Annotated in this window: 54 protein-coding genes and 1 pseudogene (1 of these 55 running past the window's edge); 38 read left to right on the top strand and 17 right to left on the bottom strand. The window is 61.5% G+C overall.

Annotation, left to right across the window (positions count from 1 at the left end):
- Window positions 1-46: 46 nt before the first annotated feature.
- Both GV818_RS08490 and gap read right to left on the bottom strand, forming a co-directional pair.
- Window positions 47-511, bottom strand: a complete 465-nt coding sequence (locus tag GV818_RS08490; protein WP_161776341.1) for a methylglyoxal synthase — start codon at window positions 509-511, stop codon at window positions 47-49.
- Between the two features lie 14 nt (window positions 512-525).
- Entirely contained in the window at window positions 526-1,530 is a 1,005-nt protein-coding gene (gap, locus tag GV818_RS08485; protein WP_161756113.1) for a type I glyceraldehyde-3-phosphate dehydrogenase, read from the bottom strand.
- Window positions 1,531-1,753: 223 nt separating this feature from the next.
- Here gap and edd point away from each other — a divergent pair, with 223 nt between their 5' ends.
- The 11 genes from edd (at window position 1,754) to GV818_RS08430 (ending at window position 15,213) form a co-directional block, all read left to right on the top strand.
- Window positions 1,754-3,580, top strand: coding sequence for a phosphogluconate dehydratase (edd, locus tag GV818_RS08480; protein ID WP_161756112.1), 1,827 nt, complete (start codon window positions 1,754-1,756; stop codon window positions 3,578-3,580).
- Window positions 3,577-4,533 carry a glucokinase gene (locus GV818_RS08475; RefSeq protein WP_161776340.1) on the top strand — a complete coding sequence of 319 codons (957 nt, stop codon included), beginning with the start codon at window positions 3,577-3,579 and terminating at the stop codon, window positions 4,531-4,533. Before edd ends, GV818_RS08475 begins: the two co-directional genes overlap by 4 nt.
- Window positions 4,534-4,640: 107 nt before the next feature.
- Window positions 4,641-5,372 carry a response regulator gene (locus GV818_RS08470; protein WP_161756110.1) on the top strand — a complete coding sequence of 244 codons (732 nt, stop codon included), beginning with the start codon at window positions 4,641-4,643 and terminating at the stop codon, window positions 5,370-5,372.
- A complete protein-coding gene (locus tag GV818_RS08465; RefSeq protein WP_161756109.1) occupies window positions 5,362-6,831 on the top strand; it encodes an ATP-binding protein in 1,470 nt (489 codons plus the stop codon). Before GV818_RS08470 ends, GV818_RS08465 begins: the two co-directional genes overlap by 11 nt.
- Before the next feature lie 221 nt (window positions 6,832-7,052).
- Window positions 7,053-8,312 (top strand): AGE family epimerase/isomerase, encoded by a 1,260-nt coding sequence (locus tag GV818_RS08460; protein WP_161756108.1) that lies wholly within the window; start codon window positions 7,053-7,055, stop codon window positions 8,310-8,312.
- 116 nt (window positions 8,313-8,428) lie between these two features.
- On the top strand, window positions 8,429-9,721 hold the full coding sequence (locus GV818_RS08455) for an ABC transporter substrate-binding protein (RefSeq protein ID WP_161756107.1): 1,293 nt from the start codon (window positions 8,429-8,431) through the stop codon (window positions 9,719-9,721).
- Between the two features lie 161 nt (window positions 9,722-9,882).
- Entirely contained in the window at window positions 9,883-10,791 is a 909-nt protein-coding gene (locus GV818_RS08450) for a carbohydrate ABC transporter permease (protein WP_161756106.1), read from the top strand.
- Window positions 10,784-11,629 carry a carbohydrate ABC transporter permease gene (locus tag GV818_RS08445; RefSeq protein WP_161756105.1) on the top strand — a complete coding sequence of 282 codons (846 nt, stop codon included), beginning with the start codon at window positions 10,784-10,786 and terminating at the stop codon, window positions 11,627-11,629. The genes GV818_RS08450 and GV818_RS08445 overlap by 8 nt, the downstream gene beginning before the upstream one ends.
- A gap of 3 nt (window positions 11,630-11,632) precedes the next feature.
- Complete coding sequence (locus GV818_RS08440; protein ID WP_161756104.1) at window positions 11,633-12,793, top strand: ABC transporter ATP-binding protein; 1,161 nt, start codon at window positions 11,633-11,635, stop codon at window positions 12,791-12,793.
- 88 nt (window positions 12,794-12,881) lie between these two features.
- The gene (locus GV818_RS08435) at window positions 12,882-14,231 is read left to right on the top strand and encodes a carbohydrate porin (protein WP_161756103.1); all 1,350 of its coding nucleotides are present in this window, start codon (window positions 12,882-12,884) and stop codon (window positions 14,229-14,231) included.
- Between the two features lie 127 nt (window positions 14,232-14,358).
- Window positions 14,359-15,213, top strand: a complete 855-nt coding sequence (locus tag GV818_RS08430; RefSeq protein ID WP_161776339.1) for a D-hexose-6-phosphate mutarotase — start codon at window positions 14,359-14,361, stop codon at window positions 15,211-15,213.
- Between the two features lie 94 nt (window positions 15,214-15,307).
- On the opposite strand, the gene GV818_RS08425 is transcribed toward GV818_RS08430, so the two are convergent.
- Window positions 15,308-16,168: a MurR/RpiR family transcriptional regulator gene (locus GV818_RS08425; RefSeq protein ID WP_178124811.1), complete on the bottom strand. Its 861-nt coding sequence runs from the start codon at window positions 16,166-16,168 to the stop codon at window positions 15,308-15,310.
- A gap of 207 nt (window positions 16,169-16,375) precedes the next feature.
- On the opposite strand from GV818_RS08425, the gene zwf reads away from it, so the two are divergent.
- From zwf to GV818_RS08410, 3 genes are read left to right on the top strand one after another with little or no spacing between them, the layout of a single operon-like run.
- Window positions 16,376-17,845, top strand: coding sequence for a glucose-6-phosphate dehydrogenase (zwf, locus tag GV818_RS08420; protein ID WP_161756100.1), 1,470 nt, complete (start codon window positions 16,376-16,378; stop codon window positions 17,843-17,845).
- Window positions 17,832-18,545, top strand: coding sequence for a 6-phosphogluconolactonase (gene pgl / locus GV818_RS08415; RefSeq protein WP_161756099.1), 714 nt, complete (start codon window positions 17,832-17,834; stop codon window positions 18,543-18,545). Before zwf ends, pgl begins: the two co-directional genes overlap by 14 nt.
- 17 nt (window positions 18,546-18,562) lie before the next feature.
- A complete protein-coding gene (locus tag GV818_RS08410; RefSeq protein ID WP_161756098.1) occupies window positions 18,563-19,228 on the top strand; it encodes a bifunctional 4-hydroxy-2-oxoglutarate aldolase/2-dehydro-3-deoxy-phosphogluconate aldolase in 666 nt (221 codons plus the stop codon).
- A gap of 220 nt (window positions 19,229-19,448) precedes the next feature.
- Here GV818_RS08410 and GV818_RS08405 read toward each other — a convergent pair whose 3' ends face one another.
- Together GV818_RS08405 and GV818_RS08400 are read right to left on the bottom strand one after the other, a co-directional pair.
- Window positions 19,449-20,639: an aminotransferase class V-fold PLP-dependent enzyme gene (locus GV818_RS08405; RefSeq protein ID WP_161756097.1), complete on the bottom strand. Its 1,191-nt coding sequence runs from the start codon at window positions 20,637-20,639 to the stop codon at window positions 19,449-19,451.
- A gap of 12 nt (window positions 20,640-20,651) precedes the next feature.
- The gene (locus GV818_RS08400; protein WP_025126856.1) at window positions 20,652-20,888 is read right to left on the bottom strand and encodes a DUF3820 family protein; all 237 of its coding nucleotides are present in this window, start codon (window positions 20,886-20,888) and stop codon (window positions 20,652-20,654) included.
- A gap of 207 nt (window positions 20,889-21,095) precedes the next feature.
- On the opposite strand from GV818_RS08400, the gene GV818_RS08395 reads away from it, so the two are divergent.
- From GV818_RS08395 to GV818_RS08380, 4 genes are all read left to right on the top strand, one after another.
- Window positions 21,096-21,563 (top strand): ferritin-like domain-containing protein, encoded by a 468-nt coding sequence (locus GV818_RS08395; RefSeq protein ID WP_161756096.1) that lies wholly within the window; start codon window positions 21,096-21,098, stop codon window positions 21,561-21,563.
- Between the two features lie 156 nt (window positions 21,564-21,719).
- Window positions 21,720-23,708: an FUSC family protein gene (locus GV818_RS08390; protein WP_161776338.1), complete on the top strand. Its 1,989-nt coding sequence runs from the start codon at window positions 21,720-21,722 to the stop codon at window positions 23,706-23,708.
- Window positions 23,695-23,901, top strand: coding sequence for a DUF1656 domain-containing protein (locus GV818_RS08385; protein ID WP_102860611.1), 207 nt, complete (start codon window positions 23,695-23,697; stop codon window positions 23,899-23,901). The genes GV818_RS08390 and GV818_RS08385 overlap by 14 nt, the downstream gene beginning before the upstream one ends.
- Window positions 23,902-23,911: 10 nt before the next feature.
- A complete protein-coding gene (locus GV818_RS08380; protein ID WP_161756094.1) occupies window positions 23,912-24,778 on the top strand; it encodes an efflux RND transporter periplasmic adaptor subunit in 867 nt (288 codons plus the stop codon).
- A 75-nt stretch (window positions 24,779-24,853) separates the two neighbouring features.
- On the opposite strand, the gene GV818_RS08375 is transcribed toward GV818_RS08380, so the two are convergent.
- Together GV818_RS08375 and GV818_RS08370 are read right to left on the bottom strand one after the other, a co-directional pair.
- Window positions 24,854-25,324 carry a MaoC family dehydratase gene (locus GV818_RS08375; RefSeq protein WP_161756093.1) on the bottom strand — a complete coding sequence of 157 codons (471 nt, stop codon included), beginning with the start codon at window positions 25,322-25,324 and terminating at the stop codon, window positions 24,854-24,856.
- Window positions 25,325-25,374: 50 nt separating this feature from the next.
- Window positions 25,375-26,319: an alpha/beta hydrolase gene (locus GV818_RS08370; protein ID WP_161756092.1), complete on the bottom strand. Its 945-nt coding sequence runs from the start codon at window positions 26,317-26,319 to the stop codon at window positions 25,375-25,377.
- Between the two features lie 213 nt (window positions 26,320-26,532).
- Here GV818_RS08370 and fadD2 point away from each other — a divergent pair, with 213 nt between their 5' ends.
- Window positions 26,533-28,221, top strand: coding sequence for a long-chain-fatty-acid--CoA ligase FadD2 (gene fadD2 / locus GV818_RS08365; protein ID WP_161756091.1), 1,689 nt, complete (start codon window positions 26,533-26,535; stop codon window positions 28,219-28,221).
- Between the two features lie 335 nt (window positions 28,222-28,556).
- A complete protein-coding gene (gene fadD1, locus GV818_RS08360; RefSeq protein WP_161756090.1) occupies window positions 28,557-30,248 on the top strand; it encodes a long-chain-fatty-acid--CoA ligase FadD1 in 1,692 nt (563 codons plus the stop codon).
- Window positions 30,249-30,315: 67 nt separating this feature from the next.
- Here the strand turns inward: fadD1 and GV818_RS08355 are convergent, their stop codons facing one another.
- A complete protein-coding gene (locus GV818_RS08355; protein ID WP_161756089.1) occupies window positions 30,316-30,693 on the bottom strand; it encodes a hypothetical protein in 378 nt (125 codons plus the stop codon).
- Window positions 30,694-30,904: 211 nt separating this feature from the next.
- Between GV818_RS08355 and GV818_RS08350 the strand changes: the two genes are divergently transcribed.
- The 3 genes from GV818_RS08350 (at window position 30,905) to def (ending at window position 32,771) form a co-directional block, all read left to right on the top strand.
- A complete protein-coding gene (locus GV818_RS08350) occupies window positions 30,905-31,096 on the top strand; it encodes a CsbD family protein (RefSeq protein WP_161756088.1) in 192 nt (63 codons plus the stop codon).
- 188 nt (window positions 31,097-31,284) lie between these two features.
- Complete coding sequence (locus GV818_RS08345) at window positions 31,285-32,229, top strand: YihY/virulence factor BrkB family protein (RefSeq protein WP_161756087.1); 945 nt, start codon at window positions 31,285-31,287, stop codon at window positions 32,227-32,229.
- Between the two features lie 2 nt (window positions 32,230-32,231).
- Window positions 32,232-32,771 (top strand): peptide deformylase, encoded by a 540-nt coding sequence (gene def, locus GV818_RS08340; protein WP_161776337.1) that lies wholly within the window; start codon window positions 32,232-32,234, stop codon window positions 32,769-32,771.
- Between the two features lie 12 nt (window positions 32,772-32,783).
- Here def and GV818_RS08335 read toward each other — a convergent pair whose 3' ends face one another.
- Window positions 32,784-33,206, bottom strand: coding sequence for a GNAT family N-acetyltransferase (locus GV818_RS08335; protein ID WP_161756085.1), 423 nt, complete (start codon window positions 33,204-33,206; stop codon window positions 32,784-32,786).
- A 325-nt stretch (window positions 33,207-33,531) separates the two neighbouring features.
- Window positions 33,532-34,134: a glutathione transferase GstA gene (gene gstA / locus GV818_RS08330; RefSeq protein ID WP_161756203.1), complete on the bottom strand. Its 603-nt coding sequence runs from the start codon at window positions 34,132-34,134 to the stop codon at window positions 33,532-33,534.
- A 97-nt stretch (window positions 34,135-34,231) separates the two neighbouring features.
- Here gstA and GV818_RS08325 point away from each other — a divergent pair, with 97 nt between their 5' ends.
- The 3 genes and pseudogenes from GV818_RS08325 to GV818_RS34965 all read left to right on the top strand — a co-directional run bounded on the left by GV818_RS08325 (window position 34,232) and on the right by GV818_RS34965 (window position 36,957).
- Window positions 34,232-35,104, top strand: a complete 873-nt coding sequence (locus GV818_RS08325) for a LysR family transcriptional regulator (RefSeq protein WP_161756084.1) — start codon at window positions 34,232-34,234, stop codon at window positions 35,102-35,104.
- Window positions 35,105-35,637: 533 nt separating this feature from the next.
- A pseudogene (locus GV818_RS34970) lies at window positions 35,638-36,411 on the top strand (PAS domain-containing protein); the annotation flags it as partial.
- Between the two features lie 6 nt (window positions 36,412-36,417).
- Complete coding sequence (locus tag GV818_RS34965; RefSeq protein ID WP_372242079.1) at window positions 36,418-36,957, top strand: methyl-accepting chemotaxis protein; 540 nt, start codon at window positions 36,418-36,420, stop codon at window positions 36,955-36,957.
- A gap of 60 nt (window positions 36,958-37,017) precedes the next feature.
- On the opposite strand, the gene GV818_RS08315 is transcribed toward GV818_RS34965, so the two are convergent.
- The 4 genes from GV818_RS08315 to GV818_RS08300 all read right to left on the bottom strand — a co-directional run bounded on the left by GV818_RS08315 (window position 37,018) and on the right by GV818_RS08300 (window position 39,678).
- Complete coding sequence (locus GV818_RS08315) at window positions 37,018-37,524, bottom strand: hypothetical protein (RefSeq protein ID WP_161756082.1); 507 nt, start codon at window positions 37,522-37,524, stop codon at window positions 37,018-37,020.
- 209 nt (window positions 37,525-37,733) lie between these two features.
- The gene (locus tag GV818_RS08310) at window positions 37,734-38,477 is read right to left on the bottom strand and encodes an NAD-dependent epimerase/dehydratase family protein (RefSeq protein WP_161756081.1); all 744 of its coding nucleotides are present in this window, start codon (window positions 38,475-38,477) and stop codon (window positions 37,734-37,736) included.
- Between the two features lie 37 nt (window positions 38,478-38,514).
- Window positions 38,515-39,147, bottom strand: a complete 633-nt coding sequence (locus GV818_RS08305; RefSeq protein ID WP_161756080.1) for a glutathione S-transferase family protein — start codon at window positions 39,145-39,147, stop codon at window positions 38,515-38,517.
- A gap of 99 nt (window positions 39,148-39,246) precedes the next feature.
- Window positions 39,247-39,678, bottom strand: coding sequence for a PACE efflux transporter (locus tag GV818_RS08300; RefSeq protein WP_161756079.1), 432 nt, complete (start codon window positions 39,676-39,678; stop codon window positions 39,247-39,249).
- A 123-nt stretch (window positions 39,679-39,801) separates the two neighbouring features.
- Between GV818_RS08300 and GV818_RS08295 the strand changes: the two genes are divergently transcribed.
- Window positions 39,802-40,716 (top strand): LysR family transcriptional regulator, encoded by a 915-nt coding sequence (locus GV818_RS08295; protein WP_161776336.1) that lies wholly within the window; start codon window positions 39,802-39,804, stop codon window positions 40,714-40,716.
- Between the two features lie 4 nt (window positions 40,717-40,720).
- Here the strand turns inward: GV818_RS08295 and GV818_RS08290 are convergent, their stop codons facing one another.
- Window positions 40,721-41,650, bottom strand: coding sequence for a LysR family transcriptional regulator (locus tag GV818_RS08290; protein ID WP_161776335.1), 930 nt, complete (start codon window positions 41,648-41,650; stop codon window positions 40,721-40,723).
- 66 nt (window positions 41,651-41,716) lie between these two features.
- Here GV818_RS08290 and GV818_RS08285 point away from each other — a divergent pair, with 66 nt between their 5' ends.
- Window positions 41,717-42,337, top strand: coding sequence for a LysE family transporter (locus GV818_RS08285; RefSeq protein ID WP_161776334.1), 621 nt, complete (start codon window positions 41,717-41,719; stop codon window positions 42,335-42,337).
- A gap of 6 nt (window positions 42,338-42,343) precedes the next feature.
- Here the strand turns inward: GV818_RS08285 and GV818_RS08280 are convergent, their stop codons facing one another.
- The gene (locus GV818_RS08280) at window positions 42,344-43,375 is read right to left on the bottom strand and encodes a LacI family DNA-binding transcriptional regulator (RefSeq protein ID WP_161756202.1); all 1,032 of its coding nucleotides are present in this window, start codon (window positions 43,373-43,375) and stop codon (window positions 42,344-42,346) included.
- A gap of 216 nt (window positions 43,376-43,591) precedes the next feature.
- On the opposite strand from GV818_RS08280, the gene GV818_RS08275 reads away from it, so the two are divergent.
- Window positions 43,592-44,125: a gluconokinase gene (locus GV818_RS08275; RefSeq protein WP_161756075.1), complete on the top strand. Its 534-nt coding sequence runs from the start codon at window positions 43,592-43,594 to the stop codon at window positions 44,123-44,125.
- Between the two features lie 86 nt (window positions 44,126-44,211).
- Entirely contained in the window at window positions 44,212-45,564 is a 1,353-nt protein-coding gene (locus tag GV818_RS08270) for a GntP family permease (RefSeq protein ID WP_161756074.1), read from the top strand.
- Between the two features lie 127 nt (window positions 45,565-45,691).
- Here GV818_RS08270 and alaC read toward each other — a convergent pair whose 3' ends face one another.
- Window positions 45,692-46,906: an alanine transaminase gene (gene alaC, locus GV818_RS08265; RefSeq protein ID WP_161776333.1), complete on the bottom strand. Its 1,215-nt coding sequence runs from the start codon at window positions 46,904-46,906 to the stop codon at window positions 45,692-45,694.
- Window positions 46,907-47,186: 280 nt separating this feature from the next.
- Here alaC and GV818_RS08260 point away from each other — a divergent pair, with 280 nt between their 5' ends.
- The 8 genes from GV818_RS08260 to GV818_RS08230 all read left to right on the top strand — a co-directional run.
- Window positions 47,187-47,849, top strand: coding sequence for a LysE family translocator (locus GV818_RS08260; RefSeq protein WP_161756072.1), 663 nt, complete (start codon window positions 47,187-47,189; stop codon window positions 47,847-47,849).
- Window positions 47,850-47,918: 69 nt separating this feature from the next.
- Complete coding sequence (locus tag GV818_RS08255) at window positions 47,919-48,407, top strand: GyrI-like domain-containing protein (RefSeq protein WP_161756071.1); 489 nt, start codon at window positions 47,919-47,921, stop codon at window positions 48,405-48,407.
- Window positions 48,408-48,684: 277 nt separating this feature from the next.
- A complete protein-coding gene (gene kdpF / locus GV818_RS08250; RefSeq protein ID WP_161776332.1) occupies window positions 48,685-48,783 on the top strand; it encodes a K(+)-transporting ATPase subunit F in 99 nt (32 codons plus the stop codon).
- 25 nt (window positions 48,784-48,808) lie between these two features.
- Window positions 48,809-48,937: a hypothetical protein gene (locus tag GV818_RS34385; RefSeq protein ID WP_256667455.1), complete on the top strand. Its 129-nt coding sequence runs from the start codon at window positions 48,809-48,811 to the stop codon at window positions 48,935-48,937.
- 13 nt (window positions 48,938-48,950) lie between these two features.
- A complete protein-coding gene (kdpA, locus tag GV818_RS08245) occupies window positions 48,951-50,657 on the top strand; it encodes a potassium-transporting ATPase subunit KdpA (RefSeq protein ID WP_161756069.1) in 1,707 nt (568 codons plus the stop codon).
- Between the two features lie 9 nt (window positions 50,658-50,666).
- Window positions 50,667-51,350: a potassium-transporting ATPase subunit KdpC gene (gene kdpC / locus GV818_RS08240; RefSeq protein WP_161776331.1), complete on the top strand. Its 684-nt coding sequence runs from the start codon at window positions 50,667-50,669 to the stop codon at window positions 51,348-51,350.
- A gap of 12 nt (window positions 51,351-51,362) precedes the next feature.
- Entirely contained in the window at window positions 51,363-53,435 is a 2,073-nt protein-coding gene (kdpB, locus tag GV818_RS08235) for a potassium-transporting ATPase subunit KdpB (RefSeq protein WP_161776330.1), read from the top strand.
- Window positions 53,436-53,493: 58 nt separating this feature from the next.
- On the top strand, window positions 53,494-55,461 hold the 5' portion of the coding sequence (locus tag GV818_RS08230; protein ID WP_161756066.1) for a sensor histidine kinase. 732 nt of this gene lie beyond the right edge of the window; 1,968 of the gene's 2,700 nt are visible here — the first part of the coding sequence; the start codon lies at window positions 53,494-53,496; its stop codon lies beyond the right edge, outside the window.

Here is a 55,461-nt window from a genome sequence, read left to right as displayed (position 1 = left end):
GATGATAATGATTGTCATCTACGTCTTTGGTCAAGCCTTGCGTGAATTATCCTCTGCCAGCCAGGTATGCCTGGTAGTCAGGAATCCGGTGTTCGTGGGCTTGATTCATCAGCGGGCTGCTGAGCAGGTAGTCGGCACTGCACTCGTTGCAGGCCACCGGAATATTCCACACCGCTGCTACGCGCAGCAGCGCCTTGATATCCGGATCGTGGGGTTGGGGTTCGAAGGGGTCCCAGAAGAACACCAGCAAATCGACCTTTTGCTCGGCAATCTGTGCGCCCAACTGTTGATCGCCCCCCAGCGGGCCGCTGATCATGCTTTCCACCGGCAGCCCGAGGCGTTTGTTCAGCAGCAATCCGGTGGTGCCGGTGGCTACCAGCTGATGTTCGGCCAGGCGGGCTTTTTGGCGTTCGGCCCATTCCAGGAGAAAGGCCTTGCAGTGATCGTGAGCGACCAGGGCGATGCGCTTGCGCGCCGCCATGGTCTTTTGCGTGAAGCTGATACCGATCATCGACGAGTACCCGCTTATTCCGCGTTGCACAGGGCCAGGCAGTTATCCAGCATGCGGTTGGAGAAACCCCACTCGTTGTCGTACCAGGCCAGGACCTTGAGCAGGCGGCCGCCGCTGACCTTGGTGTGGTTGGCGTCGAAGATCGACGACAGCGGGTTGTGGTTGAAGTCGCTGGAGACCAGCGGCAGGGTGTTGCAACCGAGGACCTTGGAGTGCTGGCTGGCGCTCTTGAACAGGGCATTGACCTCTTCGGCGGTGGTGTCGCGCTTGAGGGTCACGGTCAGGTCCACCAGGGAGACGTTGATCACCGGCACCCGTACCGCCATGCCCGTCAACTTGCCTGCCAGTTCCGGCAGCACCAGGCCCACGGCTTCCGCGGCGCCGGTCTTGCTCGGGATCATGTTCTGGGTGCCCGAGCGGGCGCGGTAGGGGTCGGTGTGATAGACGTCGGTGAGGTTCTGGTCGTTGGTGTAGGCGTGGATAGTGGTCATCAGGCCGTTGTCGATGCCCAGTTCACGGTGCAGCACCTGGGCCACCGGGGCCAGGCAGTTGGTGGTGCAAGAGGCGCTGGAGATGATCTGGTGCGACTGGCGCAGAATATCGTGGTTGACCCCATAGACCACTGTGGCGTCGGCGCCTTTGGCCGGGGCCGAGATGATCACTTTGCGGGCGCCGGCAGTAAGATGGGCGGCAGCCTTGGTGCGGTCGGTGAACAGGCCGGTGCATTCGAAGACCACGTCGATCTTTTCCGCAGCCCAGGGCAGTTCGGCCGGGTTGCGGATGGCGCTGACGGCGATGCGGTCGCCATTCACGGTCAGGCTTTCCTGATCGTGCTCGATGTGTGCATCGAAGGTGCCGTGGACGGTGTCGTACTTCAGCAGGTGGGCATTGATCGCGCTGTCTCCCAGATCGTTGATGGCGACGATCTGCAAATCTTGACGATAGCCTTGGGTATAAAGTGCGCGCAGGACGTTACGGCCAATACGGCCAAAACCATTGATTGCGATTCGAAGAGTCATGTGCAAACGCCTGTCGTTGAATTTGTTGTTGGAATTACAAGATTATTCGCATAGAAATAGAAAACAAGCCTTTTTAGTGGCAATATTTTGTTTTATCTACAACGAGTGACCTGAATCAACTGGTCCAAATGGTCAGAAATTTCCTCCATTCTCCCTGAGCGGCGGTGCTTCTGATCAGCATAGACAAACAGGTCGCCACATCCGTTAGCCTGGAGTTCTACACATGCATCCCCGCGTTCTTGAGGTCACCGAACGGCTTATCGCCCGCAGTCGCGCCACCCGCCAGGCCTATCTCGCTTTGATCCGGGGTGCCGCCAGCGACGGCCCGCAGCGGGGCAAGCTGCAGTGTGCAAACTTCGCCCACGGCGTGGCCGGTTGCGGGGCCGACGATAAGCACAACCTGCGGATGATGAATGCGGCCAACGTGGCAATTGTTTCGTCATATAACGACATGTTGTCCGCCCACCAGCCGTACGAGCACTTTCCAGAACAGATCAAGAAGGCCCTGCGCGAGATCGGTTCGGTGGGCCAGTTCGCTGGCGGCACCCCGGCCATGTGCGACGGCGTGACCCAGGGCGAGGCCGGCATGGAGCTGAGCCTGCCGAGCCGCGAGGTGATCGCACTGTCCACCGCTGTGGCGCTGTCGCACAACATGTTCGATGCCGCGCTGATGCTGGGAATCTGCGACAAGATCGTTCCGGGCCTGATGATGGGCGCCTTGCGCTTCGGTCATCTGCCGACCATTTTCGTCCCGGGCGGGCCGATGGTCTCGGGGATTTCCAACAAGCAGAAAGCCGATGTGCGCCAGCGCTATGCCGAAGGCAAGGCCAGCCGCGAGGAGTTGCTGGAGTCGGAAATGAACTCCTACCACAGCCCGGGCACCTGCACCTTCTACGGCACCGCCAACACTAACCAGCTGCTGATGGAAGTCATGGGCCTGCACCTGCCGGGGGCTTCTTTCGTCAACCCGAACACGCCGTTGCGTGACGCCCTGACCCATGAAGCGGCGCAGCAGGTCACCCGCCTGACCAAGCAGAGCGGCAATTTCATGCCGCTTGGTGAAATCGTCGACGAACGCGTCCTGGTCAACTCCATCGTTGCCTTGCACGCCACCGGCGGTTCCACCAATCACACCCTGCATATGCCGGCCATTGCCCAGGCCGCGGGCATCCAGTTGACCTGGCAGGACATGGCCGACCTTTCCGAAGTGGTGCCGACCCTGTCCCACGTCTATCCCAACGGCAAGGCCGACATCAACCACTTCCAGGCAGCAGGGGGCATGTCGTTCCTGATCCGCGAACTGCTGGAAGCCGGCCTGCTGCATGAAGACGTCAACACTGTGGCCGGTCGCGGCTTGAGCCGCTACACCCAGGAACCGTTCCTCGACAACGGCAAGCTGGTGTGGCGCGACGGCCCGATCGAAAGCCTCGACGAAAACATCCTGCGGCCAGTGGCCCGGGCCTTCTCGCCGGAAGGCGGGCTGCGGGTCATGGAGGGCAACCTGGGGCGCGGCGTGATGAAGGTTTCCGCCGTGGCCCCGGAGCACCAGATTGTCGAAGCCCCAGCTGTGGTGTTCCAGGACCAGCAGGACCTGGCCGACGCGTTCAAGGCCGGCCTGTTGGAGAAGGACTTCGTCGCGGTGATGCGCTTCCAGGGCCCGCGTTCCAACGGCATGCCCGAACTGCACAAGATGACCCCGTTCCTCGGCGTGTTGCAGGACCGTGGCTTCAAGGTGGCGCTGGTCACCGACGGGCGCATGTCCGGCGCTTCGGGCAAGATCCCGGCGGCCATCCATGTCAGCCCCGAGGCCCAGGTGGGAGGCGCCCTGGCCCGGGTGCTGGACGGCGACATCATTCGCGTGGATGGCGTCAAGGGCACCCTTGAGCTTAAGGTGGACGCCGCAGAATTCGCGGCCCGCGAGCCGGCCAAGGGCCTGTTGGGCAACAACGTCGGCACCGGCCGCGAACTCTTCGCTTTCATGCGCATGGCCTTCAGCTCGGCAGAGCAGGGCGCCAGCGCCTTTACCTCTGCTCTGGAGACGCTTAATTGAAACTGGCCCTGGTCGGTGACATCGGTGGTACCAACGCGCGGTTCGCGTTGTGGAAGGACCAACAACTGGACGCGGTCCAGGTCCACGCCACGGCGGACTATCGCTGCCCGGAAGACGCCATCAAGGCGTACCTGCAGGAGCAGGGCCTGGCCCTGGGTGACATCGGCTCGGTGTGCCTGTCGGTGGCCGGTCCGGTCAGCGGCGACGAGTTTCGTTTCACCAACAACCACTGGCGCCTGAGCCGCCAGGCCTTCTGCCAGGCCTTGCAGGTGGACCGCCTTCTGCTGGTCAACGACTTCTCGGCCATGGCCCTGGGCATGACCCGCCTGCAACCCGACGAGTACCGCGTGGTCTGTGAGGGCGTTGCCGAGCCCTTGCGCCCGGCGGTGGTGATCGGCCCGGGTACCGGCCTGGGAGTGGGCACCTTGCTGAATTTCGGTGATGGCCGCTACATGGCCTTGCCGGGGGAGGGAGGCCATGTCGACCTGCCCTTGAGCAGCCCGCGGGAAACCCAGCTGTGGCAGCACATCCACGACGAGATCGGCCATGTCAGCGCCGAGACCGCTCTGAGCGGCAGCGGATTGCCTCGGGTGTACCGGGCGATTTGCGCGCTGGACGGCCATGAACCACGCCTCGATACCCCGGAAGCCATCACCGCGGCCGGCCTGGCCGGCGACCCGATTGCCCGGGAAGTGCTGGAGCAGTTCAGCTGCTGGCTGGGTCGGGTGGCGGGCAATAACGTACTGACCACTGGTGGGCGTGGTGGCGTGTACATCGTCGGCGGGGTGATTCCGCGTTTTGCCGATTTCTTCATCCACAGCGGCTTTGCCAAGAGCTTTGCCGACAAGGGTTGCATGAGCGATTACTTCAAGGGCATCCCGGTGTGGCTGGTGACCGCGCCCTATTCCGGGCTGACCGGTGCCGGCGTGGCCCTGGAACAGGCCCAGGGTTGACGCCTGGCAGCTTGGTGTAGGAGCCGGCTTGCCGGCGAAGAGGCCGTAACAGGCCACCCACCATCAGGCATAATCGCGCTCCCTCCCTAACAATAAGGACGGCCCCGGTGAGTTCAGTCAGTAAGTCGATTTTGTTGGTTGACGACGATCAGGAAATTCGCGAGCTGCTGGAAACCTACCTCAGCCGCTGCGGTTTCCAGGTGCGCACTACGGCTGACGGCGCCGGCTTTCGCCAGGCCTTGAATGACGCGCCCAGCGACCTGGTGATCCTCGACGTGATGCTGCCTGACGAAGACGGCTTCAGCCTGTGCCGCTGGATCCGCCAGCACGCCAAGCGCAGCCAGGTGCCGATCATCATGCTCACCGCCAGCTCCGACGAAGCCGACCGGGTCATCGGTCTGGAGCTGGGCGCCGACGACTACCTGGGCAAGCCCTTCAGCCCCCGTGAACTGCAGGCGCGGATCAAGGCCCTGCTGCGCCGCGCCCAGTTCGCTCAAGAGCGGATTGCCGGTGAAGTGCTGTGCTTCGACGAATGGCGCCTGGATGTGATCAGTCACCGACTGTTCCACAACGACGGCGAGGAAGTGATTCTCTCCGGCGCCGATTTCGCCCTGCTCAAGCTGTTTCTCGATCACCCCCAGGAAATCCTCGATCGCGACACCATCGGCAATGCCACCCGCGGCCGCGACTTGATGCCCCTGGACCGCATCGTCGACATGGCGGTGAGCCGCCTGCGTCAGCGCCTGCGAGACACGGAAAAACCGCCGCGGCTGATCCGTACCGTGCGCGGCAGCGGTTATCAATTGGCAGCCAATGTGGTTGCCGGCAATGGCCACTGAGGCCTTGCGCAGAGTGCTTCGGCGCCTGCCGGTGCCTCGCTCGCTGCTGGGGCGGATGCTGCTCCTGACTCTGCTGGCGGTGCTGTTCGCCCAGGCCCTGTCCAGCGTGATCTGGGTTTCGCAGTTGCGTGCCACCCAGCTCGAAGGGCTGGTGACCAGTGCCCGCAGCCTGGCCCATTCGATGACTGCCAGCGTCAGTTACCTGCGTTCGTTGCCGGTGGCCTATCGGCCTCTGGTGCTGGACCAGTTGCGCAGCATGGGCGGTACCCGGTTTGTCGTGACCCTCAATGACAAGCCCCTGGGCATGCAGGTGCTGCCGGCCACCCCGCGCAAAGAGGCGGTGCTGCAAGCGGTGGAGCAGGTGCTGCGCCAATCCTTGGGCAACGACGCGGATATTTCCGTGACCTTTGTCAGCCCCGACGACCTGCGGATCTTCAATGGCGGCCTCAAGCTCGACGAGTTGCCGCGTTCCTGGGCCCATTACGCCCTGACCCTGGAACCGGTGAACCCACCGGTGCTGGTGACCCAGATCCAGATGGCCCCGGGGGAATGGCTGTACATCGCCTCGCTGCTGCCCGAGCCCTACACCAGCCTCGAAGAACAGGGCCTGCCGGCTCAGCAGGTGTGGTTCATCTTGCTCACCAGCGGCTTCCTGCTGCTGTTCATTGGCCTGCTGGTGCACTGGCAGAGCCGGCCCCTCAAGCGCCTGGCCCGGGCCGCGCGGGACATGTCCCTGGGCGCCGATGTCGAGCCGGTGGCGGAGGGCGGTGGCAGTGAAGTGGTGGAAGTCGGCCGGGCCTTCAACAGCATGCGTGAGCGCATCAGCCGCTACCTGACCGAACGCAGCCAACTGTTCAGCGCCATCTCCCATGACCTGCGCACCCCCATCACCCGTCTGCGCCTGCGGGTCGAATTACTGGAGGACGAGCAACTGCAAGCCAAGTTCGGCCGCGACCTGGATGAACTGGAACTGCTGGTCAAAGGCGCACTGCAATGCGTCAAGGACACCGATATCCACGAGAACATCGAACCGGTGGACCTCAATCAGGTACTCGACTGCCTGGTGGAGCCTTACCTGGCGCCCCAGGGTAATGGCCGGGTGACCCAGCAGGGCCGGGCGCTGGCCAGCTACCCGGGCAAGCCCCTGGCGCTCAAGCGCTGCATGGGTAACCTGATCGACAACGCCCTGAAGTACGGGCAGAACGCCCATCTGCACATCGAAGACGACGATAGCGGCTTTGTCCTGCACGTGGATGACGAAGGCCCGGGTGTACCGGAGCAGCGCCTGGAACAGGTGTTCGAGCCGCACTTCCGCCTGGCTGGGCAGCAGCAGGGTTATGGCTTGGGCCTGGGCATCGCGCGCAACATCGCCCATAGCCATGGCGGCGAAGTCAGCCTACAGAACCTGCGCGAAGGCGGCTTGCGGGTGACCCTGTACCTGCCTCGGACCTTCGACTGAACGGTCGTCCGTGTCGGCGCTGACTTGCGTAGGAGCTGGCTTGCCAGCGAAGGCGTCCTCAAAGGCACTACAAGGCTCAAGGGCCTCTTCGCCGGTAAGCCGGCTCCTACGGGGTGGTGGAATGTCACCGGTCAGTGACATTGTGCTGGTCCTTCGTTACCTGCGGTTGCGCATGGCTTGATTAGACTCAAGCCTTCGATAAAAACAACAACAGGTCACCCATGGACGCTCTTTCCCTGCCATTCAGTAGCTGGCTGAATGCACCTGCACATCAGGCCTGGCTTGCCGCCGAAGGCCTGCGCCTGCTGGATTTTGCCAAGGCCTCACGGCTCGCCGAAGGCTTCGGTAACCTCGATGCCCAGGGTCGCCTGTCCGCTGGCGCCCAGGCCGAAAGCATGAACACCGCGCGCCTGACCCACAGCTTTGCCATGGCTCACATCCAGGGCCTGCCGGGTTATGCCGGGCTGGTGGACCACGGTATCGCCGCGCTCATGGGCCCGTTGCGCGATGCCGAGCACGGCGGCTGGTTTGCCGTGGCAGGGCAGGCGGATGGCAACAGCATCAAGGCTGCCTATCTGCATGCCTTTGTCGCCCTGGCCGCCAGCTCCGCGGTGGTGGCGCGGCGGCCCGGGGCCGAGACCTTGCTCGCGGAAGCGATCCGGGTCATTGACGGGCATTTCTGGAGCGAAGAGGAGGGCGCCATGGGCGAGTCCTTCAACCGCGACTGGAGCGAACAGGAAGCCTATCGCGGCGCCAACAGCAACATGCACGCCACCGAGGCCTTTCTCGCCCTGGCCGATGTCACCCAGGACCCGCGCTGGCTCAATCGGGCGCTGCGCATCGTCGAGCGGGTGATCCATCAGCATGCCGCTGCCAATGACTTCATGGTGATCGAGCATTTCGATCCGTTCTGGCAGCCTTTGCCGGACTACAACCAGGCCTTTCCCGCCGACGGTTTCCGGCCCTTCGGCACTACGCCGGGCCACGGTTTTGAATGGGCGCGCTTGCTGCTGCACTTGGAAGCGTCGCGGGTTCAGGCCGGCATGCTGACTCCGGGGTGGCTGGTGCTGGATGCGCAACGGTTGTTCGAGAACAACTGTCGCAACGGCTGGGACGTGGACGGCGCCCCGGGCATTGTCTACACCCTGGACTGGGACAACCGGCCGGTGGTTCGCCAGCGCCTGCACTGGACTCACGCCGAGGCCAGCGCTGCCGCCAGTGCCTTGCTCAGGCGCACCGGCCAGGAGCAGTACGAGACCTGGTACCGGCGTTTCTGGGAGTTCTGTGAAGCACATTTCATCGATCGCCAACAGGGCAGCTGGCATCACGAGCTGGGCAGTGACAACCGCCCGGCTGCCGAGATCTGGGGCGGCAAGCCGGACCTCTATCACACCTGGCAAGCCGTACTGATTCCCCGTCTGCCCCTGGCACCGAGCATCGCCTCGGCTTTGGCCCAAGCGTCTGTTCCGGGCCTTGTGTAACCATGTCGTGACATTTCACCGTCGCTTCGTTACCCGAACGTTCGACTAGGCTGTTTAGACTCGTGTGCAGCGCAAGCACCAGACTTGCATGCATAACAACAAGAAAGGTACTTCAAATGAATGCGATTTCTCGCCTCGCCACTGTCATTTCCCTTGCCTCTCTGTTTCCCCTGAGTGCCCTCGCCGCCGACTCCAAAGGTTCCGTGGAAGTTGTCCATTGGTGGACCTCGGGCGGTGAAAAAGCGGCCGTCGATGTGCTCAAGGCCCAAGTGGAAAAAGACGGCTTCACCTGGAAGGACGGTGCCGTGGCTGGTGGTGGTGGTTCCACCGCGATGACCGTGCTGAAAAGCCGCGCCGTGGCCGGCAACCCGCCGGGTGTGGCGCAGATCAAGGGCCCGGATATCCAGGAGTGGGGCAGCACTGGCCTGCTCAGCACCGACACCCTCAAGGATGTGGCCAAGGCGGAAAACTGGGACGGCCTGCTCTCGTCCAAGGTGGCCAACACCGTCAAGTACGAAGGTGACTACGTGGCCGTGCCGGTGAACATCCACCGGGTCAACTGGCTGTGGATCAATCCCGAAGTGTTCAAGAAAGCCGGGATCGACAAGGCACCGACCACCCTCGAAGAGTTCTATGCCGCCGGCGACAAACTCAAGGCTGCCGGCTTCATCGCCCTGGCCCATGGCGGCCAGCCGTGGCAGGACAGCACCGTGTTCGAAGACGTGGTGCTCTCGGTGATGGGCGCCGAGGGCTACAAGAAAGCCCTGGTGGACCTGGACCAGAAAACCCTCGCCGGCGCGGAAATGGTCAAGGCCTTCACCGAGCTGAAGAAGATCACCGGCTACATGGACCCCAACCGCGCCGGGCGTGACTGGAACATCGCCGCCGCCGACGTGATCGGTGGCAAGGCTGGCATGCAGATGATGGGCGACTGGGCCAAGAGCGAGTGGACTGCGGCGAAGAAAATCGCCGGCAAGGACTACCAGTGCGTGGCGTTCCCAGGCACTGACAAGGCCTTCACCTACAACATCGACTCCCTGGCGGTGTTCAAGCTCAAGGCCGATCGCAAGGGTGACATCGCTGCCCAGCAGGACCTGGCCAAGGTCGCCCTGGGCAAGGACTTCCAGAAAGTCTTCAGCATCAACAAGGGCTCGATTCCGGTGCGTACCGACATGCTCAATGACATGAGCGCCGAAGGCTTCGACTCCTGTGCCCAGGCGTCGGCCAAGGACTTCCTGGCGGACGAGAAGACCGGCGGCCTGCAGCCGAGCATGGCGCACAACATGGCCACTTCCCTGGCGGTGCAGGGCGCGATCTTCGACGTGGTGACCAACTTCATGAACGACAAGGATGCGGATCCGGCCAAGGCCAGTGCGCAACTTGCCTCGGCGGTCAAGGCCGCGCAGTAGAGTCCGGCGCCGCAGGCACGCCTGCGGCCCCTTGTTCACCTCTCCCCCTGTAGGAGCCGGCTTGCCGGCGAAGCGCTGTGCCCGGCACAGCGTGTCGTGTCGTTCGCCGGCAAGCCGGCTCCTACAGGCTGAGGTTCCATTTCTTCAACCGGGTTATTGCGATGAGCTCTGTGGCGGTTTTCAGCAAGGCCTCACCCCTGGACGCACTGCAGCGCTGGCTGCCCAAGCTGGTGCTGGCGCCGAGCATGGTCATCGTGCTCGTGGGTTTCTACGGCTACATCATCTGGACCTTCATTCTGTCCTTCACCAACTCCAGCTTCATGCCGAGCTACAAGTGGGTTGGCCTGCAGCAGTACGCCCGCCTGATGGACAACGACCGCTGGTGGGTGGCGAGCAAGAATCTTGCGGTCTTCGGTGGCATGTTCATTGGCATCAGCCTGGTGCTGGGGGTCTTCCTGGCGGTGCTGCTGGACCAGCGCATCCGCAAGGAAGGCTTTATTCGCACTGTGTACCTGTACCCCATGGCCCTTTCGATGATCGTCACCGGCACGGCCTGGAAGTGGCTGCTCAACCCCGGCCTGGGCCTGGACAAGATGCTGCGTGACTGGGGCTGGGAAGGCTTTCGCCTGGACTGGCTGGTGGATCAGGACCGGGTGGTCTATTGCCTGGTGATCGCTGCGGTATGGCAGGCCTCGGGGTTTGTCATGGCGATGTTCCTCGCTGGGCTGCGCGGTGTCGACCAGTCGATTATTCGCGCTGCCCAGGTGGATGGCGCGAGCTTGCCGACCATCTACCTGAGGATCGTCCTGCCGAGCTTGCGCCCGGTGTTCTTCAGCGCCTTCATGATCCTTGCGCATATCGCGATCAAGAGTTTCGACCTGGTGGCGGCAATGACCGCGGGCGGCCCGGGTTACTCCTCCGACCTGCCGGCGATGTTCATGTATTCCTTCACCTTCAGTCGCGGCCAGATGGGCATCGGTTCGGCCAGCGCCATGCTGATGCTCGGCGCAGTGCTGACCATCCTGGTGCCGTACCTGTACTCCGAGCTGCGAGGCAAGCGCCATGACTGATTCGTTGCTCAAGCCACGGCTGAACTTCAGCCGCATCGCCATCTACGCCACCCTGCTGCTGGCGGCGGCGGTGTACCTGATACCGCTGGTGGTGATGCTGCTCACCAGCTTCAAGACTCCGGAAGATATCCGTACCGGCAACCTGCTGAGCTGGCCCCAGGTGGTCGACGGCATCGGCTGGATCAAGGCCTGGGACACGGTGGGCGGCTACTTCTGGAACTCGGTGAAGATCACCGTGCCGGCGGTACTGATCTCCACTTTCATTGGCGCGATGAACGGTTACGTGTTGTCGATGTGGCGCTTTCGCGGTTCGCAGTTGTTCTTCGGCCTGCTGCTGTTCGGCTGCTTCCTGCCGTTCCAGACGGTGTTGCTGCCGGCCTCGTTCACCCTCGGCAAGTTCGGCCTGGCCAACACCACCACCGGCCTGGTGCTGGTGCACGTGGTCTACGGCCTGGCGTTCACCACCCTGTTCTTTCGCAACTACTACGTGAGTATTCCGGATGCGCTGGTCAAGGCCGCGCGCCTGGATGGCGCGGGTTTCTTCACCATCTTCGGCAAGATCCTGCTGCCGATGTCGGTGCCGATCATCATGGTCTGCCTGATCTGGCAGTTCACCCAGATCTGGAACGACTTCCTCTTCGGCGTGGTGTTCGCCAGTGGCGATGTGCAACCGATCACCGTGGCCCTGAACAACCTGGTGAACACCAGCACCGGGGTCAAGGAATACAACGTTGATATGGCGGCGGCGATGATCGCTGGGCTGCCGACACTGCTGGTCTACATCTTCGCCGGCAAGTATTTCCTGCGCGGGCTGACGTCCGGCGCGGTCAAGGGGTAAGGCATGGCAACTCTCGAATTACGCAACGTCAACAAGACCTACGGTGCCGGCCTGCCGGACACCTTGAAAAACATTGAACTGAAGATCGACGACGGCGAGTTCCTGATCCTCGTCGGCCCGTCCGGCTGCGGTAAATCCACCCTGATGAACTGCATCGCCGGGCTGGAGAACATCAGCGGCGGGGCGATCCTGGTGGACGATGCCGACATCAGTGGCATGAGCCCCAAGGACCGTGACATCGCCATGGTGTTCCAGTCCTACGCGCTGTACCCGACCATGAGCGTGCGCGACAACATCGCCTTCGGCCTGAAGATCCGCAAGATGCCCACCGCCGAGATCGACGCGGAAGTGGCGCGGGTAGCCAAGCTGCTGCAGATCGAGCACCTGCTGACCCGCAAGCCGGGCCAGCTTTCCGGTGGCCAGCAACAGCGGGTGGCCATGGGCCGGGCCCTGGCGCGGCGGCCGAAGATCTACCTGTTCGACGAACCGTTGTCCAACCTCGACGCCAAGCTGCGGGTCGAGATGCGCACGGAAATGAAGCTGATGCACCAGCGCCTGAAAACCACCACGGTCTACGTCACCCACGACCAGATCGAAGCCATGACCCTGGGGGACAAGGTGGCGGTGATGAAGGACGGGATCATCCAGCAGTTCGGCACGCCGAAGCAGATCTACAACGACCCGGCCAACCTGTTCGTGGCGAGCTTCATCGGTTCGCCGCCGATGAACTTCATCCCCCTGCGCCTGCAGCGCAAGGACGGCCGCCTGCTGGCCCTGCTGGACAGTGGCCAGGCCCGTTGCGAGTTGCCCCTGGGCATGCAGGACGCAGGCCTTGAGGATCGTGAAGTGATCCTCGGCATTCGTCCGGAACAGATCTCCCTGGCCCCGGCCGAAGCCAATGGTCTGCCGAGCATTCGCGCCGAGGTCCAGGTGATCGAGCCTACCGGTCCTGACACCCTGGTCTTTGTCACGCTCAATGGCACCAAGGTCTGCTGCCGCCTGGCTCCGGACCAGGCGCCCGAGGCGGGGGAAACCCTGACATTGCAGTTCGATCCGGCCCGGGTGCTGCTGTTCGATGCCCAGAGCGGTGAGCGCCTGGGGGCGGCCGGTGCGTCGGCTCCAGAGGCCCGTAGCGGCAACGTGGCGCAGTTCAAGGGGCGTTGAATCCGTGGCGGATGGCCTGTCATCTGTCGTAATTGCTGTAAACCACGTTGGATAAATCGTTAATAACAATAAAGACGAGGATGTAGGGATGAAGAAGCAACACAGCACTACCCGGCGGCTCTGTCAGTTGTCGGCAGTGGCGGCGCTGGTCCTGTCCGGCAATGCGATGGCCGATGAAGCATTCAGCGCCGATTCCAAGTGGATGACCGGCGACTGGGGCGGTGAGCGCACCAAGCTGATCGAGCAGGGTATCGACATCAAGGCCGACTACGTTGGTGAGATGGGTGCCAACCTGCGCGGCGGCTACAACGACGACAAGACCGGGCGCTACAGCGACCAGTTTGGCCTGGGTGTGGCGCTGGATCTGCAAAAGCTCTGGGGCTGGGATAACACCCAGGCCAAGATCCAGCTCACCAACCGCAATGGTCAGAACATTTCCAATGACCGTGTCGGCGACCCGCGTGCCGGCACCTTGAGCTCCTCCCAAGAGGTCTACGGCCGTGGCCACATGGTGCGCCTGACCCAACTGTGGATCCAGCATCAGTTCCTCGACGGCAAGCTGGACGTGAAGGCCGGTTACTTCGGCGAAGGCGAAGACTTCAACACCTTCCCCTGCGAGTTCCAGAACCTGGCGTTCTGCGGTTCCCAAGTGGGCAACTGGGCGACCGGTATCTGGTACAACTGGCCAGTCAGCCAGGCAGCGCTGCGCATCAAGTACAACATCACCCCCGAGCTGTATGCGCAGATCGGCGCCTACAACCAGAACCCGTCGCAACTGGAGCACGGCAACGGCTTCAAACTCAGCGGCAGCGGGACCAAGGGCACGGTGCTGCCGATCGAGCTGGTCTGGTCGCCGAAGGTCAACAACCTGCCGGGCGAATACCGCGTCGGTTACTACAAGAGCACGGCGGATGCCAATGATGTGCGCAAGGACGTCAACGGTCAGGATGCTGCGGACACGGGTGATGCCTATCGCGTGCACAACAGCAAGCACGGCTACTGGTTCGTCGGGCAGCAGCAACTCACCACGCACAATGGTGACGCTTCCCGTGGTCTGAACATCGCCGCCAACGCCACCTTCCACGACAAGGACACCAACGTCGTCGACAACTATCAGTCGCTGATGTTCGTGTACAAGGGGCCGTTCGATGCGCGTCCGAAAGATGACGTCGGCATCGGTTTTGCGCGGATCCACGTCAACGACGATGTGCGCAAGAATGCCCAGCTGATCAACGAGGACAACGGCATCAGCAGCTACGACAACCCGCTGTACATGCCGCTGCGCGACACCGAATACAACTACGAGATCAACTACGGCTTCCACGTCACCAACTGGCTGACCGTGCGTCCCAACCTGCAGTACATCACTCACCCGGGCGGTGTGGATCAAGTTGATAACGCGCTGGTGGCCGGCCTGAAAATTCAGTCGGTGTTCTAAGGCTGTTGCGATAAGCTCCTGCTCTATGTGCGCATTTTGCGGATGGCCTGGCCGTCCGCTTTTTTTTGTCGGGAGTGCGCCTCCCTCATGAGTAGCGAGACAGCATTGATTTTCAGGACTGCGGCCCATGCATGAGCATCCGCTACAACGCTTTTTCATATCCTTGCGCGAGCGCCCGGTGTTTGCCTGGGAGCGCTATCAACTGCGCGACGTACTGGTGATCGATCACCCGCTGTGTCAGGCGGTGTTCAGTCGCCAGGGCGCGCAGTTGCTGCACTTTCAACCTAGCGGACAAAAGCCCTGGTTGTGGTGCGCGTCGAAGTGGCCGCAGGTAGGGGCGATCCGTGGTGGGGTGCCGGTGTGCTGGCCCTGGTATGGCCGCCACCCCAGCGAAAATGCCTGGCCTTCCCATGGCTGGGCGCGGCTGCTGGACTGGAAGCTACTGGACAGCAGCAGTGATGAGGACGGCGTGCGCCTGCACTGGCAGTTGCAACTGTGCGACTGGAAGGTCGACCTGCATGCGCACCTGGGCCAGAGCATGGATCTGCGCCTGAGCACCGAGCACCAGGACACTGAACCCTGCCAATTGAGCCAGGCTCTGCACGCCTACTGGCGTATTGGCGATGTCGGCGAGATAGCGCTGTCCGGGCTCGATGGCGCTCAGGGTTATGACCAGTTGAACCGTCAGGCTTGCCAGCAGCAGGGCGAGTTGCGGGTGCAGGGCGGGTGTCAGCGGGTGTTCCAGCATGAAGGCGAATTGCAGCTCAAGGATCACGCCTGGCAGCGCGAATTGTGCATCGATACCGGTGACGATGCCGACACCGTGGTCTGGCATCCCGGCCCCCGGCCTTTGCTGGGAGTGAGCTGGAATGAGGTGTCGCGTTTCGTCTGTGTCGAAGCGGCTGTCGGGGGCACCGACAGCCTGTGCCTGGCGCCGGGAGAGCAGGCGCACCTGAGCTTGCAGGCGCGGGCGGCGGGGTAGGCTTCAAGGAGGCTTGCGCCGGCAGGCCGACTCCCACAACTGATGGTGTGGGAGTGGCCGGGCGTTGTTGCGCTGGTCAGCGAATGGAATCGACTCAGTTGAACTCGTCGCCCACCGGGTAACGGCTGGCGTTGAGGCTTTCCTTGATCTTGCGCAGGTGCGGCTGGAAATCCACGCCCCGGCGCAGGGTCATGCCGGTGGCCAGCACGTCGAGCACGGTGAGCTGAATGATCCGCGAGGTCATCGGCATGTAGATGTCGGTGTCTTCCGGCAGCGGGATGTTCAGGCTCAAGGTACTGGCCTTGGCCAGTGGCGAGTTTTCCGCGGTCAGCCCCAGTACCGAGGCGCCGTTTTCCCGGGCGATACGCGCCACTTCCACCAGTTCGCGGGTGCGGCCGGTGTAGGAAATGATCACGAACAGCTCGCCGGTATGGGCCACCGACGCGATCATCCGTTGCATCAGCACATCGGCGTGTGCGGTGACGGCGAGGTTGAAGCGGAAGAATTTGTGCTGGGCGTCCAGGGCCACCGGGGCCGAAGCGCCGAGACCGAAGAAGTGGATCTGCCGGGCCTGGATCAACAGGTCAACGGCCTTGCTGATCAGGTTCGGGTCCAGGGCCTGGCAGGCGCTGTCCAGGGAGGCGATGGCGCTGCCGAAGATCTTTTGCGTGTAGGCTTCGGGGTTGTCGTCGGCCTCGACCGCGCGGCTGACATACGCTGCACCGCTGGCCAGGCTCTGGGCCAGTTGCAGCTTGAGTTCCGGATAGCCGCTGACGCCGAATGACCGGCAGAAGCGATTGACCGTCGGTTCGCTGACCGAGGCAGCCTGGGCCAGTGCGGCGATGCTGAAGCGAGTCGCCTGCTGCGGGTTGAGCAGGATGACTTCGGCGACTTTACGTTCCGCCTTGTTCAGTTCTTCAAGGCGGTTCTGGATGTGTTCCAGAAGATTGCGCATGCGGTCCATTAAGGTTTCCTAGGTCGGCAATGCAGGGAAGCCAGGCTTAGCCGGGCTTCGGCGGTGGCCTATCCTACTGATGGCCCGGAACGACCACCACCGGGAATCTGTATTTTGTAAAAATGTTGTGTTTATTACTACATTTTTCCTTGAGTGATGCCTTGAAAAAAGGTATTTGTAGCTTAACTTGATAAAAGAACAAACATCATGCCTTCGATTACGGTTGAACCCTGCACCTTTGCCTTGTTCGGCGCGCTGGGCGATCTGGCACTGCGTAAGCTGTTTCCTGCCTTGTACCAACTCGATGCCGCGGGTCTGCTACACGACGATACGCGCATCCTGGCCCTGGCACGTGAGCCGGGCACTGAGCTGGAGCACCTGGCGAATATCGAAACCGAATTACGCAAGTATGTCGGTGACAAGGAACTCGATGCCGAGGTTCTGCAGACCTTTCTCGCTCGCTTGAGCTACCTGCATGTGGATTTCCTCAAGGCCGAGGATTATCTAGCCCTGGCGGAGCGCGCCGGTAGCGAACAGCGGCTGATCGCCTACTTTGCCACCCCGGCAGCGGTGTACGGCGCCATTTGCGAGAACCTGTCCAAGGTCGGGCTCAATCAGCACAGCCGCGTAGTCCTGGAAAAACCCATCGGCTCGGACCTGGATTCCTCGCGCAAGGTCAACGATGCCGTGGCGCAGTTTTTCCCGGAAACCCGCATTTACCGTATCGACCACTACCTGGGCAAGGAGACGGTGCAGAACCTGATTGCCCTGCGTTTCGCCAACAGCCTGTTCGAAACCCAGTGGAACCAGAACTACATCTCCCACGTGGAAATCACCGTGGCCGAGAAGGTCGGCATCGAAGGTCGCTGGGGTTATTTCGACAAGGCCGGCCAGCTGCGGGACATGATCCAGAATCACCTGCTGCAACTGCTGTGCCTGATCGCCATGGACCCGCCGGCCGACCTTTCCGCGGACAGCATCCGTGACGAGAAGGTCAAGGTGCTCAAGGCCCTGGCGCCCATCAGCCCGGAAGGCCTGACCACCCAGGTGGTGCGCGGCCAGTACATCGCCGGTCACAGTGAAGGCCAATCGGTGCCGGGCTATCTGGAGGAGGAAAACTCCAACACCCAGAGCGACACCGAGACCTTCGTCGCCCTGCGCGCCGATATCCGTAACTGGCGCTGGGCCGGGGTGCCGTTCTACCTGCGTACCGGCAAGCGCATGCCGCAAAAGCTGTCGCAGATCGTCATCCACTTCAAAGAGCCGTCGCACTATATCTTCGCCCCCGAGCAGCGCCTGCAGATCAGCAACAAGCTGATCATCCGCCTGCAGCCGGATGAAGGTATCTCGTTGCGGGTGATGACCAAGGAGCAGGGCCTGGATAAAGGCATGCAGCTGCGCAGCGGTCCGTTGCAGCTGAATTTTTCCGATACCTATCGCAGTGCGCGGATTCCCGATGCCTACGAGCGGTTGTTGCTGGAAGTGATGCGTGGCAATCAGAACCTGTTTGTGCGCAAAGATGAAATCGAAGCCGCGTGGAAGTGGTGTGACCAGTTGATTGCCGGTTGGAAGAAATCCGGTGATGCGCCCAAGCCATACGCGGCTGGGTCCTGGGGGCCGATGAGCTCTATTGCACTGATCACGCGGGATGGGAGGTCTTGGTATGGCGATATCTGAATTGCAACTGCCGGTGGGTGTGCGTGCCCACGAATTCCGCAGCCCGGCCTTGCTGGCCGAGGGGCAGGCGCTGAAAGTCGCTTCGCTCCTGCGCGAGGCTATTGCCGCGCGGGGTAATGCGACCCTGGTGGTGTCCGGCGGCCGCAGTCCGGTGGCGTTTTTCCAGGTCCTGGTCAAGCAGGAGCTGGAATGGTCCAAGGTGCTGATCACCCTGGCGGACGAGCGTTGGGTGCCGGTGGAACATGCCGACAGCAATGCCGGCCTGCTCAAGCGTTATCTGCTCCAGGGGCCGGTGGCCAAGGCGCGTTTCCTCAGCCTCTACAGCGCTGCGCCGAGTCTTGAAGAGGCGGCCCAGCAAGCGGATCGCCTGCTGGCCGAACTGCCGGGCATCGACGTGCTGGTCCTGGGCATGGGCGATGACGGTCACACCGCCTCGCTGTTCCCCAACAGTCCGAACCTGGCCGAGGCGCTGAAGGCCGATGGCACTCGTCGCTGCTGGGCGATGCTGGCGCCGACGGTGCCCCATCAGCGCCTGAGCATGAGCCGGGCCTTGCTGGCGTCGGCGCGCAACAGCCTGTTGTCGATTTCCGGTCAGTCCAAATTGACCACCCTGAGTGCCGCACTGGCTGGTGACGCTGTCGCCGAAATGCCGATTCGCGCCTTCCTGCAAACCCCGTTAGAGATTTACTGGTGCCCATGAGCCAAGGATCAGCCGCTATGACAAACCTCTCCCCGACCGTTTCCATGGCGGACAAAGTTGCCCTGATCGACAGCCTTTGCGCCAAGGCGCGGATCCTGCCGGTGATCACCATTGCCCGTGAGCAGGATGTGCTGCCACTGGCTGACGCCCTGGCAGCCGGCGGCCTGACCGCTCTGGAAGTGACCCTGCGTTCGCAGTTCGGCCTCAAGGCCATCCAGATCCTGCGCGAGCAGCGTCCGGAACTGCTGACCGGCGCCGGCACCGTGCTCGACCCGCAAATGCTGACTGCTGCAGAAGTGGCGGGCTCGCAGTTCATCGTCACCCCGGGTATCACCCGGGATCTGCTGCAAGCCAGTGTCGCCAGCCCGATCCCGCTGTTGCCGGGGATCAGCAATGCCTCCGGAATCATGGAGGGTTATGCCCTGGGCTATCGCCGCTTCAAACTGTTCCCGGCGGAAGTCAGCGGTGGCGTAGCGGCGATCAAGGCCTTGGGCGGTCCGTTCGGCGAAGTGAAGTTCTGCCCGACTGGCGGCGTTGGCCCGGCCAATATCAAGAGCTACATGGCCTTGAAGAATGTGATGTGCGTGGGCGGCAGTTGGATGCTGGATCCGGAGTGGATCAAGAACGGCGACTGGGCGCGGATTCAAGAGTGCACGGCAGAGGCCCTGGCCCTGCTGGACTGAAGGTTTACCCGATTCGTTGGTGTGTTCTACGGCTTTACGGTGCGCTTGGTCGGTGCACCGTTTTTTTTGCTTGAAGAAAAGCACAGCCTCAGCAGACTCGTGTTGCGGCCGTTGCAGGCTGCGATCGGCGTCGCCAGAGACATGCCTCCAAGGTGCTTTGAGCCTTGTCCCAACTTGTCGCAGCGGCTACAGGTCGAGAGGCGTTGCAGGGCATTACGGCTTATTGGCCGGCCAGTTCGCCGAGCGCCGCAATCAGTTTCTGGATATGTTCAAGCGGTGTCACCAGCCCCGGGGTAATGCGGATGCAGGGGCCGAAGCCGGCGCCATTGCGGGTGACGGTGAACAGGTTGTATTCCTGCAGCAGGCGATCCACCAGGACTTGCTGATCCTGGTGCCGAGTGAAGCGCAAGGCGCTGATCGCGCAGCACAGGCGCGGGTCCTGTGGAGTCAGGACTTCGATTCCCGGGATCTCGCGGGCCGCTTCGGTCCAGGTGTTGCGCAGGTAGTTCAAGCGCGCGCCCTTGACCGCTGAACCGCCCATGGCTCGGTGCTCTTCGAACACCAGGGGCAAGGTCATCAGCGCGGGAATGTTGGGCGTGCTATAGGGCGTGCGGGCACGGATGTCGTCAGCCGGGAAGTGGAACTCGCCCATGTCCGGATCGATGTCCTCCAGGCGCTCCGGGTGGATATAGATGAAGCCCAGGCTCAGCGGTGCGCCTATCCATTTGTGCAGGTTGAAGCCGGCAAAGGCGATGCCTAGTTGTGGCAAGTCGAAATCGATCTGGCCCAGGGCGTGGGCACCGTCAAGAATGATATCGACCTCGTGTTCCCGGGCGGCGCTGGCAATGGCCTGGACCGGCATCACCAGACCGCTGCGGTGGGTCACGTAGGTCAGGGGCATCAGCCTGATTCGCGGGTAGCGCTCGAAAGCGTCTCTGTAGGTGTCGACCAGGCTGTCAAAACTGGCTGGATGCTGGTGCTGGATTTCTATCACCTCGACCCCACGATGTCGCGCCAGCCAGCGCACGGCGCTTTTCACCGTGTCGTATTCCAGGTCGCTGAGTAGCACCTGGTCCCCGGGTTGCAGGCGGTTGTAGTTGCGGATCAGCGATTGCAAGGCATCGGAGGCGCAGCGGGTGAGGGCCACGGCGGTCTCCGGAGCCTCCAGCAGTTCGGCCAGTTGCCGACGAATCTGCAGAGCTTCGAGCTGTTCGAAGCGCTGGCGCACATGCACCGAGTTGCTGCGGTTCACCCACTGGATATTGTGCTGGTACTCCTCGACCACCTTGCGGGTCATGCGCCCGAAGTAGCCGTTCTCAAGATTGATCGGCCCAGGATCGATGTCGAATTGTCGGGCGACGCCTTGCCAATAGTCTTCGTCGCGGGCAAGTAATGCGGCAGATGTTGGCATGGCGGGCTCTTTTCAGTGGCGGGGCTTGGGTTTGCCGTGTTTGGCGCGCAGCGGGTCCAACAGGTCGGAGAGACCGTTGTGGTCGATTTCCTGCATCAGGGCCAGCAGGCCGCCGAGCTCGCCCTTGGGGAAGCCTTCACGGGCGAACCAGTTGAGGTATGGGCCGGGCAGGTCGGCCAGGATGCGCCCCTTGTATTTGCCGAAGGGCATTTCCCGGGTGATCAGCAGTTCAAGTGTCTCAGGGGTCATGACGCAACTTTTTTCATGTGATTCGAACGCCATGGAAAATACAGGCATTCTGCATGCAGGCCAAATGACAGATCATGCAAATAACGCGGATACAGATGCGTTTAAAAATATTAACTTATTGAAAAGTAAGGAAAAAATTCAGATAAAAATCTGGCATGACGGGTGCAACAGTCAGTCCAACTCTCGCAACCCGTAAGGAACCAGAAAATGCCTGACATGAATAAAGAAGCAATTTCGGTACTCAACAGCCTGATCGAGACCAGCAAGGATGGTCAGGAAGGGTTCAAGACCTGTGCCGAAGACATCAAGCATCCAGAGCTCAAGGCACTGTTCATCAAGCGCTCCACCGATTGCGCCACAGCCGCTGCCGAACTGCAGTCGGTAGTGCGTTCCATGGGTGGCGATCCGGAAACCTCTACTAGCGTCAGCGGTGATCTGCACCGTCGCTGGGTCGATCTCAAGGCACTGGTGACTGGCAAGGACGAAGAATCGGTTCTGAATGAGGCCGAACGTGGTGAAGATCATGGGTTGAAGGCCTACAAGGAAGCCCTGGAGAAAATCACCAAACACAATCTGCTGAGCATCCGTGACGTGGTGGAGCGCCAGTACCATGGTGTGCAACGCAATCACGATCAGGTCAAAGCCTTGCGTAACCAGGCTCGTGCCCGTTCGTAACAGGTAAAGCCTGTCGAAAACGCCAGCCAGTCTGGCGTTTTTTTATGCATGTGATTTAGTACTGGACGATATTTAGTTAGCTAGCTAATAATTAGCCTGTGCTCGCTCGCAGCCATCGCGACTATCGTTAATCTGTCCTTCCAAGAGTTTCTTTTCGTGCCTATTACCCTGCAGGCCTTGCTTGCTCCCAATCGTTCCGCGTTGCAATTTGCGATCAAGACCCTGCTCGGCGGCGGTCTGGCGTTGTGGCTGGCGTTGCGTTGGGGGCTGGAGCAGCCTGCCTGGGCATTGATGACCGCTTTCATTGTTGCTCAGCCGTTGTCCGGGATGGTTTTGCAAAAAGGCTTGGCACGACTGTTGGGGACGTTGATCGGTACCATCATGTCGGTGCTGTTTATGGGCTTGTTCGCCCAGACGCCCTGGCTGTTCCTGCTGGCCCTGGCCTTGTGGTTGGGGCTCTGCACCGCCAGTTCGACTTTGCTGCGCAGCGCCTGGTCCTATTCCTTCGTGCTGGCCGGCTACACCGTGGCGATCATTGCCCTGCCTGCGATCAGTCATCCTTTGGGGGTGTTCGATCAGGCGGTGGCGCGCTGTACGGAAATCTCCCTGGGGATCATCTGTGCCACCGCCAGCAGTGCGCTGATCTGGCCGATGCGGGTGGAGCGCCAGTTGGCTGACCAGGCCCGTTCCGCCTGGCAGAGCGGGATGCAAGCGGCTCGTGCCACCCTGGCCGGCGACGCTCTGGCGCGCAAGGGGCTGTTGGAGATTCTCGGGCGCATTGTCGCCGTGGATTCCCAACGCGAACATGCCTGGTTCGAAGGTCCTCAGGGCCGCCAGCGGGCTCGGGCGATCAGTGGCCTGAGCCAGAAGTTGCTGATGTTGTTGCGCATTGCCCGTTCGGTGCGACGCCAGTGGAAGCAACTGGACGCCGATGAAACTCGGCAATTACAGCCTTGGATGGATGAGGTGCAGGAGGCCCTGTCTGCAGAGGGCAGCGTCAGTCTGCAAGCGCTGCGGCCACGCTTGGCGGAGGCGTCCCACGATCCGTCGATCAGTCCGGCGCAGGGTTTCTGCCTGGCGCGTTTGGTCTTGTTGCTGGATACCGCCATGGCGGCGACTCAGGCCCTGGACGCAGTGCAACAGGGGCGGGCACCGGTGGAGCAGCCAGCGACCCTGACGCCTCACCGGGATCTGTCATTGGCCCTGGTGTTCGGTGCCCGCAGTGCCTTGGCGTTCTTGACCGTAGCCAGTTTCTGGATGGCCACCGCCTGGCCCGCAGCTTCCGGCGCGATGCTCCTGACTTGCGTGGTCTGCAGCCTGTTCGCCAGCCGCGAGAATGGTGCGCAGATCGGCATGAGCTTCATGCGCGGGATCTTCCTGGCGGTCCCGGCGGCGTTCGTCGTGGGGCAGATCCTGTTGCCTCAGTGGAGCGGTTTCCCAATGTTGGCGATGGCCATGGGCGTGCCCTTGTTTTTTGGCGCCCTGGGTATGGCCAACCCAAAGATAGGCGCGACTGCGACCTCGTTCTGCCTGCACTTCATTGTTCTGATTTCGCCGATGAACCGGATGAGCTTCGACGTTGCCAGCTTCTTCAACAACGCCCAGGCCATGGTGCTGGGCGTGGGCGCTGCGGTGCTGGCCTTCCACTTGCTGATTCTGCGTAACCCAGCCTGGCACAGTAGGCGCTTGTTGGCGGCGACCTTGAGTGATCTGGTGCGTTTGACCCGGCGTAACCTGCGCGGGGCGGAAAGTTGGTTCGGCGGGCGCATGGCCGACCGCCTGCTGCAGTTGGCCCGGCACTACCCGGAATTGCCGGAGCCGGCACGCAGTCGTTGGGACGACGGCTTGCTGGGCCTGGATATCGGCGATGAACTGATGCACCTGCGTTTGAGCCTGGCGGTGGCCCAGGTACCGGTCAGCGCGGCCCAGCGGGAATATTTCGAGTACCTGCAACGCACCCTGGAGCAAGGCCCGGCGGGGATTCGCGAAGATGCCCTGGTGGCGCCCAGCGCGGCGTTGCTCGACGCCTTGGGCCAACAGCCTCCCAGTGATGCGCTGAAACTGGCGAAGGGCGCGGTGCTGCAATTGCAAAATAGCTGGCGCAGTTGGTGCCAGCAGCAGGAGGAACATCATGGGGCTGCGTGAGTGGTCATTGGGCGGGGTGCTGCTCAGCCCGTTTCTGATTTATGTGGTGCTGGCGCTGGTTGTCACTGGCGTCCTGCGGGTACTGGTACGGGTCACCGGACTGGGACGCTGGATCTGGCACGAAGCACTTTTCGATTGTGCCCTGTACGTCTGTGTATTGACGGTGATCACTGTGGTCCTGGGACCTTTATAAGGAGTTGATTATGCGTACACCCGTACGTGTCGCGTTTACCCTGAGCCTGGTGGCGGTGGCGATCTTTGCCGGTTATCACCTGTGGCAGTACTACATGCTGACCCCCTGGACCCGTGACGCGCGGATTCGTGCCGACGTGGTGATCGTGGCCCCGGATGTGTCCGGCTGGGTGCGCGAGCTCAAGGTGAAGGACAACCAGCAGGTAAAGGCCGGTGAACTGTTGCTGAGCATCGACCGCGAGCGTTTCGAAGCCGCCCTGGAAAAAGCCCAGGCGGTGGTGCAGACCCGCCAGCAGCAACTGAGCCTGCGTGAGCACGAGGCCAGTCGCCGTGCTGCCCTCGGCCCTCAGGCCATCAGTGCCGAGCTGCGGGAGAACGCCCAGATCAACGCCGGTATCGCCCGTGGCGAACTGCGTCAGGCCCAGGCCGAAGCCAAGGTTGCCGAACTGAACCTGGCCCGCAGCCAGGTGCACGCACCCCGTGACGGGCATATCACCAACCTGCGCCTGGCCGAGGGCAACTACGTCAACGCCGGGCAGCCGGTGATGGCGCTGATCGATGATTCGACTTTCTACGTACAGGCTTATTTCGAGGAGACCAAGCTGCCGCGGATTCAGGTCGGCGACCCGGTCAAGGTCTGGCTGATGAGCGCCGGCGATGCCTTGCAGGGCCACGTCGAGAGCATCAGCCGGGGGATCACCGACCGCAATGCCACGCCGGACGGACAACTGTTGGCGGAAGTGGAGCCGACCTTCAACTGGGTGCGCCTGGCGCAACGGATTCCGGTGCGGGTCAAGCTCGACAAGGTGCCCGAAGGCATCAACCTGAGCGCCGGCATGACCGCCAGCGTTCAGGTAGAGGAGGGGGGTAAATTGTAGGCGCCGGCTGGCCGGCGAATGTGGCGGCAGATCAGGACCAGGGTCGGTCGCCGGCAATCCAGCACCTATGGTGCATCAGCCGATGCTGATGGCCGGCAGCGTCGGCAGGGTCACGGTCTGTTGCTTGCGCGGGGCAAGGATCTCGGCCTCGCCGTCCACCACCAGCTCATCGCGCTGGTTGAACACACGGGTGGCGATGCGTACGCGAAATTTCGGTAGCTTTTCGAGTATTTCCAAGCGCACGGTCAGGGTGTCGCCAATCTTCACCGGTTTCTGGAAACTCATCTGCTGACCGATGTAGATGGTGCCCGGCCCAGGCAATTCACAGGCCACCGCGGCACTGATCAGCGCGCCGCTAAACATGCCGTGGGCAATACGCTCCTTGAACATGGTGGTGGCGGCGAACTCGGGGTCCAGGTGCACCGGGTTGTGGTCGCCGGACATGGCGGCGAACAGCTGGATGTCACGCTCCTCGACGGTTTTGCTGTACTGGGCGGTCTGACCGACTTCCAGGGCTTCGTAAGGGGTGTTGGTAACCTGGGTCATCTTGCTGAAATCCTCTGACAGATAAATGAACGCACTGACTTCACGCCAGCTTATTCCGCTCGGGGTGGCCGGCGGTGTTGCAGCGCCTGATCCAGCCAGGCCAGTACGTCGTGGGTCACTTGGTCACGGTTGCTTTCGTTGAACAGCTCATGCCGTGCTTGCGGGTAGATATTGAGTTGCAGGCACTGGCTGCCGGCCTCGCGCAATGCGTTGGCCAGATCCTTGAGACGCTTGCCAGCGCTTACCGGATCACATTCGCCGCCCATCACCAGCAATGGCAGGCCCGGATCGATCTGCACCAGGTTGGCAATCTTGCTGATCTGTTGCAGACCGCCCAGCAAGTCGATCCACAGCTGGTTGGTGCAGCGGTAGCCGCATAGCGGGTCATTGACGTATTTGTCGACTTCCGCCGGATCCCGGCTGAGCCAGTCGAAGGCAGTACGATTGGGCTTGAAGGCCTTGTTGAACGAGCCGAAGGACAGCCACTCGATCAGCGCGCTGCGCCCCTGGCCGCCCTGGCGCCAGCGTTCGACACGGGCAATCAGGCTGGCGGCGCGGTACAGGGCCACCGGCTGGAAGTTCGAACCGCTGAGAATTGCCCCGTGCAGACTGGCGCTGTGGTGCTGCAGGTAGGCCTGGGCGATGTAGCTGCCCATGCTATGGCCCAGCAGCACGATAGGCGTGCCAGGGTGTTGCTGGCCGATATGCTGGTTGAGGCTGGCCAGGTCACCGACCACTTTGTTCCAGCCACCCTGGTCAGCGTAATGGCCGAGTACCCCGTGCTCTGCGGTTTTGCCATGGCCGCGCTGGTCCGGAGCATAGAGTCCATAACCCTCAGCGCACAGAGCGGCGGCCAGGCGGGCATAACGGCCACTGTGCTCGGCCATGCCGTGAGACAACAGGATCACCGCCTTGAGTGGGTTTTCAGGTAGCCACTGGTTGACGAATAGACGCTGGTGGTCGTTCGTGGTCAACCAGAACGTATCGTGGGTCATGGCGATTCCTTTGCTCGTCGACGCTGCACTTTATAGCGCATCGGTGCGTGCACGTCTGATTCGCAGGTCGGTTGGACACTAGATTCACAAAATTAATGACACACTTACGCATATTTGCCTGCGCCGCCATAGCTGCTAACGTCCGTGGAGCCCCGCCGCTGGCAGCGTTACAGAGGCGGCCCGGATCGTTCAGGTATTGAGAGGACAAGAATAATGCAACCTGATTTCTGGAATGATAAGCGCCCCGCCGGCGTCCCCAATGAGATCGACCTGGGGGCCTACAAGTCGGTGATCGAGGTGTTTGAGCGTTCCTGCAAGAAATTCGCCGATCGCCCGGCCTTCAGCAACATGGGGGTGACCCTCACCTACGCCGAGCTGGAACGCTACAGTGCGGCTTTCGCCGGTTACCTGCAAAGCCGTACCGATCTGGTTCCGGGGGATCGTATCGCGGTGCAGATGCCCAACGTCCTGCAATACCCGATCGCGGTATTCGGCGCCCTGCGGGCCGGCCTGGTAGTGGTTAACACCAATCCGCTGTACACCGCGCGGGAGATGCGTCATCAGTTCAAGGACTCCGGGGTCCGGGCTCTGGTCTACCTGAACATTTTCGGGCAGAAGGTCCAGGAAGTGCTGGGGGATACCCAGATCCAGTTCCTGATCGAGGCCAAGATGGGCGACCTGATGCCCACCGCCAAGGGTTGGCTGGTCAATACGGTGGTGGACAAGATCAAGAAGATGGTGCCGGCCTACCACCTGCCCCAGGCCATTTCCTTCAAGAGCGCTTTGCGCCTGGGGCGTGGCCAGGGGATCAAGCCGCTGCAGGTGGGGCTGGAAGATGTCGCTGTGCTGCAATACACCGGCGGCACTACTGGCCTGGCCAAGGGCGCGATGCTGACTCACGGCAATCTGGTGGCCAACATGCAGCAAGCCCGCGCCTGCCTCGGCCAGCATGGGCCTGACGGTCAGACCCAATGGCGTGAAGGCCAGGAAGTGATGATTGCGCCGTTGCCGCTTTACCATATCTATGCTTTCACCGCGAACTGCATGTGCATGATGGTCACCGGCAACCACAACATACTGATAACCAACCCGCGGGATATCGGTGGTTTCATCAAGGAGCTGAAGAACTGGCGTTTTTCGGCCCTGCTGGGGCTCAACACGCTGTTCGTGGCGCTGATGGATCATCCGGACTTCAAGCACCTGGATTTCTCCAACCTCAAGCTGACCAACTCCGGAGGCACGGCTCTGGTCAAGGCCACGGCTGAGCGCTGGCAGAAACTCACCGGATGCCGGATCACCGAAGGCTACGGCCTCACCGAAACCTCGCCGGTAGCCTGTACCAATCCGTATGGCGACCGATCGCGCCTGGGCACCGTTGGCTTGCCGGTGCCGGGCACTACCTTGAAGGTCATCAATGACGAGGGAGTGGAGCAGCCTCTGGGCGAGCGCGGAGAGTTGTGCATCAAGGGACCGCAGATCATGAAGGGCTACTGGAACAACTCCGAGGCCACAGCAGAAGTGCTGGATGCCGAGGGCTGGTTCAAGTCCGGTGATATTGCGGTGATCGACCCGGACGGTTTCGTGCGCATCGTCGATCGCAAGAAGGACATGATCATCGTCTCGGGTTTCAACGTGTATCCGAACGAGATCGAGGACGTGGTCATGGCTCACCCGAAGGTCGCCAACTGCGCGGTGATCGGGGTGCCGGACGAGCGCTCCGGCGAGGCGGTGAAGCTGTTTGTCGTGCCCCGTGAAACAGGGGTCAGCCTTGAAGAGCTCAAGGCCTACTGCAAGGAGAATTTCACCGGCTACAAAGTGCCCAAGCACATTGTCCTGCGTGACTCTTTGCCAATGACGCCGGTGGGCAAGATCCTGCGTCGCGAGTTGCGCGACATCGCCTGATCCCTGGCGTCTTACCTCGAGGGCAAGCCGGTTGTGCAACGGCTGCCCACGATTCCTCTGGAGGGCGCAAAGCCCCGGGCCAGAGCGGAAATCAAGGCTATAGATTTTTTACTCTAAAAATGACCATTAAATGGTCTTGAGTCATTTATGTGACTATTCAGGTCTTTTTTGGCTCTAGGCGGCTTTTTCCAAAGCTGCTACTCTCGGCGCGCTTTGTGACTTCTCGGCCTAGGTAAAGTCAGACTCGCCGACAAAAGACACTAATAAAAAACACAGACAAATAATAATCGCATCAAATGCGATGATGAATTCGCGTTGCTGAGGAGTGGGCTTCCATGATCGAAGACTTTTGGAAGGATAAGTACCCAGCTGGGATTGCTGCCGATATCAATCCAGACGAGTATCCGAATATTCAGGCGGTGTTGAAGCAGTCCTGCCAACGTTTCGCTAACAAACCGGCCTTTAGCAACCTCGGCAAGACAATCACCTACGGTGAGCTGTATGAACTGTCGGGAGCCTTTGCCGCGTACCTGCAACAGCATACCGATTTGCAGCCCGGTGATCGAATCGCGTTGCAGCTGCCCAACCTCCTGCAATATCCGATCGCAGTATTCGGTGCGATTCGCGCCGGCCTGATCGTGGTCAACACCAACCCGCTGTACACCGCGCGGGAAATGGAGCACCAGTTCAATGATTCCGGGGCCAAGGCCTTGGTCTGTCTGGCCAACATGGCCCATCTGGCAGAGGCCGTAGTGCCCAAGACCGGGGTCAAGCACGTGATCGTCACCGAAGTGGCGGACCTCTTGCCACCGCTCAAGCGCCTGCTGATCAACAGTGTGGTCAAGTACGTGAAGAAGATGGTGCCGGCCTATCACTTGCCCCAGGCCGTCAAATTCAATGACGTACTGAGCAAGGGCCGTGGCCAGCCGGTGCAGGAAGCCAACCCTGCCAGTGGCGATGTGGCGGTGCTGCAATACACCGGCGGTACGACCGGGGTGGCCAAGGGCGCGATGCTGACCCACCGCAACCTGGTGGCCAACATGCTGCAGTGCAAGGCGCTGATGGGCTCCAATCTCAATGAAGGTTGCGAGATCCTCATCACCCCGCTGCCGCTGTACCACATCTATGCGTTCACCTTCCATTGCATGGCCATCATGCTCATGGGCAACCACAACATCCTGATCAGCAATCCGCGGGACCTGCCGGCGATGGTCAAGGAGCTGTCGAAGTGGAAGTTCAGCGGTTTTGTCGGCCTCAATACCCTGTTCGTCGCCCTGTGCAATAGCGAAGCCTTCCGCAAGCTGGACTTCTCTGCGCTGAAAGTCACGTTGTCCGGTGGCATGGCCTTGCAACTGGCGGCCGCCGAGCGTTGGAAATCGGTGACCAACTGCCCGATCTGTGAAGGTTACGGCATGACCGAGACCAGCCCGGTGGCCACGGTCAACCCGATCCAGAACATCCAGATCGGCACCATCGGCATTCCGGTGCCTTCGACCCTGTGCCGGGTGATCAACGACGCGGGCGACGAATTGCCCCTGGGTGAAGTCGGCGAGTTGTGCGTCAAGGGCCCGCAAGTGATGAAGGGCTACTGGCAGCGCCAGGACGCCACCGATGAAGTCCTCAGTAGCGAAGGCTGGCTGAAGACCGGTGACATCGCCCTGATCCAGCCGGATGGCTACATCCGTGTCGTCGATCGCAAGAAAGACATGATCCTGGTCTCTGGTTTCAACGTGTATCCCAACGAACTGGAAGACGTGCTGGTCTCGCTGCCGGGCGTTCTGCAGTGCGCGGCGATCGGCATACCGGACGAGAAGTCCGGCGAGACCATCAAGATCTTCATCGTGGTCAAGCCGGGGGTGACCCTGACCAAGGAGCAGGTGATGCAGCACATGCGGGCTAACGTCACTGGCTACAAGGTGCCCAAGGCGGTGGAGTTCCGCGATGCGCTGCCGACCACCAACGTTGGCAAGATCCTGCGCCGCGAACTTCGTGACGAAGAGCTGAAGAAACTTGGCCTGAAGAAGTAGACGTCAGTGCCCCAAAAAAGCCCCGCCAATGCGGGGCTTTTTTATTGCGGTGTAGCCTGCGTGGGTCTTACTGCTGGAACTGCGCGAAGCTCACGCCAGTGCCGGCCGGGCGTACGTCCTTGAGAAAGGAGTCCTTGTCGGCGCTCAGTTCCAGACTCAGGGCCGCCTTGCGCTTGCCTTCATTGCGCACCACCAGGCCTTCGGTTTTTTCCCGCAGGAATACGGTCGGCACTTTCAGGTGCAGCAACTGGTCGGTGTCCGGGGTGTGCAGCAGCAGGTGCACCCACTCGTACTGACCAATGGCCAGGCGGGTCACCAGGATATCGAACCACCAGATATTGCGGTTGCGGTTCAGCTCCGCGAAATGGCAGTTGTTGACGCCCAGCACCGCACCACCCAGTTCCTGGTTTCTACGGGCGATGGCCTGCTTTTTATCGAGTTTCATAACATTCCTACGGGGATTGGATCTTCAGTGCTTGGCCTGAACAGGTCGAGCATTCTCCCGGGTTGCCCGGCAAACATAAAGCCTAACCTCGGGTCTGCGATGAAATGCCGGGCGAAAATAATTGAAACTCTGCGCGATGACCGCGAGTCAACCTTGGGTAACGACGCAAACCCCCTTTGTTCGATCAATGAATGTTCTACGGAGAAATACCATGGGCAGCACAGCGGATAAGGCAAAAGGTCTGGCTAACGAAGCCATCGGTAACATCAAGCAGGGTATTGGCAAAGCGACCGACAACAGCAAGCTGCAGGCTGAAGGCAAGCTGCAGGAGAAAAAAGGCGAAGCCCAGCAAGCAGTGGGCAAAGCCAAGGATGCGGTGAAAAAAACCATCGACAAGGCCTGAACACGCCGCGATCGTTGACGCACCAAAGCGGCCATCCATGGATGGCCGTTTTCATGTGCAGGTTCCGGTTTAACCTGGGCGATCAATCAATGGAATTGTTTGCAGTTCGCCAACTAAGCTAATTTGTTGTAGAAAACGGCCTCTGAGTCGCCATCGACTTCAACCTTTTTGCGGCGAAAGGAGACGCTATGATTTTTCCGGACCTCAAGGGGTTGCCCCTGCACCGTGTGCTGATACGCACGGTCAATGAGTTCATTGCGGACGAAATGTCCACCTATGCTTCGGCTCTGGCCTACCAGATGCTGTTTTCGTTGTTCCCCTTCATCCTGTTTCTCATCGCCCTGATCGGCTTCCTGCACTTGCCGGATTTCTTTACCTGGCTGCGCCTGCAATCGGAGCTGGTGCTGCCGCCAGAGGCGCTGGAGCAGGTGAATCCGGTGATCGACCAATTGCAGCAGTCCAAGGGCGGATTGTTGTCGGTGGGTATCGTCATCGCTCTGTGGACCGCCTCGGCGGGTGTGCGGCTGATGATGAGTGCGATGAACGCGGCCTACGACGTGGTCGAGGGGCGGCCGATCTGGAAGCGTTTCCCGCTGTCGATCTTCTACACCGTGGGCATTGCCGGCATGCTTCTGGCCGCTGCGGCGTTGATGGTTCTGGGGCCGCAGGTCATGACCTGGCTGGCGGGGCAGGTGGGCCTGGAAGAGTTCATCGTCACCCTGTGGACTATCCTGCGCTGGCCGGTGATTGTGCTGCTGATGATGGTAGCGGTGGCCCTGATGTATTACGTGATGCCCGATGTGAAGCAGAAATTCCGCTTTATCACCCCGGGTTCGGTGTTGGCGGTGGTGGTGTGGATCGTTGCCTCGCTGGGCTTTGCCTACTACGTGAAAACCTTCTCTAACTACAACGCCATGTATGGCAGTATCGGCGCGATCATTGTGCTGTTGCTGTATTTCTATATCTCCTCTGCGGTGCTGTTGCTGGGGGCGGAGATGAACGCGGTGATCGAACACATGTCGGCCGAAGGCAAGGACCCTGGCGAAAAGGGCGTTGACGAGCACGACGAAAAACAACACGTTTCGGGACTGGGCCGGGACCACTCGCTCAAGCCGACCACTGACGAAGCCTGAACATGATTCGTGAAATCCTCAAAATGGGCGATGAACGCCTGCTGCGCATCGCCCCTGCGGTTGCGCCCGAGATGTTCGACAGCCCGGAGTTGTGGCAACTGATCGACGATATGTTCCAGACCATGGAAAGCGTCGGAGGGGTGGGGCTGGCGGCGCCGCAGATTGGCGTCGACCTGCAGTTGGTGATCTTCGGCTTCGAGCACAGCGAGCGTTATCCGGAGGCCGAAGCGGTGCCTCAGACCATCCTGATCAATCCGCTGATCACCCCGTTGAGTCCGGTGCTGGAAGAGGGCTGGGAGGGCTGTCTATCGGTCCCTGGCCTGCGGGGCGCGGTGCCGCGCTATCAACACATTCGCTACGAAGGCTTCGACCCCAGGGGCGAGCCTATCGTGCGTGGGGCCTCGGGCTTCCATGCGCGGGTGGTGCAGCATGAGTGCGATCACCTGATTGGCCGGCTGTATCCGTCACGGATCAGTGATTTCAGCAAATTCGGTTTCACCGAGGTGTTGTTTCCCGAGCTTGATCCCAACGCTGACGAGTAAGGCGGCACATCATTACTCCTGAGGGCGGCTTTCGGTACTCATGGCCAGTAGCGGTTTATTGCGACGGTAGCGCGCCAGTCGCTCGCCCAGTGCCCGCGGCAACTGGGTGGCGGTAGAGAAGCTCATGCGTTGATACAAAGTTTCCAGATCAGGGTGACAGAACAGCCAGACTGGCCCTTCGATCTCCTTCAGCGCCTGCTCTACCAACTGCGCGGCCAGCCCTTGGCCACGGCTTGCCGGAGCGACGAACAAACCCGTCAGCCAATGCCCATGTTCCACCGGGGCCAGGCTCATTCCGGCAATGATCTCGGTGTCCCTGACCACCCAAAGTTGACCCTTGGCCGAGGCCCGCATGGATGACTGATGCTGGCGATAGAATTTGTCCAGCAAGGGGCGCGAGGCTTCGGCGAGTAGGCTGATCTGGAGGCTGGACATGGGTTTCCGGGGTTGGCAACAGGGAGCGGCGGATTATAAAGGAACCTCGGATGGTTATAGGTGCTATACCTGAAGACTATCCCGTAACAGTGGAGTGAGGCTCATGTCCAAAGGTATGAACGCGAAGAAGAATGCCAAGAAGAAGCCGGCAAAGAGCGCAGACGAGAAACGCGCCGAGAAAAAGGCCAAGAAAACCGAAGTGAACATCTTCGGCCACTGATCACTTTGACGAAGCCCGCCATGCGGGCTTCGTTTTATCCGCTCTGCAGTGGCCGTCAGGCGCTCTGCTTGTACCCGCATCGACTCTCAGTTTTTCATTCCGGGCCTAAGCCATCTCCAGCGCCAGCGCCTCTCGTACCGCCGGCCGTTGCTCTATCCGGGCCTGAAATCTCACCAGTGCCGGCCAGGTCGCAAGGTTGATGGCAAACATCGGTGTCCAGCGCAGCACGGTGAAGAGATAGGCATCGGCAACACCGAACTCTGCGCCTTGCAGATAGTCCTGGCGCTCCAGGGTCTGTTCCAGCATGGCAAAACGCTTGAACAGCTTCTGCCGGAATATCTCCTTCACGTTGTCGTCGAAGCCCGGGTTGAACAGCCAGCCCATGGTTCCGTGAACTTCGCTGGTGATGAAGTTCAGGGTTTCCTGCAACCGTACCCGTTGCCAGCTGCCATTGGTCGCCGCCAGCCCGGCCTCGGGCTTGAGGTCGGCAAGGTATTGCAGGATCGCCGGGCCTTCGGTGAGCACTTCGCCATTGTCCAGTTGCAGGGCTGCCACGTAGCCCTTGGGGTTGATGCTGAGGAAATCCTGACCGTCGGCGGTACGTTTGCTGCGGTTGTCGACACGGATCGCCTGGAATGGCAGTTGCAGTTCCCGCAGTACGATATGAGAGGCCAGGGAACAGGCTTGAGGGGCGTAGTAGAGTTTCATCGGCAGGTCTCTGGTGAGGGTTCGAGCCAGTGTCGGGGATGGCGCCAGCATGGGTAAAATTAATCTTTCAGAAAGCACCATAAGGATAGCTACTGCCATGATGAACCTGATGCATTGGCGCCTGTTGGTAGCGATTGCCGAGTGCGGCACCATCACCCGCGCCGCCGAGCAGGTAGGCATGACCCAGTCCGGGGCCAGCCAGGCGCTGGCGCAGATGGAGGGCATGCTCGGTGTGCAGTTGTTCATTCGCGAAAGCCGACAGGCGTTGCCCACGGCAGTCGGCTTGCAGGTATTGGAACAGGCACAGGTGATGCTCGGCGCCCTGGCACAGGTCCACCGGCAGGTGGACGCCGCTCGCGGGATGCTTCAGGGCAGTTTGCGTCTGGCAGGGTTCCCCATGGTCCTGGCTAAGTTCCTGCCGCCTTTGCTGCAGCGCTTCAAGCAGATGTACCCGGGAATCGAGGTGGTGCAGTTGGAGGTCAGCGACGATGAGGTTGAAGCCCTGCTCGATGCGCAACTGGTGGATCTGGGCGTGGTACTCAATCCGACACCAGGGCGCCGTTCGTGGTTGTTGGGGCGCGATTCATGGGTGGCGGTGTTGCCTCAGGAACACCTTTGGCAGGCTCCGACCATCGACCTTGAGACCTTGCTGGCGCAGCCCTTCATCCTGGCCACCGGCGGCTGTTCAGTGAACGCCCGAAGTCTGGCTGCCGAAGCCGGCATGCAGCTGGCAGACGTGCGGATCGAAGTACGCGAGTGGAACAGCGCCTTCAGCCTGGTACGTGAACGGCTGGGAGTGACCCTGGTGCCCCAGAGCACCTTGCCGGAGCAGCGCCAGGGGTTGCGGGTCTTGCCGTTGACTGCAGTGATCGAGCGCGAGTTTGCCCTGGTGCCGGCCCGGGGGGGGGAGGTCAATGGGCTGGTTCAGGCCTTTCTGGCAACCCTTAGCGAACTTTCGTACAGAACCTAGCGCGGGCCGCCAAAAGGTCCGGTGATAAGCAATATTTATGTCTTATTTGATACTTATCGCGAATGCATTCCAACACCCTGGAAGTTGTGAAAACGGACTGACTAGTGGCCTTGCATAGAGTCTGCGGCTGTCTATGCTCAGTTGTGAAATTCATATCAATTGGCCTGTTGGTATCTGCCCGTGATGTTTCGGCAGTTTTAATCGGCGTTTGTGCAATCTTCATCCCGAGGAAGATTGAGATCGTGAATAAAGGCGAGAGTGCGCAACTAGAGGCATCGCAATATTAGGAGCATTTAATTAGATGGAATTTCTTGGTTTTGTTAGGTTCGACCCGGTAGCGGGTCATCAAGAAAAGGATGGCTTGATAAGAGCGTTGCAACAAGGGCTCTCCGATTAAACATCATTTATCACCTGACACTTCCTCTCTCATATGGAGGGAGGCGCTTGCACTGTTTTATGGAACGTTGTGGTGGATCAGTTGAACGACTAGGAACTTCCGTCAATTAAAAGACAGCGTTGAAGGTGATACAACCATGTTTAACCTACATCACAAGGCTGACCTGCTGGAGATCGAGCGATTCAATTGTGCGCTGAGCGAGGCCAACGCCAAATTGGCAGCGATCAGTGCTTCCATGGCGATGATCGAGTTCTCTCCTGACGGCATCGTGCTCGATGCCAATGAGAATTTTTGCCTGACCATGGGCTATTCGGCTGACGAGGTACGCGGCAAGCACCACCGGATTTTCTGCGAGGAAGAGTTTTATCGCAGCGAGGAGTACACCAAGCTATGGCGTGACCTGTCCCGGGGGGAGCCCATCAGCGGTACCTTCCTGCGGCTGAACAAGCGCGGTGAGGAGATCTGGCTCGAGGCCAGCTACATGCCGGTGTTCGATGCCAATCGCCAGGTCAGGAGTGTGATCAAGGTGGCCTCGGACATCTCCAGGCGCGTTCATGTTGAACACGAGAACCAGAGCCTGCTGAACGCTATTGGGCGCTCGATGGCGATCATCGAATTCAGTCCGGATGGCAGGATCATTAACGCCAACGACAACTTCCTCAAGACCATGCAGTACTCCCTCAATGAAATTGTCGGCCAGCACCACAGCATGTTCTGTCACCGCGCTGAGGCCGAGTCTTCCGAGTACAAGCAATTCTGGGCTTCGTTGAACCGGGGCGAATATCACTCCCACCGTTTCGAACGGGAGAACAAATACGGTCAGACCGTGTTCCTGGAGGCTTCCTACAACCCGTTGTTCGACGCTAAGGGCCGTCTGTACAAGGTGGTCAAGTTCGCCAGTGATATCACCCAGCAGATGACTACCTTGCAGTCCGCCGCCGATTCTGCCCACAGCACGTCGGTGCAAAACGACGCCTGTGCGCAGAAGGGTTCGGAGGTGGTACAGCAGACGGTGCAGATCATCGAGCAGATTTCCAATGACCTCAATGAAGCAGCGCGCAGCATCGATGCGGTGAGCAAGCAGTCGGAGATCATTGGCAGCATCGTCCAGACCATCCGCGGGATTGCCGATCAGACCAACCTGCTGGCGCTCAACGCCGCTATCGAGGCAGCCCGGGCCGGGGAGCACGGACGAGGGTTCGCGGTGGTGGCGGACGAGGTGCGTAGCCTGGCCGCGCGGACCAGTCAGGCGACGGTGGAAATCGTCGAAGTAGTGCGCAAGAACCACGACCTGTCCATGAGCGCGGTCACCAGCATGCAGTCAAGCCTGAGTCGTACCGGGCTGGGGGTCGAGTTGGCCAATGAGGCGGGGGAGGTGATCCTGGAGATCCAGCAGGGTTCGCGGCATGTGGTGGATGCCATCAGCCAGTTCAACTCGACTTTGCAGTTGCAGTAGCGGCTGCAGGCCAGGCACAAAAAAGGGTTCCCGTTGGGAACCCTTTTTCGTGGAGCCCGATTACAACGAGGCGAGGAACTTCTCGTCGATCGGTTTTGCGCTGTCCTTGATCTCTTTCGCTTCTTTGGCCAACTGCATCTTGTCCTGCAGGCGCTGGGCGATTTCCTGGTTGATCGCCAACTGCCGTTCTGGAGGCATGCTCTTCAGGTCCTCTTCGGTCAGGCCCAGTTCTTTCAGGATGCTGTCGCGCAGCCTCTGCTCGGGAGTCTTGCTCATGTAGTCCTTGAACTCACCCAAGGCACCCGTTTCCGTAGCGCTGTTGGCCTGCGCAGTGCTGGCGGTCGGTGGAGTGGCCTGGAGCAGGACGCGGGTCTTGGCAAAAGCTGCGTTGACGTTGTCGTCCACGCTATTGGCTTGCTGGCTTGGCTGGGACGCTGGATAGGTCACAGAGTTCTGGGCCTGCTGCAGCATGCCGCTGTACAGCGCACTGGCTGCAGCAGTGGTCGGGTCCATATCGGTGCGCGAGGTGGGCTGCACCGCAATGGATTTCTGGGCGTTGACCAACATGATAGGGAACCTGTGTTAGGGATCTAGGGTGATGATTTAGCAAATTCCATGCCGATAATAGAAGCCTTTTAAATCAAGGCGTTAGTGGATGGATTCAGGCCGGGCTGCCAGTAAGCGGACAAGTGTTGCCGCTTTCTGGCAAATGTAGCCCGGGGGGGCGGTCAAGCGTGCGCAATATCTTCCAGAGTGAGGCAGACGCCCCTGCTGGCTCAGTAAGTGATGGGAATGCCGAAGTCTTCCTGGAAGGCATCGTCCACCGGCTCATACCCGAGGACCCGAGTGGTCTCGCTGAGGTCCAGGCGCTTGAAACGGTTGTTGGAGATGCCATGGCCGATCAGGTAGTGCACCCCTGGGGTTTCCACCGCCCGTTGCAACAATTGCAAGGCGTCTCGTGGGCTTAGCCAGGCGCTCAGGTCGCGGGTGGTGGTCAGTTCGTGGTGCTGCGGGTCCTCGAATGCGCCAATGCGCAGGGCGATGCAGGACAGCCCGCGTCTGGCGGCATAAAAGGCGCACAGCGCTTCGCCGTAGCACTTGCTCACGCCGTACAGGTTGGCCGGCATCACCGGCATGCCCGGGGTGATCTGTCGGTCCACCGGATAGCCTTCGATGGTCTGCGCGCTGCTGGCAAATACCAGTCGCCGGCAACCGGCATTCACTGCGGCTTCGAACAGGTAGGTGGTGGCGAGGATATTGTTGGGCAGCAGTTCGTCGAACCCGGCGCTGGCGTGGGGAATGCCGGCCAGGTGCACGATGACATCGATCCCCGGCAGCAGGCGGCTGATGGCCTGCTGATCGTCGAGGTCCAGGCGCACAAAGCGATGGGGGGCGGGGATCTCGAAGTCTGGTTCGATGCGGTCGGTGAGGGTGAAGCGGTAGCGCTCCTGGGAGCCCTGGAAAAACATTTTGCCGATCCTGCCGCAGGCGCCGGTCAGTAGTACGTTGAGTCCATCCATGTCGAATCTCCGGTGGGCTGAAAAAGTGCTAGTCAGGTTAGGGCGTGCCATTGCGTCCGTGCAGAAGAAACCCCGGACGCTGGCTGAGGCGCTCGTAGTATTGGGCTACGGCGGGAAAGTTCGGGTGCTCCATGGGCGTCATCTTCCAGCGATTGACCGAGAGGCCAAGGACGATATCCGCCAGAGTGAAGGTTGCTCCGAGGGCATAGGCCCCAGAGTTTTCAAGCTGCTGTTCGAGAATCGCCATCTTGGCGTTCCAGGCCAGGAGGCTGGCACCGATACGCCGATCGTCCTGGTAATCCGGATGCTCGCGCACCAGGCCCATGAAGGCGTAGCTCCAGGCCGGATTGAGTTCGGTGGCCTGCCAGTCCATCCACTGTTCCACCAGGGCTCGGGCCCGCGGGGCAATGGGCAGCAGGCCGCTGCCGGGATGCAGATTGCTCAGGTAGCGGCAGATGCTGTTGGATTCCCACAGGACGCCGGCGTCATCGATCAGCACCGGGACCTGGGCATTGGGGTTGAGGGCAAGAAACTCGGAACTGTGGGTCGACTGGAAGCCGTTGCCCCAGTCTTCCTGCTGGTAGCAAAGCCCCAGCTCCTCACAGGTCCATAGGACTTTCCTGACGTTGATGGACGAGGCTTTACCGAGAATTCTGCAGGGGGTTCCCATGACGCTTCCTTGTTCGTGGCACCGGTGGCCATGGGAATCTATCAGCGTGGCGGGCCCTCGGCGACGGTCAATTTGCCTCCAGGCATGTTTTGCCTTGGCTCAGACCGGGTCGGGCAGGGCCGAGGCCGGCAGGCCGAAGACCCGGTCGAACAGCCAGTTGAAGGCGAAGGTGTAGCAGGGGATGAACAGGATCAGCGCCAGGTCCAGGAGAAACGCCTGCACCAGGCTGATGTGCATCCACCAGGCAATCAGCGGGATCAGGAACACGATCAGCGTCAGTTGAAATCCCACGGCATGGGCGATGCGCCGCTTGACGGTGCGGGTGCGTGATGGCTGGCGGCTTTCCCAGCGCTCGAACAGCGTGGTGTAGATGAAATTCCAGGACACCGCGATGCTGGTGATGACCACGGCCAGTGGGCCGGTGCTGCTGGGGGAGGTGCCGGACAGCAGGGCCAGGCCCAGGGCCGAGAAGGTCATACCGAACACTTCGAATAGGGCCACATAGACCAGTTTGCGTTTCACGCCTTGCATGGAGGTTCCTCGGTATTGAAGGTGGATGGCCAGTACCTGACTGGCGAGGGGCGCAGAAGATAGCTTCAATATGAGTGATAGAAAAAGTCAGTAGCTTTCAGTTTTTCTGATAGGTTGGTGCCCATGAATTTTTCCAGCGACAGCATCCAGTTGTTTCTTGCCGTGCTTGAGCGCGGTTCCTTTTCGGCCGCCGCCCGCTCCTTGGGCAAGGTGCCTTCAGCCGTGAGCATGGGCATCGCCAACCTGGAGGCCGAGTTGGGGTATGCGTTGTTCGATCGCAGCCATCGGGAGCCGGTGCCTACACCACTGGCCCTGTCCCTGGCGCCGCATGCACGGTTGATCGCCGACCAGCTCAAGCAGTTGCAGGTGCACGCCATCGAGCTGTCCCTGGGGCTGGAGAGCAAGCTGTCGATCGCAGTGGTGGACGACATCGACAAGCAGCGGGTGCTGGCGGCAATCAAGCTGATTGCCGAGCGTTATCCGCTGCTGGAAGTGGAGGTACTCAGTGCTCCTCAAGATGATGTGCTGCAGTTGTTGCACAGTGGCCGAGTCAGTGTCGGCGTGGCCTTTGCTGGCCTGAGCGTCAATGCCCTGGAATATTTCCAGTACATCGGCAGCGAGCGGGTCATTGCCTGCATCTCGCCTCGACATCCGTTGTGTCTGGCCGGCGATGGTTCGCTGTACCTGGAGGAGTTGATCAGGGTCCGCCAAGTGGTCGTGGCCAGCCGCGACCTGCCCATCAGCGATACCCGGCCGCTGGTGGGGGAGTCTTTGTGGCGCACCGACAGCCTGGCAATGGCTCAGCACATGGTGGAGGCAGGCATCGGCTGGGGCAATTTCCCGTTATCAGTGATTCAGCCCTTGCTGACGGCGGGGCGCTTGCAGCGTCTGAAGTTCAAGAACATCGATAACGGCCTGGTGCTGCCGGTGCATGCGGTGTGGCTAAAGCAGCAGGCGTTGCAGAAGGGCGCCCTGGCCCTGGTGCAGTTGCTCAGTGGTGAGGACCCGGCGCTGGGAGCGGCCAGCCCAACCGTGTAAGGCGTTATTCCAGGGCTTGCTCACGCAACCAGTGGAGCATTTGTCCGGCCGCAGAGTCCTCGCTGATTGCCTGAGGTGCGAGCAGGTAATAGGCGCTGCCATCGGCGAGAAAACCAAAAGGCGCGCACAGCAGGCCGTTGGCCAGATCGTCCCGCACCAGTTGCCACGGCGCGATGGCCAACCCCAGGCCCGCCACTGCTGCTTGCAGGCTGAAGTAGAAGTGTTCGAAAACTTGCTCCTGCGGCGCCGGATCACCCGGTATCTGCTTGAGTTTGAGCCACTGCTCCCAGGCTTGTGGCCGGGTGGCACTGTGCAGGCGTGGCGCCTGGGCGCTCAGGTGAGGCTGGTCGTGTTGCTGCGGTGTCCAGTTGGCTTGTTGCTGCGGGCGGCAGACCGGGCCTATGGCTTCGTCGAACAGCCAGTTGGCCTGGGTGTCGGCGCTCCAGGCAAAGTCGTTGCGCCGGATCGCCAGGTCAATGCCCGCATTGAACGAGAAGGGGCCACCCCCGGCCACCAGTTGAATCGACACCTCGGGGTGGGCGGCATGAAAGCTCGGCATCCGCGGGATCAGCCAGCGCATCATCAGGGTTGGCTCACAGGACAGCACCAGTAGCGCCTTGGGCTTGGGCGCCCGCAGGCGGCTGGCAGTGCTTTCTATCAAGTCCAGAGCGTGGGTCACGCCGTGCAGCAACTCGGCGCCGGCGGCGGTGAGAAACACCCGGTGGCTACGGCGTTCGAATAGCACCGTGCCCAAGTCTTCTTCCAGGGCGCGTACGGCGCGGCTGATGGCGCCATGGGTCAGGTGCAGGGCAGCGCCGGCTTTAGTGAAGCTTTCCAGGCGGGCCGCCGCTTCAAAGCAGCGCAGGGCGCTCAAGGGCGGCAAGCGTCGCGCTAATGTCTGTGAGTTTTTATCACCGTGATTGTCAGTTTTCATCGTTGGCTGTCCAGGTGCAGATCCACATAAAGTAGCGCCTTATTCTATAACCAAGGCGTATCTGATGTGACTGAACTGTTAGTGGTAATCACCATCACCGTTCTCGCGGTGCTCAGCCCCGGGGCCGACTTTGCCCTGGTTACGCGCAACAGCCTGATGCTCTCGCGCCGTCACGGCGTGCTGACCGCGCTGGGTATCGGGCTTGGGGTCATGTTGCATATCGGCTACAGCCTGCTGGGTGTGGGCGTGCTGTTGCAGCAGTCGGCGTTGTGGTTCAGCGGGTTGAAGATGGCCGGGGCGATCTACCTGGTCTACCTGGGCATCAAGCTGTTGCGCAGCCCTGCACAAGGCTCGGGGGAGGTGCGGCCGTCCGGGGGCGAGATGTCGTCCTGGGCCGCTTTGCGCAGTGGCTTTCTGACCAACGCATTGAATCCCAAGACGATGATTTTCATCCTCAGCCTGTTCATGCAGGTGATCCAGCCGGGCACGGGGTTGGCGGTGCAGATCGGCTATGGCGCGATCATCGTCCTGGCTCATGTGCTGTGGTTTGTGATGGTGGCACGTTTTTTTTCGGCCCCGGCCATCGCCAGTCGCCTGATGAGTTACAGGCGCCGAATCGATCAACTGTTCGGCGCCGTACTGGTGGGTTTTGGCCTGTTGCTCAGTGCTTTGAGCGTGGGACCTTGAAACGTCTCAGGTGCTTTCCCGAACCCGCAGTTCGAAGCCCATGTCCACCACCGGCTCGGCCACGCTGTTGCCGGCCAGCAGGGTCAGCATCTGTTCCGCTGCGCGGCGGCCGATGGCTTCTCGTGGCGTGCTGATGCTGCTCAGGCGCGGCACCATGTGCTCCGAGGAAGGCAGGTCGTTGAAGCCCAGTACTGCCACTTGTTGCGGGACCTTGATCCCGCAGCGCATGGCTTCCAGCAATGCTCCTTGGGCCAGGTCGTCGTTGCCGAAGAAAATCGCATCGACCTGAGGCTGGCTTTGCATCAGTTGCAGGAACAGTTCTGCCCCCAGTCCTACGGATGATGGGCGCGGGGTCAGCAGCTCCAGGTCGGGGTTGTAGAGCCCCGCCTGCTGCAGGGCACGGCGGAAACCTTCGCCGCGCAGCAGGGTGCGCTGGTCCAGTTGCGCACCGACGTAGGCCAGGTGTTTGCGCCCACGAGAAATCAGGTGCTGGGCGGCGGTCTCCCCGGCATTCAACTGCGAGAAACCGACGCAATTGAGCCCGGCACCGGAGTCCAGGTCCATCATGTAGACGCAGGGAATGTTGTTCGCCTCGATCATCCGCCGGGAACTCTCGGTGCGGTCGAAGCCGGTCAGCAGCAACCCCCGGGGCTGGTAGGTCATGTAGTTGCGCAGCAGGTTTTCTTCTTCGTCCCGGGAATAGTGGTAGTTGCCGATCAGCACTTCGAAACCCTTGGGTCGCAGCACCTGGTGAATGGCCTCCAGGGTTTCGATGAACAGCAGGTTCGACAGCGACGGCACCAGTACCACCACCGATTGGCTCTGGGCCGAGGCCAGGGCGCGGGCAGCGGAATTGACCACATAGTTCAGCTCCAGTGCCGCCTGCTGCACCTTTTCCACCAGCTCGGTGGCCACGCTGCTGATGCCGCGCAAGGCCCGGGAGGCAGTGATCGGGCTGACACCGGCCAGGCGTGCCACTTCGTTGAGGGTCGGGCGACCCGTGGTGCGGGTATTTTTATCGTTCTTTTGGGTGGTCATCAGACGGCTTGCCAAACAAAATTCAAGTCACTAAGGTAGCGCTGTCCTGAAACAGCTGCAATGCGTGAGCGAGGTGTGCCTGACCCTCGCTCTTTGGTTTGACGGACTATATACGCGGCAACCCACAAAAATGACAAGAAGGCGTCGGCAGACACTGTTTTTGTACTAGGGTTTTCAACTAGCGAAGGTAGCGCTGTCTGCGCGCTGAGGTGTTACATGAGTCAACCCATCACCGCCCTGGTCATCATGGGTGTTGCCGGCTGCGGCAAGTCCAGCGTCAGCCAGGCCCTGTGCCTGCGCAGCGGCGCCACGGCCATTGAAGGCGATACGTTCCATCCTGCTGCGAACATCGCCAAGATGAGTGCCGGAATTCCCCTCGACGACGACGACCGCGCCGGCTGGCTCGACAGCCTGTGCGATGAATTGCGTCGTACCCTGGCTGCCGGCGAGCGCCCAGTGCTGACCTGCTCGGCCTTGAAGCGCAAATATCGCGAGCGCCTGCGCGCGGCGACGCCTGGCCTGGGCTTCATTTTTCTCGAACTGACGCCGGCAGTCGCCGCCGACCGTGTGGCTCATCGGCCGGGGCACTTCATGCCTTCGACGCTGATCGACAGTCAGTTCGCCACCCTTGAATCCCCCGTGGGGGAGCCGCTCACCCTGGCGCTGGATGCCAGTACCCTGAGCGTCCAGCGCCTGGCCGAACTGGCCAACCAATGGTGGCTGGAGAATGGCCTTGAAACTTCACATTAAGTGCTGGCTGGAAAAAGGTAGCGCTATCCCACTCGGCCCTTGTTTTTAACGCTTTAATAAAAACAACAAACCGGAGGCAACCCCCCATGTTTGGCATGTCCCAAGAGACCTTTCTGCTGGTTGATGCAGTGGTCACTATCATCGGGCTGATCGTCTTGATCACCCGTTTCAAGCTGCATCCCTTCATTGCGCTGACCATTGCTGCAGGCTTTCTTGGCCTGACTTCGGGTATGCCGGTGGACAAGATCCTCAAGGCGTTCCAGGACGGCTTCGGCGGGGTGCTGGGTTTTGTCGGCATCATCCTGGCCCTGGGCACCATGCTCGGCAAGATGATGGCCGAGTCCGGCGGCGCCGATCAGATCGCGCAGACGCTGATTCGCTCGTTCGGTAAAGAGCGCGTGCAATGGGCGATGATGTTCGCCGCGTTCCTGGTGGGTATCCCGCTGTTCTTCGAAATCGGCTTCGTGTTGCTGATCCCGCTGGTGTTCATCGTTGCCCGGCGCACCGGTGTCTCGATCATCAAGATTGGTATCCCGCTGCTGGCCGGCCTGTCGGCGGTGCACGGCCTGGTGCCGCCGCACCCGGGGCCATTGCTGGCCATCGGGGTGTTTGGCGCGGATATCGGCAAGACCATTCTTTATGGTCTGATCGTTGCCTTGCCGACCGCGATCATTGCCGGTCCGATCTACGGCACCTTTATCGCCAAATACATTCCGGGCCACCCGTCCCAGGAACTGGTCGACCAGTTGGCGCGGGAAAATGAAAACACCAACCTGCCAAGCTTCAGCGTGACGCTGGTCACCGTGTTGCTGCCGGTGTTCCTGATGCTGCTCAAGACCTTTGCCGATGTGATGCTGCCGGACGGCCACTTCTTCCGCATCTGGATGGACATGATCGGTCACCCGATCAGTGCGCTGTTGCTGGCCTTGCTGCTGTCGCTCTACACCTTCGGTCACAAGCAAGGCATCGGTTCCAAGCAGATCCTCAAGCTGTTGGATGCGAGCCTGGCGCCTACTGCCGCGATCATCCTGATCATCGGTGCCGGCGGCGGCTTCAAGCAGATGCTGGTGAACAGCGGCGTGGGTGATGTGATCGGCCACATGGCGGTCAATGCACAGATCTCGCCGATCCTCCTGGCGTGGTTGGTGGCGGCGGTGATCCGTATCGCCACCGGTTCGGCCACCGTGGCTACCATCACCGGTGCTGGCATCGTGGTGCCGGTGGTGGGGATGATCCCGGGGGTCAATCGCGAGCTGCTGGTGCTGGCCACCGGCGCCGGTTCGCTGATCCTGTCCCACGTCAACGACGCGGGTTTCTGGCTGGTGAAGCAGTACTTCAACATGACCGTGGCCGAGACGTTCAAGACCTGGACCGCGATGGAGACCATCCTCTCGGTAGTGGGCCTGATCTTCATCCTGTTGCTGTCGCTGGTGGTCTGAAGCATTTCGTCGGCCAGCCAGTTGCTACAGGCTTCCATTGCCTTTTGTAGGACTGGCTGATCAACGAAAGACCGGTACGCCGGGCACAAAAAAACCGCATCGCTGCGGTTTTTTTGTGGCTGATGGTTTATCCGTTTTTCGGCACCAGGCCATCGGCGCGGAACATGCCGCGGATGCCACGCACGGCCTGACGGATCCGGTCCTGGTTCTCGATCAGGGCAAAGCGCACATGATCGTCGCCGTATTCGCCGAAACCCACACCCGGAGAAACACAGACCTTGGCTTCGGCCAACAGCTTCTTGGCAAACTCCAGGGAGCCCAGGTGCGCATAGGCCTCGGGGATCTTCGCCCAGACGTACATCGAAGCCTTGGGGTTCTCTACCATCCAGCCCAGTTCATGCAGGCCCTTGACCAGCACATTGCGCCGCTGCCGGTATTGCTCGGCAATGTCTTTCACGCACTGTTGATCGCCTTCCAGCGCGGCAATCGCCGCCACCTGCAACGGGGTGAAGGTGCCGTAGTCGTGGTAGCTCTTGATCCGCGCCAGGGCGTTGACCAGCTCCGGGTTGCCGACCATGAAACCGATGCGCCAGCCGGCCATGTTGTAGCTCTTGGACAGGGTGAAGAACTCCACCGCGATGTCTTTCGCTCCCGGTACCTGCATGATCGACGGGGCTTTCCAGCCGTCGTAGACGATGTCGGCGTAGGCCAGGTCGTGGATCACCAGCACGTCGTACTGCTTGGCCAGAGCGATCACTCGCTCGAAGAAGTCCAGCTCCACGCACTGCGCGGTGGGGTTGGACGGGAAGCCGAGGATCATCATCTTCGGCTTGGGGATCGAGCCGCGAATGGCCCGCTCCAGTTCGGCGAAGAAATCCACTCCGGGCACCAGCGGTACCGAGCGCACCTGGGCGCCGGCAATCACTGCGCCGTAGATGTGGATCGGGTAGCTGGGGTTGGGCACCAGCACCGTGTCGCCCTGGTCCAGGGTGGCGAGCATCAAGTGCGCCAGGCCTTCCTTGGAACCAATGGTGACGATGGCTTCGCTTTCCGGGTCGATGTCGACCTCGTAGCGGTCCTTGTACCAACGGGAAATCGCCCGGCGCAGCCGTGGAATTCCTTTGGAGGTGGAGTAGCCGTGAGTGTCTTCGCGCTGGGCGACGGTGACCAGTTTCTCGACGATATGCGGCGGCGTGGGACCGTCGGGGTTACCCATGCTCAAGTCGATGATGTCTTCGCCGCGCCGACGCGCAGCCATCTTCAGCTCGGCAGTGATATTGAAAACGTAGGGGGGGAGTCGATCAATGCGCGCAAAGCGGCGCGGCGAACCTTGTTCGGCCATTGTTGCCTCGAAAAGACGTAAGCGCCCGGAACCGTCCGAGCGACGTTGGCCACTGCGGTGGCCTGCGGGGCAGACGATAAGGGCCGCAGCGGCGGCTTGTCCAGAGGGCTGGGAAATTATTTTCAGCGTGCCGGGGCGATTTGCGAAGGCGCGGGGTTTGCCGCTATAACGTGCACGCTTTTTGCCTGCAATGGCCGCGCCCGACGTTTGCCTGATCCGTTTAAGCGGGTTGATCGCCAGTCGGCACCTCTTCGAACAACAGCGTCAAACGGGATGAATGATGGAGTTTACCAGCGGCTTCTTGCTGAGCCTTTCACTGTGCCTGGACATCGGCGTGGCCAATATCGCGATGATTACCCTGGCCATGCAGCGCGGCTATTTCCAGGGTTTCTGCCTGGGGCTCGGGACCTGTGTCGGTGACCTGATCTATGCGTTGCTGGCCCTGGCCGGAATGACCGTATTGCTGCAGTACGAAAGTGTGCGCTGGGTACTGTGGATCGGCGGTTCGGCGCTGCTGGTGTACTTTGCGGCGAAGATGATCTACGCCGCTATCCATCACAGCGCGGTGCTGGCCGAGGCCGCTGAGGCGGACAACGGTTCGCCGCGCCGGGAATTCTTCCGCGGGATTTTCCTGGCCATGTCGTCCCCCAGCGCAATCCTCTGGTTCGCCGCGGTGGGCGGCACGCTGATTGCCCGATCCGGGGGCAGCACGATTGCCGACTCCGGACTCTTCCTTGCCGGCTTCTTCTGTGCCGGGCTGGTCTGGACCATGGGCCTGTGCCTGGCCGCGACCCAGGGTGGCAAGCTTTTGGGAGACAAGCTGTTGCGCTATTCCTACCTGGCATCTGCGGCGATCTTCTGCTATTTCGCGGTGTACGTGATTCTGTCCGGCTACCAGGAGTTTATCGTTGGTGCCGGGGTCGCAGACCTTCCGGCGCTCTGATCCTGGCCTGGCTGATTGGCTTCTATACTTGCAGCCGAACCCATCTATTCAGCGGCAGGAGTGGCATTCATGGATGAGCAAAAACAGGGCGCAGGTCCAGAACCACGCTTCGAAAGGGAGCGTTTTTTGCTGATCGCAGGTTTTAGCGAGCGATTTACTCCGGCGACTCTCCAAGACATCGGCCAGTTGTGGCAACGCTTCATTCCCCATATCGGCAAAGTGCCGGGGCAGGTCGATGAGGTGACCTACGGCATCTGCTGCAATCCTGATGGCCAGGGCGGGTTCGAGTACATCGCCGGGGTCGAGATCAGCAAGCTCGACGACCTGCCCGAGCGTTATCGCTGGATCGAAATGCAGCCGCAGCACTATGCGGTGTTCGAGCATGGGGGCTCGTTGCAGGACTTGCCCCGGACCTTCGACTACATCTGGACAACCTGGCTGCCTCAGTCCGGCCGCGAGGCCGTTGATGCGCCGGGGTTCGAACGCTACAGCGCCGACTTCAATCCGGACACCGGTGCCGGTGTACTGGAGATCTGGCTGCCGCTGAAAAGTGCCTGAGGCGTTCGGGGGCGCTGGCCCGCCCCCGACACCCCGCTGCGGCACCATCCCTCTCTGAGCTCCCCGCTGCATCAATCTATACGCCGTCTTAATACCGCCCCCCGCAATCAGTGTCCGACCTTGATACGCCCTCACCTAACCTGCGTGGCGCAGAGGAGCGCGGGGATTTGCCGTCCACGCCTCCCTGCCGGGGCCCGTTCACGGGCGCCCTGACCGGTTGCGTCCGGGCCGCGAGCTGCGGTTGCGGCGCCGCCTCAATGGATTAAGGGGAGCTGCCTTGCTGACACTGGAATTCATCTACGGCGCCAGCGGCCTTTGCGCCGTGCTGCTGTTTGCCTACCTGGGTTACGCGTTGATTCGTGCCGAGAAATTCTGATGAGCGCACTCAGCGTTTCCCAAGCATGTTCATTTGCCCGTCCGGGCTTTATCGAGAAAGGAAACCAGCCATGTACGACCTGATCTTCGTGGGCCTGTCCCTGGGGTTCTTTGTACTGACGGCCCTGGTCATCGTCGCCATGGGCAAGATTTGAGCGGAGCATCGACATGTTGAGTACTGTGCTGGAATACGCGGTGATCCTCGGGGTAATGACCGGGCTCGCCGTGCTCATGGGCAAATGGCTGACCCGGGTCTTCAGTGGCCATGGGCATGCCTTGCCGGAGCGGGCCACCTACCGCCTGCTGGGGATCGACCCCGGCGAAACCATGGGCTGGGCCCGTTATGGCTCGGCGCTGTTGCTGTCCAACGCGGCGATGATGCTCCTGGGCTACCTGATACTGCGCCTGCAGGGCATGACGCCCCTCAACCCCCTGGGGCTGGCGGCGCAAACCCCGGACCTGGCGTTCAACACCGCCGCGTCCTTTATCACCAACACCAACTGGCAGGCCTATTCCGGGGAAAGCAGCCTGTCGAACTTCAGCCAGATGGCGGTGATCACCTTCTTGATGTTCGTCGGTGCTACCGCCGGAGTGGTGGCGGCCGCCGGCTTCATTCGTGGCCTGAGCCGCTCCAACTCAGCGGATATCGGCAACTACTGGGTAGACTTCACCCGCACCCTGTACCGGGTGATGCTGCCGCTGTGCCTGCTGATGGCCCTGGTCTATGTCTGGCAGGGCATGCCCCAGACCCTCAACTCCCAGGTCCTGGCTACCACCCTGGAAGGTGCCCAGCAGCAGTTGATCGTTGGCGCAGTGGCGAGCTTCGAATCGATCAAGCACATCGGCACCAACGGCGGTGGCTTCTTCAGCATGAACGCGGCCCATCCGTTCGAGAACCCGACGCCGCTGACCAACGTCCTGCACATTCTCAGCATGTTGCTGATCCCTTCGGCATTGACCTACACCTTCGGCAGCATGCTGCTGCGCCGGCGTCAGGGCTGGGTGTTCTTCGGCACCTTCCTGGTGATGTTCGTCGGCTTCCTGGCCATCGTCTTCACCGCGGAGCAGGGCGGTAATCCGCTGTTGACCCAGGCGGGCGCCGACCAGCAACTGTCGGCGACCCAGAGCGGCGGCAACATGGAAGGCAAGGAGCTGCGTTTCGGCATCGCCGACACTGCGCTGTTCGTTACCACCACCACTGGCGCCACCACCGGTTCGGTGAACGCCATGCATGACTCGCTGACCCCCATGGGCGGTTTCGTGCCCCTGGCGCAGATGATGCTCAACTGCGTGTTCGGTGGTGATGGCGTGGGCTTTATCAACCTGATCCAGTACGCCCTGCTGACGGTGTTCCTGGTGGGCATGATGATCGGCCGCAGCCCGGAGTTTCTCGGCAAGAAGATCGAGGCCCGGGAGATCAAGCTGGTGATGCTCTCGGTGCTGGCGCACCCCATCTGCATCCTCGGCTTCACCGCCTTGGCAGCCCTGTGGCCGGACACGCTGAACAGCCTCAACAACCTCGGGCCCCACGGGTTCAGCGAGGTGCTCTACGCCTACGCCTCGGGCACCGCGAACAACGGTTCGGCGTTCGCCGGCCTGAATGCCAACACGCCGTTCTTCAACACCACCATCGGTCTGGCGATGCTCATGGGGCGCTTCTTCACCATGCTGCCGATGCTGGCCGTGGCCGGTTCCCTGGCGGCGAAAAAGAACATTCCGGCCGGCGCCGGCACCATTCCCACCGCGACTCCGCTGTTCATGTTCCTGGTGGTGTTCGTGGTGCTGGTGGTCGGTGGCCTGACGTTCCTGCCGGCGCTCGCGCTCGGCCCACTGGTCGAGCAACTGCAGTTGCTGGCCGGCCAGACCTACAAGTAAGGGGTTGTGATGACTACGCAAATGCAAACCCAAGGCACCACCTCGGTGCTGTTCAAGGGCCTGTTGCGCCCGGTGCTGGTGGCGGCGGTGTTCTTCATGCTGCTGACCGGGCTGGCCTATCCGCTGGCGGCCACCTTGTTGGCCAACCTGCTGTTTCCGTTCCAGGCACAGGGCAGCCTGGTAGAGCGTGACGGCTTGGTGGTGGGATCACGGCTGATCGGCCAGGGGTTCACCCGGCCGGAGTATTTCCAGGGCCGCCCGAGCATGACCCTCGGCAGCGATCCGCTGGACCCGAGCAAGAGCGTGCCCCAGCCCTACAACGCCGGGGCCAGTGGCGCCAGCAACCTGGGGCCCACCAGCCAGAAGCTGCTGGACAGTGTGGCGGCGCGTGTCGCCGCCTACCGCCAGCTCAATGGTCTGGCGGCGGACACTCCGGTACCGGTGGACGCAGTGACCGCCTCGGCCTCAGGCCTGGACCCGCACATTTCCCTGGCCAACGCCCAGTTGCAACTGAGCCGGGTCGCCCGCCTGAGGCAGGTGCCCCTGGTCGATCTGGAGGCGCTGCTGCAGGACCACAGCGAAAGCCGCACCTTCGGCCTGCTGGGCGAGCCCCGGGTCAATGTGCTGCAACTGAACCTCGCGCTGGATGCCCTGGCACCCGTGCATTCCTCGCCGCTTGCGGCCAGTGAGTAAGAGACAGCGACCATGAGTAAGAACGCTCGTACACCTTTGTTCGACCGTGGGCTGTTGCTCACGGCGTGCCTGGATGCCGTGAAGAAACTGCTGCCCCAGGCGCAGTGGAAGAACCCGGTGATGTTCGTGGTCTACCTGGGCAGCCTGCTCACCACATTGTTGTGGTTGCAGTCCCTGGGCGGTGAGGGTGAAGCCCCTAGCGGCTTCATCCTCAGCATCACTCTGTGGCTGTGGTTCACCGTACTGTTTGCCAACTTCGCCGAGGCCCTGGCCGAGGGCCGCAGTCGAGCCCAGGCTGCGAGCCTCAAGGGCATGAAGCGCCAGACCCTGGCCAAGCTGTTGCAGCAGCCCAGGCACGGTGCCGCCTGGCTGCCCATGGCCGCCAGCGAACTGCGCAAGGACATGGTGGTGCTGATCGAAGCCGGCGACCTGGTGCCCCTGGACGGGGAGGTGATCGAAGGCGTGGCCACCGTGGACGAGAGCGCCATCACCGGCGAATCGGCACCGGTGATCCGCGAGGCAGGGGGCGATTTTTCCTCGGTCACTGGCGGCACCAAGGTGCTTTCCGACTGGTTGGTGGTGCGCATCAGCGTTAACCCCGGCGAGTCGTTCCTGGACCGCATGATCTCCATGGTGGAGTCCGCCAAGCGCCAGAAGACCCCCAACGAGGTGGCCCTGACCATTCTCCTGGTGGGCCTGACCTTGCTGTTCCTGCTGGTGATCGTGACCCTGAGCCCGTACTCGATCTTCGCCGTGGCCATGAGTGGCACCGGCAATGTGGTCAGCGCCACGGTGATGGTGGCGCTGCTGGTGTGCCTGATCCCCACTACCATCGGCGGGCTGCTCTCGGCCATCGGCGTGGCGGGCATGAGCCGGATGATGTCGGCCAACGTCATCGCCACCTCCGGGCGCGCGGTGGAAGCGGCGGGGGACGTGGACGTGTTGCTGCTGGACAAGACCGGCACCATCACCCTGGGCAACCGCCAGGCCAGCGCCTTCCTGCCGGCTCCGGGAATCAAGGACAGCGAGCTGGCAGATGCCGCGCAACTGGCTTCCCTGGCGGACGAAACCCCCGAAGGCCGGAGCATCGTGGTGCTGGCCAAGCAGAAGTTCGACATCCGTGGGCGGGACATCAATGCCCTCGGTGCAAGCTTTGTGCAGTTCACCGCGCAGACCCGCATGAGCGGCGTCGACCTGCCGGACGGACGCAGCATTCGCAAGGGCGCGGCTGATGCCATTCGCCGGCATATCGAGGCTTTGGGGGGCAGCTTCCCGCCGGCGTTGCAGGCCAAGGTCGATGAAGTCTCGCGCCGTGGCAGCACGCCGCTGGTGGTCAGCGACGGCGCCCAGGCCCTGGGCGTGGTGGAACTCAAGGACGTGGTCAAGGGTGGGATCAAGGAGCGTTTTGCCGAACTGCGGCGCATGGGGATCAAGACCGTGATGATCACCGGCGACAACCGCCTGACGGCTGCGGCGATTGCCGTGGAAGCCGGGGTCGATGATTTTCTCGCCGAGGCGCGTCCCGAGGACAAACTGCAACTGATCCGCGATTACCAGGCCAAGGGCAAGCTGGTGGCCATGACCGGCGACGGCACCAACGACGCCCCGGCCCTGGCCCAGGCCGACGTGGCGGTGGCGATGAACAGTGGCACCCAGGCCGCCAAGGAAGCGGGCAACATGGTCGACCTGGACAGCAACCCGACCAAGCTGATCGAGGTGGTGGAAGTGGGCAAGCAGATGCTCATGACCCGGGGCGCGCTGACCACCTTCAGCGTGGCCAACGACGTGGCCAAGTATTTTGCTATCGTACCGGCCGCCTTTGTCGCCACTTACCCGCAGTTGGGCGCATTGAACGTGATGCACTTGACCAGCCCCAACTCGGCGATCCTCAGTGCGGTGATCTTCAATGCCCTGATCATCGTGTTCCTCATCCCCCTGGCGCTCAAGGGGGTGAAGTACCGGGCCATCGGTGCGGCGGCACTGCTCAACCGCAACTTGTTGATCTATGGTCTGGGCGGGGTGCTGGTACCCTTTGCCGGGATCAAGCTGATCGACATGCTGCTGGCCGGACTCGGCCTGGTCTGACAGGACTGAAACAACGCGGCGCTCCCTGGAGCGCCGCGTTGTTCATTTAAGGAAAATCATGGCTGTGCTCGATGCTATTAACCCGCCGCGTGACGGCCGCCCCGATCCTGATGCGTTGCTGGAAAAGCTGCACCAGGATGAACAGGCGGCCCAGCGCGGCAAGCTGCGGATCTATTTCGGTTCCAACGCCGGGGTCGGCAAGACCTGCGCCATGCTCACCGCCGCCCGCGACGAAGTGGCCCTGGGTCGCGACGTGGTGGCCGGGGTGGTGGAAACCCACGGCCGTCGGGAAACCGCCGAGCTGCTCCAGGGCCTGGAGGTGCTGGAGCGCCACAGCCTGATGCACCGCGATTACGCCTTGCCTGAATTCGACCTGGACGCCGCCTTGGCGCGACGCCCCTCGGTGCTGCTGGTGGACGAACTGGCCCACAGCAACGTCCCCGGCTCTCGCCATCCCAAGCGCTGGCAGGACGTGGAGGAGTTGCTGCGGGCCGGCATCGATGTGTGGACCACCCTCAACGTTCAGCACCTGGAAAGCCTCAACGACATCGTCAGCGGGATCATCGGCATCCGCGTGCGTGAGACCGTGCCCGATCACTTGTTCGATGAAGCCCACGAAGTGCTGGTGATCGACCTGCCGCCGGATGACCTGCTGCGTCGCCTCAAGGACGGCAAGGTCTACATGGGGCCCCAGGCCGAGCGCGCTTCACGCAACTTCTTTCGCAAGGGCAACTTGCTGGCCCTGCGTGAACTGACCCTGCGCCGCACCGCCGACCGGGTCGATGCGCAGATGCGCGATTACCGTCGCGAGCGTTCGATCAATGCCTTGTGGCCGGCTCGGGAGCGGTTGTTGGTGGGCGTGGCCGGTGACCCGGCGGATGAGCGCCTGGTACGTGAGGCCGCGCGCCTGGCGCAGAAGCTCGAAGCCGACTGGATCGTGGTGCATGTGGCCTCGGCGCAACGGGGCGGCCGTGGCACCGGCGCCGGCCGTTATGCCGCGGCCATGAAGACCCTGGCCCTGGCCGCCGAGTTTGGTGCCGAGACCGCCACCTTGCCCGGCCTGGATGTGGCCGAAGCCCTGGTGGCTTGCGCCCGTGAGCACAACGCCAACCGCCTGGTGCTGGGGCATTACCCGCGCAAGGTCTGGCAGTTCTGGCATCAGTCGGTGAGCGACCGCATCAGTCGCCAGCACCCGGAAATCGACCAGATCGTGATCGCCAATGGCCCCCTGAGCCGACGCCAGGCACCTGTGGAAAAGCCCGAGGCCGGTTTGACCCCCAGTCGCGCGCCGGCCTACCTGTGGGCCAGCCTTGCGTGTTTTGCCGCGACGGCGGTGGCGGCGCTGTTGTTGAAGGTTTTCGACCCGGCCAACGTGGTCATGCTGTTCCTGCTCACCGTGGTCCTGGTGGCCCTGCGCTATGGACGCGGCCCGGGTGTCTGGGCGGCGATGCTGGCGGTGTTGTGCTTCGACTTCTTCTTCGTCCAGCCGGTATGGTCGTTCACGGTCAACGACACCCAGTATTTTTTCACCTTTGCCCTGATGCTCGGCATTGCCCTGATCACCGGCCAGCTCACCGCGCGCCTGCGCCATCAGGCACGCACCGCTGCCGAGGGCGAGCGCCGCGCCACTTCCCTGGCCGGCCTGGCTCGGGAGTTGTCGGCGGCCCTGACCGAGGAGCAGATCTGCGCCATGGCCCTGCGCACCTTCAGCGGGGTGTTCGAGGCCCGGGTCGGGCTGGCACTGCCGGATGCCGACAATCGCGTGCGGGCCTTGAGCGCCAACGTCTTGGCAATTGACGAGAGTATTGCCCAGTGGGCCTACGACCATGGCCAGCCAGCAGGGCGGGGCACCGATACCCTGGCGGCGGCCAAGGGTTGCTATCTGCCGCTCAAGGCGCCAATGCGCGTGCGTGGGGTGCTGGTGCTGGAACTGGCGGACGCTGAACGGCTCAAGGAGCCTGAGGAGCAACGCCTGCTGGAGGCTTGCATGAGCCAACTGGCGATTGCCCTGGAGCGGGTGCATTAC

Origin of the sequence: Pseudomonas sp. Fl4BN1, assembly GCF_009908285.1 — a bacterium.
GTDB lineage: Bacteria > Pseudomonadota > Gammaproteobacteria > Pseudomonadales > Pseudomonadaceae > Aquipseudomonas.
Note: the sequence above shows the minus strand (reverse complement) of the source record. Positions and strands in the feature narration are given on the sequence as shown.

What these genes read in the sequence shown, in the direction of transcription:
- GV818_RS08490 (WP_161776341.1), bottom strand. Translation starts at nt 511, where the DNA reads ATGATCGGTATCAGCTTCACGCAAAAGACCATGGCGGCGCGCAAGCGC.
- gap (WP_161756113.1), bottom strand. Translation starts at nt 1,530, where the DNA reads ATGACTCTTCGAATCGCAATCAATGGTTTTGGCCGTATTGGCCGTAAC.
- edd (WP_161756112.1), top strand. Translation starts at nt 1,754, where the DNA reads ATGCATCCCCGCGTTCTTGAGGTCACCGAACGGCTTATCGCCCGCAGT.
- GV818_RS08465 (WP_161756109.1), top strand. Translation starts at nt 5,362, where the DNA reads ATGGCCACTGAGGCCTTGCGCAGAGTGCTTCGGCGCCTGCCGGTGCCT.
- GV818_RS08460 (WP_161756108.1), top strand. Translation starts at nt 7,053, where the DNA reads ATGGACGCTCTTTCCCTGCCATTCAGTAGCTGGCTGAATGCACCTGCA.
- GV818_RS08455 (WP_161756107.1), top strand. Translation starts at nt 8,429, where the DNA reads ATGAATGCGATTTCTCGCCTCGCCACTGTCATTTCCCTTGCCTCTCTG.
- GV818_RS08450 (WP_161756106.1), top strand. Translation starts at nt 9,883, where the DNA reads ATGAGCTCTGTGGCGGTTTTCAGCAAGGCCTCACCCCTGGACGCACTG.
- GV818_RS08445 (WP_161756105.1), top strand. Translation starts at nt 10,784, where the DNA reads ATGACTGATTCGTTGCTCAAGCCACGGCTGAACTTCAGCCGCATCGCC.
- GV818_RS08440 (WP_161756104.1), top strand. Translation starts at nt 11,633, where the DNA reads ATGGCAACTCTCGAATTACGCAACGTCAACAAGACCTACGGTGCCGGC.
- GV818_RS08435 (WP_161756103.1), top strand. Translation starts at nt 12,882, where the DNA reads ATGAAGAAGCAACACAGCACTACCCGGCGGCTCTGTCAGTTGTCGGCA.
- GV818_RS08430 (WP_161776339.1), top strand. Translation starts at nt 14,359, where the DNA reads ATGCATGAGCATCCGCTACAACGCTTTTTCATATCCTTGCGCGAGCGC.
- GV818_RS08425 (WP_178124811.1), bottom strand. Translation starts at nt 16,168, where the DNA reads ATGCGCAATCTTCTGGAACACATCCAGAACCGCCTTGAAGAACTGAAC.
- zwf (WP_161756100.1), top strand. Translation starts at nt 16,376, where the DNA reads ATGCCTTCGATTACGGTTGAACCCTGCACCTTTGCCTTGTTCGGCGCG.
- pgl (WP_161756099.1), top strand. Translation starts at nt 17,832, where the DNA reads ATGGCGATATCTGAATTGCAACTGCCGGTGGGTGTGCGTGCCCACGAA.
- GV818_RS08410 (WP_161756098.1), top strand. Translation starts at nt 18,563, where the DNA reads ATGACAAACCTCTCCCCGACCGTTTCCATGGCGGACAAAGTTGCCCTG.
- GV818_RS08405 (WP_161756097.1), bottom strand. Translation starts at nt 20,639, where the DNA reads ATGCCAACATCTGCCGCATTACTTGCCCGCGACGAAGACTATTGGCAA.
- GV818_RS08400 (WP_025126856.1), bottom strand. Translation starts at nt 20,888, where the DNA reads ATGACCCCTGAGACACTTGAACTGCTGATCACCCGGGAAATGCCCTTC.
- GV818_RS08395 (WP_161756096.1), top strand. Translation starts at nt 21,096, where the DNA reads ATGCCTGACATGAATAAAGAAGCAATTTCGGTACTCAACAGCCTGATC.
- GV818_RS08385 (WP_102860611.1), top strand. Translation starts at nt 23,695, where the DNA reads ATGGGGCTGCGTGAGTGGTCATTGGGCGGGGTGCTGCTCAGCCCGTTT.
- GV818_RS08380 (WP_161756094.1), top strand. Translation starts at nt 23,912, where the DNA reads ATGCGTACACCCGTACGTGTCGCGTTTACCCTGAGCCTGGTGGCGGTG.
- GV818_RS08375 (WP_161756093.1), bottom strand. Translation starts at nt 25,324, where the DNA reads ATGACCCAGGTTACCAACACCCCTTACGAAGCCCTGGAAGTCGGTCAG.
- GV818_RS08370 (WP_161756092.1), bottom strand. Translation starts at nt 26,319, where the DNA reads ATGACCCACGATACGTTCTGGTTGACCACGAACGACCACCAGCGTCTA.
- fadD2 (WP_161756091.1), top strand. Translation starts at nt 26,533, where the DNA reads ATGCAACCTGATTTCTGGAATGATAAGCGCCCCGCCGGCGTCCCCAAT.
- fadD1 (WP_161756090.1), top strand. Translation starts at nt 28,557, where the DNA reads ATGATCGAAGACTTTTGGAAGGATAAGTACCCAGCTGGGATTGCTGCC.
- GV818_RS08355 (WP_161756089.1), bottom strand. Translation starts at nt 30,693, where the DNA reads ATGAAACTCGATAAAAAGCAGGCCATCGCCCGTAGAAACCAGGAACTG.
- GV818_RS08350 (WP_161756088.1), top strand. Translation starts at nt 30,905, where the DNA reads ATGGGCAGCACAGCGGATAAGGCAAAAGGTCTGGCTAACGAAGCCATC.
- GV818_RS08345 (WP_161756087.1), top strand. Translation starts at nt 31,285, where the DNA reads ATGATTTTTCCGGACCTCAAGGGGTTGCCCCTGCACCGTGTGCTGATA.
- def (WP_161776337.1), top strand. Translation starts at nt 32,232, where the DNA reads ATGATTCGTGAAATCCTCAAAATGGGCGATGAACGCCTGCTGCGCATC.
- GV818_RS08335 (WP_161756085.1), bottom strand. Translation starts at nt 33,206, where the DNA reads ATGTCCAGCCTCCAGATCAGCCTACTCGCCGAAGCCTCGCGCCCCTTG.
- gstA (WP_161756203.1), bottom strand. Translation starts at nt 34,134, where the DNA reads ATGAAACTCTACTACGCCCCTCAAGCCTGTTCCCTGGCCTCTCATATC.
- GV818_RS08325 (WP_161756084.1), top strand. Translation starts at nt 34,232, where the DNA reads ATGATGAACCTGATGCATTGGCGCCTGTTGGTAGCGATTGCCGAGTGC.
- GV818_RS34965 (WP_372242079.1), top strand. Translation starts at nt 36,418, where the DNA reads ATGACTACCTTGCAGTCCGCCGCCGATTCTGCCCACAGCACGTCGGTG.
- GV818_RS08315 (WP_161756082.1), bottom strand. Translation starts at nt 37,524, where the DNA reads ATGTTGGTCAACGCCCAGAAATCCATTGCGGTGCAGCCCACCTCGCGC.
- GV818_RS08310 (WP_161756081.1), bottom strand. Translation starts at nt 38,477, where the DNA reads ATGGATGGACTCAACGTACTACTGACCGGCGCCTGCGGCAGGATCGGC.
- GV818_RS08305 (WP_161756080.1), bottom strand. Translation starts at nt 39,147, where the DNA reads ATGGGAACCCCCTGCAGAATTCTCGGTAAAGCCTCGTCCATCAACGTC.
- GV818_RS08300 (WP_161756079.1), bottom strand. Translation starts at nt 39,678, where the DNA reads ATGCAAGGCGTGAAACGCAAACTGGTCTATGTGGCCCTATTCGAAGTG.
- GV818_RS08295 (WP_161776336.1), top strand. Translation starts at nt 39,802, where the DNA reads ATGAATTTTTCCAGCGACAGCATCCAGTTGTTTCTTGCCGTGCTTGAG.
- GV818_RS08290 (WP_161776335.1), bottom strand. Translation starts at nt 41,650, where the DNA reads ATGAAAACTGACAATCACGGTGATAAAAACTCACAGACATTAGCGCGA.
- GV818_RS08280 (WP_161756202.1), bottom strand. Translation starts at nt 43,375, where the DNA reads ATGACCACCCAAAAGAACGATAAAAATACCCGCACCACGGGTCGCCCG.
- GV818_RS08275 (WP_161756075.1), top strand. Translation starts at nt 43,592, where the DNA reads ATGAGTCAACCCATCACCGCCCTGGTCATCATGGGTGTTGCCGGCTGC.
- GV818_RS08270 (WP_161756074.1), top strand. Translation starts at nt 44,212, where the DNA reads ATGTTTGGCATGTCCCAAGAGACCTTTCTGCTGGTTGATGCAGTGGTC.
- alaC (WP_161776333.1), bottom strand. Translation starts at nt 46,906, where the DNA reads ATGGCCGAACAAGGTTCGCCGCGCCGCTTTGCGCGCATTGATCGACTC.
- GV818_RS08260 (WP_161756072.1), top strand. Translation starts at nt 47,187, where the DNA reads ATGGAGTTTACCAGCGGCTTCTTGCTGAGCCTTTCACTGTGCCTGGAC.
- GV818_RS08255 (WP_161756071.1), top strand. Translation starts at nt 47,919, where the DNA reads ATGGATGAGCAAAAACAGGGCGCAGGTCCAGAACCACGCTTCGAAAGG.
- GV818_RS34385 (WP_256667455.1), top strand. Translation starts at nt 48,809, where the DNA reads ATGTTCATTTGCCCGTCCGGGCTTTATCGAGAAAGGAAACCAGCCATG.
- kdpA (WP_161756069.1), top strand. Translation starts at nt 48,951, where the DNA reads ATGTTGAGTACTGTGCTGGAATACGCGGTGATCCTCGGGGTAATGACC.
- kdpC (WP_161776331.1), top strand. Translation starts at nt 50,667, where the DNA reads ATGACTACGCAAATGCAAACCCAAGGCACCACCTCGGTGCTGTTCAAG.
- kdpB (WP_161776330.1), top strand. Translation starts at nt 51,363, where the DNA reads ATGAGTAAGAACGCTCGTACACCTTTGTTCGACCGTGGGCTGTTGCTC.